This window comes from Acetobacter fabarum, assembly GCF_029069195.1.
GTDB classification, from domain to species: domain Bacteria; phylum Pseudomonadota; class Alphaproteobacteria; order Acetobacterales; family Acetobacteraceae; genus Acetobacter; species Acetobacter fabarum_A.
Genome location: NZ_JARDYK010000011.1, coordinates 57030 through 103234, shown reverse-complemented (window position 1 = coordinate 103234; position 46205 = coordinate 57030). Strand labels below are relative to the sequence as shown.

The following is a 46205-nucleotide window of genomic DNA, read 5'->3' as shown; positions in this document are numbered from 1 at the left end:
CAAGCTGCCTGAGCTGCTCAACAGACAGGTTGCGCAGGTCCGCAGGAACACGGACACGGTCCAGCGCAGGAAAACGGCCAAAAGTGGGAATCGGTGACGCGGCGTTCTGGTTTTTAGAACTGTCCATGCGATTGTTTCCATCTTCTTTTTAGCGGAAAACGGCGCATAACTGCCTTTTACAGGCAGACTATGACGCTTTCCGGCGTGCCTTACATCGCGTTAACATGCCGACAGACATCGCGAACCAATGGGGTTTGGTTTAATGTTTTGTGAAAGAACGCAAGCATGGAAACAAAACTCGCTATCGATTGTGTCTTTTTTGCAACAGGGTGCGAAAAAGACTTGAGCTTGACAAACGAGGCCACCTATATGCAGGCGAATACCTCATACACGCGTGGCTATACATGTTCCGCGCCTGTTGCTCCTTCTGACAGTCCACGGGTGGAGTAGCAGGCCAGGCAGGCAGCAGGTCTGGCCGCGTGCTTTATGGACATACTCAATACTGACTTGTCTTACTACCAGTCACGATACAGGCGTTAAGTGGATGCGCCAAAGCGGGGGTTTATGGCCGTACCGATAATGCAGGCCGTCAGGGTCGGCAGTTACGTTGTCAAACAGCATATTACGGGGCGCAAGCGCTATCCGCTGGTGCTCATGCTTGAGCCGCTTTTTCGCTGCAATCTGGCCTGTGCAGGCTGCGGAAAAATCGATTACCCAGCGGCTATTCTCAACCAGCGCATGACCGTGCAGGAATGTCTGGATGCGGATGCGGAAGCAGGCGCGCCAGTGATTGCCGTAGCTGGCGGGGAACCGCTGCTGCACAAGGAAATGCCCGAAATCATCCGTGGGCTGATCGCGCGCAAGAAATACGTCTATCTGTGCACGAACGCCCTGCTGCTTGAGAAGAAGATGGATGATTATGAACCATCCCCCTTCTTCTCATGGGATGTGCATCTGGATGGTGACAAGACCATGCATGATGCCTCCGTGTGCCAGGACGGGGTGTACGAACGCGCAGTTGCGGCCATTAAAAAAGCCAAGGCGCGCGGCTTCCGCGTGTCCATCAACTGCACCGTGTTCGACGGGGCGGACCCGCAGCGCATGGCCAATTTCTTTGATGAAGTGATGGCTATGGGCGTGGACGGGATCATGACCGCGCCGGGCTATGCCTATGAGCGTGCACCGGATCAGGCACACTTCCTCAACCGGCAGAAAACCAAGCAGCTCTTCCGTGATGTGTTCCGTCTGGGCAAGGGCAGGAAGTGGCGGTTTACGCAGTCTCCGCTCTTCCTCAACTTCCTTGCTGGCAACGAGCAGTACCACTGCACGCCGTGGGGCAAACCCCTGCGTAACGTGTTTGGCTGGCAGCGTCCGTGCTATCTGCTGGGTGAAGGCTACGCCAAGTCCTTCCGTGAGCTGATGGACGACACCAAGTGGGATGATTACGGCACCGGCAATTACGAAAAATGCGCCGACTGCATGGTGCATTCCGGTTATGAATCCACCGCTGTCATGGATGCCGTCCGCCGCCCCTGGCACATTGCCAAGGTCGCGCTGTTTGGCCCCGAAACCGAAAAGCCGATGGTGCCGGAAATCTCTCTGGCCAACCAGCGTCCGGCCCAGTACGTGTTTTCCAAACAGGTGGAAGAGCAGATGGAAGTCCTTGCGGCCCGCAAGCCCGCCAAGGCTCCACGGGTCAAGGTCGTGCGCACAGAAGGTGCGAATGATGAGGCCTCCAAGACCGCCGAACCTGCGGAAAGCAGCGCAGCAGACTGATTTCTCCCTGCGCGAATCGGTTAGGTGAGACAGAAAACGGCTCCTTCGGGAGCCGTTTTTTTGTACCTGCCGTAAAAAGAATACCGTTTTGGTCCGCTTTATCCGACAGGCAGGCATACATCTGCTGCATGGGCATACCCGGTGGGGAGAGGCGCATGTTCGGCGCTGGTCTCACGCGGGATCATCCCTTATCGTGCGCGTGGGGCTTTTGTCGTGCAAAGCCCGCTACAGCAAAAGGCGTGTTGGTTTTACCCATGGCACTTTCCATTCTTGTTATTTTCTTTCTGGTTTTTCTCAACGCCGTGTTCGCCATGGGTGAACTCGCCCTTATTTCCGTGCGCAAGCCGCGTCTGGCGCAGTTGCAGGAAAAAGGCGTGCGCGGTGCTGACCGGGCCATGCGCCTGGCCGAAGACCCGCAGATTTTCCTGCCCACGGTGCAGGTCGGCATGACGCTTGTCTCCATTTTGGAAGGCACGTTTGGCGGGGTGCAGATCGAGGCGCACCTGACCCCAATTCTTGAACGCTTTGCCTTTCTCAAACCCTTTGCTCCGCAGCTTTCCATGGTTGTGGTGGTGGTTTTCATTACCGCCATCATGCTGGTTCTGGGGGAACTGGTGCCCAAGCAGCTTGCCCTGCGTGAGCCGGAAAAAATGGCGGCCCGTCTGGCCATGCCGCTGGAACTGCTGGCAAGGGTTACTGGCCCGGTGGTCATGCTCCTGCGGGCTTCCTCCAACATGGTGCTCCGCCTGATGGGGGCGAGTGATGCGGTCAACCAGAACCTGACGGAAGAGGAACTCAAGGCTTACATAGCCGAAGGGGCGCGTCTGGGTGTGCTGGAGCACGAGGAGCGCAGCATGATAGAGCGGCTCCTGCGGCTGGCAGACCGGCCTGTGCGGGCTATCATGACGCCCAGAAACGAACTGTGCTGGATAGACCGCCACGCCGGGCGCGAAGCACTGGTGCAGGTGCTCAAGCAGACCAGCTATGCCCGCATTGTGGTGTGCGAAGGTGGAGTGGATAATCCCGTAGGCGTTATTCTGGCCAAGGACATGCTGGACCGGGTGCTTGAGGGCATGCCTGTTTCCATAGAAGCAGGCATGCGGCCGATGGTGGTGGTGCCGGACAGCATTTCTGCACTGGATATGCTGGAACGCATGCGAAGCATCAGTCTGGGCATGGCTTTTGTGCTGGACGAATACGGGGCGTTTGAAGGGGTGGTCACCCCTGCGGACCTGTTTGACGCCATCGTGGGGGAAACCTCGCACGAGCAGCCCCAGTCCAGCCATCACGCGGCCAACGTGCCTGCCCCCGATGCGGTGATCAGCCTTGAAGGGACCGCATCGGTGGATGAGATCAAGGATATGCTGGGCCTGCGCTCTTTGCCGGAGGAAGGAAGTTACCACACGCTGGGTGGCCTGCTGCTGGCCCTGCTGCGGCGCGTGCCTGCGGCAGGGGACAAGGTGGCCTATGATGGATGGCTGTTTGAAGTACTGGAAGTGGAAGGGCGCCGTGTGGCCCGTGTGCGGGCCAGCCGTCAGGCGCTGGCGGAGAACTGAGGGGAGAGCCAGCCGGGGGCTCTCCTTGCCTCTGTGCTGCTGCAATGGGCGCCAGCAGGCGGATACGGGGCTCTGGCTTGTTGAGCCCGGCTTACCATCTGTGGTGGTCTGGCGTTAGTGCACTGTGCTGGCCAGTGCGGTTTCATCTGCAAAATCGGGCCATGTGCCGTGCGCCAGAGCACTCAGGGAGGGGGCTGGCAGCTTCATTTTGGCAGCATAGCGCCACAGATAGGTCAGGGTCCGGTGGACGTAGTTCCGGGTTTCCTGATTGGGGAGCAGTTCCATGAACATCAGCGGATCGTCCGAGGAGGCCGCCATATTTTCCCAGTGGGCCAGTGCATTGGGGCCTGCGTTGTAGCTGGCCAGCAGGCGAATGATGTCCCCGCCCCGTGCTTCGGTATGGTTGGCCTGCTGGGTCAGCTTGGCCAGATACTGCACGTAACGTTGCCCGATTTCCAGATTAAGGCTGGGGTCATACAGGGCGGAAGCTGAGTGCTCAAACCTGTGGTTTGGGTTGGTGGTGGAGGCGCTGGTTACAAAATCGGCCGTTATGGGGCGGATCTGCATAAGCCCGTGGGCTCCGGCCCCCGATACGGCGCGGGCGTCAAAGTTGGATTCGACACGGGTCAGTGCGTAAACAAGCGCCGGGTCCATGGTAAAGCCATTGCGTGGCCGCAGTTGCGGCAGAGGGGTATCGTCCATGCTTTGCGCGGAGGAGGCCTGACTTTGTAGGGAATCCTCCATTTCATGCGCAAGGTCATGCAGCCCCGCCGCCCCGGCCACCAACTGGAAGGACCGGGCGAGTGTGACATCATGCAGGCCAGGCCATGCGCGGCGCATGGCGTTTTCCGCTATTTCCGGCTCTCCTACCTGAAGCAGGGCGAACACACGGCGACCGACTTCGGTATTGCCAACGGCTTCTATGTCAATTTCGGTCAGCACCGGGGCGGAGGCTGTGCTCTGGCTGGCGCCGCCCGGGCTTTCCAGCTGGGCAAAGCTGGCAAGGCCGCGGCGCTCGCTCAGCTTATGGGGGGTGCCCATCGTGCGTAGCATGGTGTTCGCCAGAAGCCCGTAGAATGTGCGGGAGAAAGTGGCGGCATGCTGGAGCCACAGGCGCTGGCTGTGGGGATTATTGGTTTTTTCGTGCGTACGTGCGGCCCAGAAGGCGTTTGCGGCCCGCATTTCCGGCGTGGCGCGCGGTGCGTGGGAGGCACGTTCAAAAAACTGTCCGGCCTGTGCATAATCCTGCTTCTGCCACAGGGCCAGCCCGGCCACATAGCCTGCCAGCGCATTGCGCCCGTGGGAGACGGTGTTGGCTGTGCGGCTGATGTCCAGCGCCAGATCGGTCTCACCCGCAGCCAGCATGGCCTGTGCCGTTTCGGCCTGCAACTGTGCGGCGTAGGCGGGGGTCATGCCCGGCGTGATGCTGATCAGGTGCAGGGCGCTGTGCACACCTCTGAGGCCCCATGTCGTGCGTTCACGCAAGGTGCGGTCCAGCATGGGGTTGCGGGTGAACTCCTGCAACGGCCCTGCCGCGAGGGCGGCGTGTTCGGGGGCCAGATGTTCGGTGGAAGGGGCTGCGGGCATGGGTCCGCCCCGTTCGGGCAGGGCGGCAAGCCGCGCCCAGACCGCCGGAGCATCCGCATAGGTTGTGTATTGCTTGAGCCAGTTGCGCAGTTCGGTCGCACTGGGGTGGTAGCTGGGGTTGAGGTAGCGGTCTGCCTCCACCTCGCCGAGCAGCAGTGAATCAGTCAGATGGGTGGTGCTGTTGATCGCCTCGGCGAATGCCCCCATGCGCTGGAGGCGAAAAATGGCGCGGATGTTGGTTGCTACATCCTGTGGCAGTGGTCTGGGTAGAACAAGATCATCGCCTTCGGGAAAAGCCCGGCGCGGCAGAACCATCGCCAGTTCTTCACTGTGCGGTTCCACCCCGTGGTCCGGGGAACTGGCATGGGCTCTCGTCGTGCTGACGGAAGCGCTGGCCAAAAGAGCGGCTCCAGCCAAAAAGGCTTTTGCCGCGATCTGATGAGGAATTTGACCTATCGCTCGCATGGCTGGCGGGGTCTAGGCTTTTTGCGCGCAAAAAGCAAGTTTACTCTATGTAAGCATTGGTGGGCGTGGTGGAGAAACCACGGCGCGCTCTGGCGTAACACAATGGTTCTGCCTGGCGGAGTTCTTTGTTTTTCAAAGGCATTGGGTGTAATTTTATACTATAGTTCTTTGAGACAAATGTGGGGATATTACTGCTGCCCTCATGGTTGCTTCATGGCGCGTCGCGCAGTGTTTTCATCACCAGCATCAGCGTTTGCCATATCTCCCGCCGGGCGGTGGGGGAGGCGCGGAGCTGGAGGGGGTGGCGCATGGCCAGAACCGGAATGTCCCCCAGACCGGGTAGGGCCAGCATGCTCCATTCGCGCCGTGCAGTGGGGGTGTCCTTGCCGAGCAGCATGGTTGCGGGCAGGCGGCCACACAGCACAAGGCGGCGGGGCGCAGACAGGGTGATCGCGCGGTGCAGGAAGGGCAGGCAGATGCGTTGCTCCGCATCCGATGGGGGGCGACCGCCGGGGGGGCGCCACGGCAGGGCGGTGGCAAGGCTTAACTGGCTACGTTCCAGTGGCAGCGGGACAAGCAGTGTGTCCAGCAGGGCGCCACACAGGCCGGAAAAAACATGGCCGCTCCGGTCCTCATCCGCATCCGGAGCTTCCCCGATCAGCATGAGCGGGGCGTTGGTCGGGCCGGAGGGTATGAGTGTATGCATGGCCGTGCCGCGCAGGGAGCATGCATCAAACTGTTCCATGGCGGCGCGCAGGGCATCAGGGGTGGTGGCCTGTGCGGCCACCTGCTGGGCCAGAGCTATGGACTCGCCCAGGCTGGTCATGCCTTTTTCGTTCCCCGCGGCTGGGGTGGGGTTTTGCCGTGGAGTGTGGGGCGCTACTATGGCCGGAGCCTGCACGGAAGGTGCACTCGGGCGGGGTTTTCCGGGGCTGGGTACGCGCGGCAGATGGTGCGTTCCGGCTCCGCTCTGGCGGTGGTCGGTGGCGTTGTCGGTTACGGCGGTATCCACCCCCCATTCGGTATAGAGGCGGAGGAGGGAGAGAGCATCGTGCATTATCCTACCCCTATCACAGTCATGGGGTGGAACAGAATATGGAGTGGATGGTTTGGCGGTTTGGCATGAGCGCGGTAGAGACTAAGCCAGCCGTTCATGTCGTTTCTCATTTGCTATGCTGGTAGATGTGGGCCGCCAGCCGCGGCAACCCGGTGCTGCCGTCTCAGCCTGAATAGGGTTCTTATGCTGTTTTGTCGTCTTATGCCTACGGTTTTCCTGCTGTCTGCCACCATGCTGGTATCGCCCGCATTGGCGGAGGTGCCCGGGCCTGCGCATGTTTTACACCATAAAACCGGCCCTGCCGCGCAGGCCGGACGCGGGTATGTCGATTCGGAGGCTTATTTGCGCGGGATCGTGGCTGTGCGTCTGGGGGATGATCTGGAGGCCGCACAGGCCTTCCGCACGGCATTGCTGGCGGACCCGACAGATACGGACCTGCTGCGGCAGGCTTTTGTGCGCAGCGTGATGGTGGGGGCGCCACAGGCCGTGGAACTGGCCCGGATTGTGGATAAAACACCAAAGGACAGGAGCGTGATCTCCGCCCTTGTTCTGGGGGATGACGCAGCAGTACGTGGGGCATGGCCGGAGGCCGTGCAGTATTATCATCGTGCCGGAGCCGACCCCATGGCCCGTCTGATCGTGCCGCTGCTGCTGGCGTGGTGCCAGCAGGCGCAGGGGCATGCGGATGAGGCGATAGAGAGCCTGCTCCATGTGCCAGGCTCTGTTCTTACGCCATTTTATACCCTGCATGCGGCTTTTATTGCGCAGGTGGCGGGCCAGTCCGACCGGGCGGAAACACTTTTTGTGCAGGCGCAGAAGGCCATGCCCGGCTACGATATGCTCCTGACCCGTTCCCATGCGGCGTGGCTATGGACCCACGGCCAGCAGGACAAGGCGCGGGCCGTTATCCGGAAACTGGTGGCCACAGACTCCATTCTGGGGCTGGCCGGTCCTGCCTTGCAGGCCGACATTGCCCATTACCCCGTCACGTCCGCGCGGGAGGGAATTGCCCGTGCATATGTGCTGACGGCTTTTCTGCTCCGCCAGCAGGCGCGTGAGCAGGCCCAGCAGGGAATGGAGGGGGAGGGCAATGCGCTCAACCTCTTCCAGTTCAATGAGGCCGCGCGCCTGATGCTGGGTTTTGCGCTCGCCATGGACCCAACGCTGGGTGACGCCCGCCTGATGCTGGCGGAAATTCAGGATGACGAACATCATTTTGCCGCCGCGCGGGAAACACTGGTGCGCGTCTCTCCACAGGACCCGCTGGCCATGATCGCCACCCTGCGTCTTGCAGTGCTGGAAACCACCAACGACCACCCGGCCGAAGCCATACCGCTCCTCCAGCATCTGGCCCAGCAGGTGCCGGGCCAGATTATCGTAGAGCGTTCTCTGGGCAATGCGTTCAGCCAGACCAAGGACTGGAAGGCCGCCATAGCCGCCTATACCCGTGCGATTGATCTGGCAGACGCGCAGAAAAGCCCGGACTGGACGCTCCTGTTCCTGCGCGGCATGGCTTATCATGAGGCGGGGAACTGGGCTGCTGCCAAAAATGATACCTGTGCCGCACTGGCTTACGCGCCGGATGAGCCGCTTCTGCTCAATTTTCTGGGTTATGGCATGGTTGAGCAGCATGAGGATATGGCAGAAGCAGAGCAGCTTTTGCGCAAGGCCCACGCGCTGGATGATCAGGACGCCGCCATAACGGACAGTCTGGGCTGGGTGCGTGTGGAGCAGGGTGATCTGGCAGGGGGGATTCCCCTGCTGGAAAAAGCCGCCGAGCAGACACCGGAAGATCCGGAGGTCAACTATCATCTGGGCGAGGCCTACTGGCGCGTGGGGCGCAAGACCGAGGCTGTTGACCAGTGGAACATGGCGCTGGGGCTGCACCCCGGCCCAGCGGATGAAAGCCTTATTCGTGCGGCTTTGCAAAAAGCGGGTGTTCCCCCCACAGTCTCAGCCGGGTCGGGTAGCCCCGCGCCACAACCGGATGCCGCTTTGCAACCCGCCTCCGTCCAATCCGTTCAGGAACAAGGAAAGCACACGCCGTGACCGTTGCAGCACTGGATGTCTCCACCTTTGCATTTACAGAGGCAGCCCCCGCCAAGGTTAACCTGTACCTGCACGTTACCGGCCGCCGGGCGGATGGGTACCATCTGCTGGACAGTCTGGTGGTCTTTGCCGGGGCGGGCGATGTGCTGCATTACCAGCCCGGCCCGGAACCCCTGAACCTGCAGATTACCGGCCGCTTTGGCCGTGTGCTGGATGCTGCGTCCACAGGTGCGGACAATCTTGTGCTTCGTGCGGCCCATGCCCTGCAGGGGTTGCGCGGCGGGCAGACCCGGTTGCCGGGGGGCACGCTGGTGCTGGAAAAAAAGCTGCCTGTGGCGTCTGGTATTGGTGGCGGTTCGGCCGATGCGGCTGCGGCCCTGCGCCTGCTGGACAGGGCATGGAATGTGCAGGCCAGCCGTGCGGACCTGCTTGCACTGGCCCAGACACTGGGGGCGGATGTGCCCGTCTGCCTGCTGAGCCAGACAATGCGGATGGAGGGGATTGGTGAAAACCTGACCCCCGCCGCCCATCTGCCCGAATGTGGGATGGTGCTGGTGAACTGCGGGCAGGCTGTGTCCACCCCGGAGGTGTTCCGCCGCCGGGATGGGGCTTTTCTGCCGCGCGCTCCCCTGCCTGACCGCTGGGCCGATATTGCTGATGTTGTGGCGTTTCTCAAACAGCAGGGGAATAGTCTGGAAGAGGCCGCCTGTGCCGTCTGCCCCCCTGTTGGCCATGTTCTGGCAGATATTGGTGGGCAGAGCGGCTGCCTTATGGCCCGTATGAGCGGGTCTGGTGCAACGTGCTTCGGGCTGTTTGCAACACCGCAGGCCGCACGGCAGGCGGCAGACAGGCTGGAAGATGCACATTCCGCATGGTGGGTGTGGGGTGGTGGGCTGGTATAATCCGTCTGCGAAGTTAATTTACCGCCAACGTGGAGAGCCCATAAAAAATTATTAACTATTTTTTATAATTCGACCAGTAAGCCTTCTTGTTCAGGGTATTCTGCAAGGGAGGGGCGGTGGCGATGGTGCACTATGTCAATACCAATGGCGTAACCTGCGTAATTACGGACCATCAGGGCTTTCTGGGGGTGCGTGATGGCTACCATGTAGCCATGACCGGCTCCGATGGCGCACGGATTTATACCGGCGTCATTCATCCTGCCATTTTTGGCGGGCAGGCCAACGGAAATGTGCTTCTGGGCACATGCGGGCAACGCGGTACCGTACCCGCCCCCGCGGGTGGCACCTATATTGTGCCGCCGGGTGTGTACGCCACTTTTGGCATTGGCCCTGCCACCGGGCATGCCCCATCGGGTAGCGCATTTTATATTGGTGGCAATACCCTGCTGGGTGTCGCCCTTGGTGCGCCAGCGGGGCTGCGGGTGCAGGTGGCGGGTGGCTACGCCATGTTTGCCGCCATGGAACCCAATGCCACACTGGATGGGGCGGAACTGGGCATTGCCTATGGTGGTGTGTTTTCCTGCGGGGTTGGGCTGGCCGATGTGCTGTGCGGGGCCACGGTGCGTTTTGGAGCCGGGGGCGGCACTGTGGTGGTCAATGCGGATTATGCACCGTTTGACCTGTCTGGCACCGCGATCATGGATTACAACCCCGAACAGGCCATGATCGAGGTCCGCCATATCGCCCAGCCAGTCGTGACCTGCCATATCAGCGCGAACCGCCATTGCCGGAGCGTTGTCCTGTACGGTCGGGGGCGGGAGGAAGTCGGGCGTTTTACAGTAGAACTGGCCCGTGGAGCCGTGCTGGAAGCGGGGGAATACCATGTGGCGGACATACAGTGCCCGCTGCGGATTACTGCCGAAAAAAGCCAGCCCCGTACCAGAGCCTGTTTTATTGAAGGCACGGACATCCATACCGCAAATGCACCAGCAGGGGCAGAGGCATTGCAGGTCGGCAGTCTTGTGGAGGTGTGGGGCAAAGGAGGTGTTACGATCCAGCGCCTGCTGTGGGTTGCTCATGGGCATACGCAGGTCCGCCCCGACCGCCCGGAGGCGGAGGCAGGCTACCCCATTCGCATTTTACGCCATGCGCTGGGGCAGAACCTGCCGGACCGGGATCTGCTGCTGACCCCCCAGCATACCGTGCTGCATAACGGGCGCTTTGTGCCTGTGCGTCTGCTGGTAAATGGTGGCAGTATTTTTTATGACCACAGTATTGCCAGCTATAACTACACTCTTATGCAAGCAGAGACACATGCTGTTCTTGTAGCGAATGGTGTGCCTGTAGAATTTTATCTGGCGCAGGAAACAGGTCAGGCGGAGGCATGGGCTGATGGGGTGGTGCGTGTGGGCCGCGCAGTGCCCCATGTATGGGAAAAGGAGGTTCTGCCATCTCCACAGGTCGAGCGGACCGCGCTGGCTGCCATGTCTGCCCAGTTGCGCGCGCGTGGCCCCAGTGTGCCGGGGTGCAGGCCATTTGTGACAGCACCGGAGTTGAGCATGGACCCCGACCTGTTTCTGGTTACGGATCAGGGCCAGCGTATCAGGCTGCTGCGGCGTGAAGAAGATAGATGTTTTTACATGCTGCCTGTCGGCGTGAAAAAGGTTTTCCTGACCTCATGCACCACACAAGCCGCAGTCCCCCCAGATTTTTGTGCGGATGACATGTGTAATCTTGGGGTTAAAGTAGGAAGTATCACCCTGTTTAGTGGTGGCTGCCACGTGCCCCAGCTTTGCCATTTGCGGGCCGAGGGAGCAGCCTTGTCCGGCTGGCATGTTCTGGAGGCTCATGGAGCAGGCCGCTGGACCACGGGTTATGCCGAACTGCCGCTCAAGGGTGTCAAAGAAGGGCAGATCGGGCTGCTGACCATTCAGGTCCATGCGGCGGGGCCGGTTGTCGCGCCTCCCGCAGCCGGTGTAGTGGAAAGCAGGTTATGGGCCTGAATAAAAAACCCGTTATAATGGAAGGTTTTTTTGTAAATGCATCCCCCCACCCTGCGCCTTTGGCGTGGTATTATGGTGCACCCTGTCAGGGGTTTTAAACCCCTGACAGGGTGGGATCAGGGTTTGCGGCACTGGCGTATGTGGTTGAGCGCCGCACTCAGCCCCATGGCCACCAGCGCGCCAAACAGGCTGGCCCGCAGGCCGGATGAGACAAAAATCGTAAACGGGCTGTTCAGCCTGCGGGCCTTGGCCTCAAACGGGCCTTCGGCACCGTAAGCGCCGGGCACGGGGTTGTACAGGTCATCTGGCTGGATACCCTCGACCCAGTCATGGCTCATCTGGGCTTTGTAGCCGTGGCTGGCCAGCCGGGCTTCGCGGCAACTGCGGCCAGCCAGACGCCAGAGGGTGGCAAAGCTGTTGGCCCAGCCAATGGAAATGGAGCGGCTGGTGGTAAAGGCCGCGCGGCAGATGGCCTCTGCCGCAACTTCTGGCTCGTAAACGGGGCCAAAAGGCTTGAGTCGTTTGCCGGTCAGGTTGCGGGTCCAGCCATAATGCGGGGTGTTTATGGCGGGCAGGTCCACCATAACAATGCGGATATGGTCCGCGTCATGCCGCAATTCCGTACGCAGGCTGTTGCAAAAGCCGCGCAGGGCCGCGCGGGAGCCGTTTTCTGCCGCCTGTAGGGGCAGGTCACGCAGGGTGGGGGCCAGATCAAGGTTGATAATGGCGCCATGGCCCCTGCGGCGCATCACGTTAAGTGCTGCCAGTGTGCCGTTAACGCTGCCAAGGTAGGTCACCTGTGTGGCCCGTGCGATGTCCTGTGCAGGCAGGGTGGCAACCTGCCCGACAACAGTGGCCCCCGCGCAGTTGGCCCAGACGGAAACAGGGCCGAGTTCGCTCTCGATCCGGTTGGCCGCGTCCTGCACGGCCTGTGCATCGGCTACGTCCACGCTGAGCACAAGAGTGCGGACGGAATGCTGGGCAAGGTTCTGCGCAGTGGCTTGCAGGCGTTCCCTGTCACGCCCAAGCAGGGCGACATCAAACCCCGCGCGCCCCAGTGCGCGGGCTGCTGCACGGCCAATGCCCGACCCTGCTCCTGTAATGACCGCAATCTGAGTTGCCATGCCTGATGTGCCTCCCGCGTTGGTTCTGGTGGTATGGATGGGTGTTGAAAACTGGGTTTTTCTACCTGCGTGAGCAGGGGCTGGTGCGCAAGGCGTGCCAGAGCGCTTCTGCCTTGTGCGTGTAAGGAAGGCTGCTGGCTGCGATAAAGGGTTACAGATAGCGCAGCGCCAGAAAGCCGCCAAGCAGGGCAAGGGCAAACACGCCAGTGACCAGCGGCAGACGGGTTTCCAGAAAATCCTGAATGGTCGGGCCAAAGCGGCGCAGCAGGCCCGCTACCAGCGCAAAACGTGCTCCACGGGTGACAAGGCTTGCGCACATAAAGGGCAGAATGGCAAAATGGGCCATGCCGCTGGCAATGGTTACAAACTTGTAGGGGATGGGGGTCAGCCCCTTGAACAGAATGATCCATACCCCCCACTGGCGGAATTTTTCCTGCAAGGTGGCCAGTGTGTGTTCGGCATGGTAAAAATGTACAATGGGTTCTGCCAGCGTATCCAGCAGCAGTGCGCCAATCAGCCAGCCCAGCAGACCGCCAGCCACACTGGCCACGGTGCAGATGGCGGCGTACCGCCATGCCTTGTCCTTTTGCGCCAGAATCATGGGTACAAGCAGTGTTTCTGGCGGCAGAGGGAAAAAGCTGGCTTCCGCAAAAGCCAGTGCCGCCAGCCATAAAGATGCATAGGGGCTGGCGGCATGCCGCAGAACGCGGGCGTAGAGTTTATCGAGCATTCAGGTCCGTTTACAGTCGTTCTTGGCGCAGTACGGCTTCCGCCTTGCTGTGGATCAGGTCGTATTCCGCCTGTGTCAGGTTGCCCCGATGCAGCATTTCGCTCGCGCGGGCAAGGGCATCCCTTGCATGGGTGGCGTCTGGGATGGGGTAACGGCGGCCGGGTAGGGCAAAAGCGCTATCAGGCAGGGCATTGCGTTCTTGCGTGGTCAGCTTGGACATGTGCGTATTCCTGTTCCCTCGGTTAAAGGTCAGAGGCACTTTCCACTTCGTCCAGTTCCGCCATGGCGGCTTCTGCACTGGTGGTAGGCACGTCAGAAACTGGTGTGCTCCGCATATCCTGCGCCGGAGGGTGCGACGCGGGAGAAGATGTGAGTGTTTGCGTCACACGGAATGCAGTCAAGACCGCAAATGATCCAAAAAGCACCGCACCTATGGCCTGGCCCACCTGTACCCCCTGCGGGCCGTAACGTGCGCACAGCAGAACAAACGGAACGGTGCCCAGTGTAGCCCGCCCCCAGTTGAACGCGGTGGAGTATAAAGGAAAGCCAAGGTTGTTGAATGCGGCATTGGCGACAAACAGCATGCCGACAAACAGGTAGCTGCCAATGGTCCATGTGCAGAACAGGTGCAAAAGTGCGGCTGCATCGCCATGTGCATTGTACATGGCAATAATCAGGTCCTGTGCAAGATAGAGCGCAGCCCAGGTCAGCCCTACGCTGAGCACAACCAGTTTAAGGGCGGCGGTCAGGGTCTGGCATACGCGGTCGGGGCGGCCTGCACCCACATTCTGGCCCATGATCGGGCCGACCGAGCCGGTCAGCGCAAACACAAGCGAGAACAGCACCGGCACCATGCGTTCGATCGAGGCCTGCCCAGCCACGGCCTCCAGCCCGAAGCCGGACATGGCGCGTGTGACGTACACCCCCCCTGCGGGCGTTGCCAGATTGGTCAGGATGGCGGGGAGCGATATCCCTGCAACCCGGCGGGTATCGGGCACAATACGGTACAGGCAGGGCCGCGCCAGCATGCTGTGCCGCAATGCCCCGCGCAACCCGGCCCAGGCCACCACAATGCGGGAAACAGTGGTGCTGATCGCCGCACCCATAAGCCCTTCATGCAGGCCAAAAATAAACAGCGGGTCCAGAACCGCCGCCACCACCGCCCCCATAAGGGTAATATGCATGGAGCCTTTGGCGTCTCCCACCACGCGCATAAGGGCCGAGCAGCCCATGCCAATACAGATCAGGGGCAGGGCAATGCTGAGAATACGCAGGTAGGCTGTGGCTTCGGTCAGGGTCTGCCCCTGTGCGCCAAACAGGCGGAGGATCGGAGCAGCCTCCAGAGCCGTGGCAAGGCCGAGAATCCCTGTGACCACGGTCATGACAATCATGGAGGAGGTGGCAAGGCAGCGGGCTTCCTCATGCCGTCCGGCGCCGATCTCCCGCGCAGTAGCGGCGCTTATGCCAATGGTCAGCCCGATGGAAATGGCAATCTGCAAGCCAATAGCTGCACTGGCAAAGCCGATGGCGGCGGTCATGGCGGTGCTGTTGAGGTGGCTGATATACACCATGTTGAGCATATCAACCGCAAACACGGCCATAAGCCCGACAGCCCCGGTTCCGGCCATGACCAGCACGTGCCGCATGATGCTGCCTGTTGTAAAACAGGCTTTATGGCGGCTGCCGGGCGGGGGTGGCCGGGTCATGCTGGCTCCGTTGGGGCTTGCTCCTTGCGTATGGGCACGCTCGGGCTGATAATTCGGCAGGTAGTATGTCACGTCCGGGCGGCGCTGCGAATAACCTGTTCATGGATTAAACCGTATGGCACGGCTGATTTGTGCCGTGGCGGTATGGGCCTTGTGGGCCGCATATGTGGGGTATGTGCGTGCGCGGGCTGGTATTTGCTGGCCGATGCGCTGTAGTGGGTATATATGCATTTTTTGTATGGTAGGTATGCATTGGTCGGTGTGGAGTGTGTGTCGTACCGGCAGGGAGCCTGACGGCTGCCACGGTGGTGCGTGAACGCAGGTATATAAGGGGGGTAATCGTGCCGTAGTGGCGATAAACGGCCATTGCGGGGTATTCTGCGCCACAGGAGAGGGGTAGAGTCTGCCAGATGATGCAGCCTGATGCGGGTTGGCTCTGCAGACCACAAACCCGTATCCGGCCTGACCGCAACGCTCCCCCTTAGAGAAAAGGGCGGATTTGTGCAAGTTCAGGATCATGAGCAGGCAGGGAATGCGCGGCTTTTAGGCCACGCCTGCACCTCGGATGCATCGGGCAGGCCGAAGGGTGGATGACAATGGGGCGTGTGGTTGCTAAACCCCCCCTCGCTGCAGTCTTCCTTCCTAATTCGTGTAACAGTTGAGGCCGGGAACCGTCCTTGTCATGAAAATTGTCGCCTGTAATAGCAACCTGCCACTGGCCCAGGCCGTTGCAGCAGAGCTGAACCTGCCCCTGTGTAACGTAACCGTGCGTCGCTTTGCGGACATGGAAGTGTTTGTTGAAATTCATGAAAACGTGCGCGGTGAGGATGTGTTCGTCATCCAGAGCACCTGCACGCCCACGAATGACAACCTGATGGAACTGCTGATCATGCTCGACGCCCTGCGTCGTGGGTCGGCCAAGCGTATTACGGCGGTTATTCCGTATTTCGGATATGCCCGTCAGGACCGTAAATCGGGGCCACGCACGCCGATCAGCGCCAAGCTGGTCGCTAATCTGCTGGTGGAAGCCGGGGCCAGCCGCGTGCTGACACTGGACCTGCACGCCATGCAGATTCAGGGCTTTTTTGATATTCCGGTGGACAATCTGTACGCAGCCCCCCTGTTTGTGCGCGACATTCGCGCCCAGTACGGTGACCGCGATCTGATGATTGTCTCCCCCGATGTGGGGGGGGTGGTGCGTGCGCGCCAGCTTGCCCAGCGCCTGAACACCGATCTGGCCATTATTGACAAGCGGCGCGAACGCGCAGGTGTGTCCGAGGTCATGAACGTGATTGGTGATGTCAAGGGTCGTCACTGCCTGCTGGTGGATGATATTGTGGATAGTGGCGGTTCTCTGTGCAACGCTGCCCGCGCCATTGCCCAGCAGGGTGCGGCATCGGTTGGCGCATACGTCACCCACGGCGTGCTGACCGGGCAGGCTGTGCCCCGTATTGCCGAGTCCCCGATTGAAATGCTGACCCTGACAGACAGCATTCAGGCTACGGAGCCGGTTATGGCAGCCAGCAATATCCGCCAGATTACCATTTCCGGCCTGCTGGCGCGCGCCATGCGTGCTGTATCGGACGAAAGCTCCGTATCGTCCCTGTTTGACTGAAAGTGCCATGACCGTGCTTCTCCCCCGTCCATACTGGTATCTGCGGCATGGTCAGACGGACTGGAACAGGGCTGGTCTCTCTCAGGGGCGTACGGATGTGCCGCTGAACGAGACCGGGATTGATCAGGCCGTAGAGGCTGGCAGGCTGCTTGAGCAGGCCATACGCGCGCAAGGGGTGGGCGCCATTACACGCATTGTGTGCTCCCCGCTGGAACGTGCCCACCGTACTGCCCTGATTGTGCGTGATGAACTGGTCGCCCATGGCCTGCCAGAGCTCCCCCTGAGTGTGGATGAAGATCTGGCGGAAGTCTGCTTTGGCGAACAGGAAGGCCAGCCCATTGCCGACTGGTATGATGACTGGATAGCCGGGCAGTACACCCCACCGGGGGCTGAGCCTTTTGCCGAGCTCAAAAGCCGGGCCGCACGCGCGCTCAACCGCGCAACGCTAACAGATGGTCTGCCCCTTGTTGTGGCCCACGGGGCGCTGTTCCGGGCGCTGCGCGCGGTTATGGCCCTGCCAGCCAATGTGCGCCTCCCCAACGCCATTCCGCTCAGTGCGGTGCATGATGCACAGACCGGATGGAATCTGAGCGAACTCCCCTGATGGCAGGCCTCTGATCAGGGCCTGATGTGGGGCATTGTGTGCCTGCCATACCCGGATCAGGCGGATTGCCTGCTTATTTTTGAAGCCTGACGTATTGCGGCAGTATCTTGCGGACCATCAGGCCCGAGCTGTCGCCCGTGGCGCCGGTAATAAAGTCCCTCATATGCAGGATGGCATTGCTGGTGGAATGTTAAATAAAAAAACATCTGGCTGCCCGGAGCGCAGTCCTCTGGCAAAGACCTTTCCCGCTCCCTACATTACGCATGGTTCACGTGGTTGGCTCCGTTTGGGGGAAAGCCGCAAAAGCAAGGAAATACCATGTCTGATCTGATCGTGCTGGGCTTTGACCATATTGATGACGCTGCCAAGGTGCTGAGCGAATGTCGCACTCTGCAGAAGGAATACCTGCTGGACCTGGAAGATGCTGTTGTGGTCACGCGGGATGCCACAGGCAAAGTGCGTTTGCACCAGAGCGTTAATCTGGAAAAAGCAGGTGCATCATGGGGGTTGTTCTCTGGCGGGTTCTGGGGTGCGGTTGTGGGGCTTTTGTGCCTTAATCCACTGGCAGGCTTTGTGATTGGCAGTGCCGTTGGGGCCGGTGCGGGCGCTCTGGCTGGCAAGATGTCCGATTACGGGATTGATGACGGATTTATTACCAAACTGAGCGACACTATTCCCTCCAATACTTCCGCCCTGTTTGTACTGGTGCGCAAGTCCCAGCCGGATAAGGTTCTGGCCGATCTGCAGCAGTTCAAGGGTCATGCCCGTATCGTGCAGACCTCTCTCTCCCCCGAGGCGGAAGCCCGGCTCAAGGCGGCTCTGGGCGATACTTCAGCTTCTGCCCAGCCGTCTGCCTGAACGTACTACGCGCTTGATGCGGTGCATGCAGGGGCTGGTGGGTATAGGCCCGCCAGCCCCTGTTTTTTATGGTCAGGGTGTCGGGTTGGCCCGCCTGATCTGTGCGTTACTACCCTGTGCGGGTGTTTGTACGGTTGTGCGGGCCGGGCTGGCATAGTAGGGGCACGTCTGCCTTCTTTTCCATTCTGTCGGGTTATGCTGCCATGGTACGTCTTGTCATGCTCTCGGTCGGGGCGTTCATATGGCTTGTGACCGAGGTCATGCCCATTGGGTTGCTGACCGATATTGCGCAGGGGCTGCATGTATCCCCCGCCCGGGTCGGCCTGCTGGTCACAGGCTATGCCTGGCTGGTGGCGTTGACCGCCATCCCGCTGACGTTGCTGACTTCGGGCGTGGACCGGCGGATACTCGTGGCCAGTCTGCTGTTGCTAGCAGGTGGGGTGGACGTAGCCTGCGCCTTTGTGACCAATTATGCGCTTATGGCCGTGCTGCGCATCATGCTGGCACTCGGGCATGGTATTTTCTGGTCTGTTATTGCGGGGGTTGCGGTCCGTCTGGCCCCGGACATACCTGTGGCACGGGCCACAGGCTGGGCTTTTACGGGCGTTGCGGTGGGGTTTGCCGGGGGTATTCCTCTTGTGTCCGCCATTGGGCAATGGCTGGGCTGGCGCGCAGCCTTCCTGACCTGCGGGGCCGGAGCACTGGCGGTGTTTGTCGCGGCTCTGGTGCTGCTGCCCCCCATGCCTGCCCAGCGGCGGCGGCTTGACCTGCTGCGGCTGCTCCGCCAGCCTGTGTTTGTTTATATTGCCGTGCTGACAATGCTGGTTATTATCGCGCATTTTACGGCCTATACATATATTATTCCACTCCTGCAGGCTATTCCACACAGTCCTGAACGGCTTATTCCTGTTCTGCTGCTGGTGTATGGGGTTGCAGGTGTTGGCGGCAACTGGGTGGGAGGGCTGCTCCCCTGCTCCGCCGGGCGGCTGATTGGTATGGCAACGGCAGCCCTTGTGGCCAGCCATGGCATTATGGCGGCGGCAGGCTGGATGCCCGGTCTGGTCTGGGTGGATATGATCGTGTGGGGGATTGTGGGCGCGATCATGAACATGGCGCCCCAGAGCTACGCCATGGAACTGGCGCCCGATGAGCGTGAGGCCGCATGCTCCTTTAGTGTGACCGGTTTTAATGCGGGTATCGGCGGAGGGGCTTTGTGTGGCGGGGTGGTGCTGGGGTCCGCTGGCCCTTACGCGGTTCTGGCGTGGAGTGCGGGCATTGCCCTGCTGGCCTTGCTGGTGCTGGGGGCAGGACGGTTTGTGCTGGGGCCTGCAAAGCAGGGCTGAACGGGGTGTGCCCGCTCAGCCCCGGTTGTTAAAACCCTTGGGATATACCGCACAGTATGGTTCTGCGCAGTCCATACTGGGGGGCGCTTACGCCAATGCCCGAACCATTACGCAGCATGTAGGTATGATCACCCAGATTGATGACATCCAGCCGTAGCTGCGTATCCCCCTGCCATGCCGAACCAAAGGTGTTATGAATGGTCTGCACGGCAGAAAAATTAACGGTGGCATAAGGCGTTAGCGCAAGCCCGTTGGGGATGTTGTTTGCATCGTCATCCGCGCGCAGGCCACTGCCATAGACCAGTGTGGCGGAGAGGCGCAGCGGCGCACGGGTTTTGTGGAAAAATGTGTATGCCGCACCAGTTGATGCCGTCCAGCGCTGGTCATGGTCCAGATGAACCCAGCGGTTGCTGATATAATCCAGATCATCCTGATCAAAATTGAACTGTGCACTGGTAATTTTTTTACCAATGGCGCGGGACCATGCAAAATTTCCGTAAAGGGAGAGCGGCCCACGGTCGTAGGAGGTGCTGACCTCGTACCCGTTGACCTGCCCATGCCTGTAATTGAAGCCGCTCAGAATAATGGGAGCGCCAAACTGGCCCTCATCAATCAGGTTCTTGGCCAGTTTGTAATAGGCGTCAAAGGCGATATGCCAGCCGGGCAGAATGGTCTGGTCAAAACCTGCATCAAAATAATGGTCGCGCTCGGCACGGACTTTGCTGTTTACCAGCGAGTTGGGGGCACCACTTGTGCCGTACAGATGGGTCAGGGACGCACCGCTGACAATCTCAAACGGCGGAGGGGTAAAGTAGCGCGAGTACCCTGCGTGCAGGGTACCATTTTTCCACGGTTTCCACACAAGGTTTACGCGTGGGCTAAACTGGTGTTCGGCTGTGTATTCGCTCACGCCATCAAAGCGCAGGCCGTAATTGATGGTCAGGTTGCGCAAGGGACGCCATTCGTCCTGTGCGTACACGCCATAAACCATGCCGGTTTTGCCGCTGCCGTCATACACGCTCATGGGGTTGGGGCCGTATGTGGGAGGGGTGTCGTTACCATTGGTTTGAGGAAAAACGGTCGATGTCGTGCTGGAAACATTGCGTTCCACAAAAGCCTGAAACCCGAAGCGCACGGTATGGTCGCGCGCTGCACGCCAGGTTACGTCATGCTGGGTGCCGGTAGAAAAGACCGAGCGCGCTGCCCTCTGGGCATTGCCAAGGTAGAGCAGATCCCCCGTTGGGTCGGGGGAATAGCGCAGGGAGCTGTACCGGGTAAAAACGGAATCCTGTAGGCTAAAGGCCCCGATTTCCTTTTGCAGGGCCAGCACGGCAAAATCCGTAATCTGCTTTTGGTGTTCGTTCAGGCTATCGCTGCTGGTGGCGGCTCCTGCGGGGGGCGTGTAGGCTTTGCTCCAGTTGTCGGGGGTTAGCCCCGGGTTGTTGGGTAACTGGTATTCCGCGTTGGAAATGCCTGCAATCAGGCTGATCCGCGTCTCTTCATCCACGGTATAACGGGCATGACCCAAAAAGTGGTACTGGTTGCTCAGGTCATGCGGGGCGTTAAAGGAGCCTGTGGTATTTTCTATGCCCACGCGGTCATGCACAAAATCCGCCGTGGCAAAAAAATCCCACTTTCCTTTATGGAAACCATATTGCAGGGAAGGAAAAAAGTAATCCCGCGCACCACCGTAAATGGACAGGTTACCCCCCGCATTGGTGGTGCCGTTTTTGGTGGTGATATCCACCACCGCAGCCTGCAGAAAACCAAACTGGCTGGGCAGCGCGCCTGTGGTCAGGGACATGTTATCGGCAAAGCGGGTCATCAATGCCTGCCCGAATACACTCAGCCCTTCGGGGAGTTGCACGCCATCCAGGCGGAACTGTACTTCGTTATGGTCGCCACGCACATGAATCTGGCCGTAGCTATCCTGTGCAACTCCCGGAGCTTGCAGAAGAACCTGATTGAGAGGAGCATTATCCCCGCCGGGAATACGCTCCAGTGCCTGACGGCTGAAGTGGTACACACTGGCCCCCGTGGTGGGCGACAATTCGGAGCGGGTACGGTCCAGATGGGCGGTTACAATAACCTGTTCCGCTTCATGCGTGGCGGAACGGGAGATGACCTGCACGGTTTCCGCCCCTTTGCGCACTGGCTTTCTGGCTGTGCCTGTGCCTGTGCCTGTGCCTGTGCCTGTTGCGGCTGTGACCTGCGTGGTGGCCGTGGCCATCTGGGCTGCTGCATGGCCTGTTGCCAGCAGGCTGCTCAAAAAGGAAGAGCAGAGAAGAAGACCAGAAGGTCGGTAGGTCATAATTACGTGCCCCTGAATTGGAGTGAGCCAAGGGCCGCATAGCTATTAGTTATATTATAACATAACAATCAAATTATGCGTCCGGTGCCAAACAGGCCAAACCCCTGTTACATTTGTGCAACGCATGGCTGATACATCCGCAACGATGCCACACACAGCACCCTGCTAGACAAAAACACCTCTCCCCCACAGGAACATGGCGGAGAGGTGTTTGCAAAAAAACGTGTAAAAACAGGTTATTTTGTTGTGTAGCCACCGTTGACCAGAATGGTCTGTCCGGTCATCCACCAGCCATCAGACACCATAAAGCGCACATGGGGCACAATATCCTCCACATCCGTCAGCCCCGTCTGGCTGAAGGGGGAAAGAGCCGCGGCGTTCTTGTGATAGGTGACGGCCTCCGGTTCCTCCTGTCCGTAAAAGAATGGGGTATCCATGGGGCCAGGCCCAATGGCGTTGACCGAAATGCCGCGTGCGCCCAGTTCCTTGGAAGCAGCGCGGGTGAAGTGCTCCACTGCGGCCTTGGACCCGGCATAGGTGCTGTAGAACGGGGTGTAAGCTCCAAGCAGGGAGGTGACAATGCTGAGCAGTTTGCCGTTGTTGTTCAGGTGTTTGCCTGCTTCGCGGATAAACTGGAACGCCACCTTGGTATTGATGGCGAACATGGCATCGTATTCTGCATCGGTTGTGTCGGCTATGGGCTTTTTGAGTACTTTGCCTACGGTGTTGATCGCTATATCCAGACCGCCTGTTGCCTGCTGGGTTTTGTCAAACAGGTCCGTCATGGCTCCGGGCTGGGTCAGGTCTGCCTGCATGACAAAGGCTTTTGCCCCGACGTTGCGTATGATTTGCGCCGTATTTCTGGCCTCATCCTCGGTTGCGGGGCTGTGATAGTGAATGACAATTGTCTGGGCACCATGCCTTGCCAGATCACGGGCGACCATTCCGCCAAGGTTTTTGGCGCCGCCTGTGATCAGAACGGTTTTTCCGGTCACGCTGTGTGTGGTCATGTCGGTGTTCCTTTATCTGGTACAAACAGGCGCAGACCCGTTTGTTCTGTCCGGGCATAGTATCATTTGGAAAATACCAATAAAGCCGTGGAATATGATAAGACCTGTCAGGTTTTTCGAACAATCAGGCATGAGGCAGAGGGCAGGCTAATGGACCGCATAGATCAGTGCCGCATGTTTACGCGGGTGGTGGAAACGGGCAGTTTTACCCGTGCGGCAGAAACACTGGGTCAGCCACGCTCCACCGTATCGACGGCCGTGCAGGCGCTGGAGGCGCGCGTGGGCGCGCGGTTGCTGGCGCGTACCACCCGCTCTGTCACCCCAACCCCCGATGGACTTGCGTTTTACGAACATTGCGTAAGGCTTGTGGTGGATATGGACGAAGCGGAGGACCTGTTCCGCCGCGAGCGTGGGCATGTGCGCGGGGTACTGCGGGTTAACCTGCCCGCGCGTATTGGTCGCCTGATTGTTGCTCCCGCCCTGCCGGAGTTTGTCGCGGCTCATCGGGGTATCCAACTGGAGCTGGGGGTAACCGACAGACCGGTAAATCTGATGGAGGAGGGGCTGGACTGCGCGTTAAGGGTAGGCGCACTGCATGATTCGGGGTTGATCGCGCGGCGCATGGGGCGGATGAGCCTGCTCAACGTAGCCAGCTCCATCTACCTTGCCCGCCATGGTGTTCCGCACACTCCAGCCGATCTGACGCGCGATGGGCATGTTGGTGTGCGCTACATGTCCCCCGCCAACGGGCGGGTAGAGGCATGGGAGTGGGAGGAAAAAGGAACCCTCCACACGCTGGACCTGCCCGGCCCCGTAACCGTGAATAGTGCTGAAACCCAGATTGCCTGCTGTCTGGCCGGGCTGGGGCTTATTCAGGTGCCACAGTATGATGTGAAGGCTCTGGTGCAGAGCGGGCAGTTACGTGTGGTGTTGCCGCACTGGTGCGCGCCCGCCCTGCCGGTGAACCTGCTTTACCCCCACAGGCGTCACCTTTCCTCGCGTCTGCAGGTGTTTGCAAAGTGGCTGGAATGGCTTTTGGCGCCGCATCTGGCCTGACCCGCCATTGCAGCGGGCAGGTGCGCAGGCGTTAGGGCATGCGGGGGATAATAACCGGGTTTTTGGATTTGGGGTCGGGATTAAGCTCAACCGTACCCGCCTGGGAGGAATAGGTGGACCCGGTGGACTGGTTGGGGCCTTTGGGCTCATGGAAGGCAGAAACAGGGCCAAACAGCAGGCTGCCGGTGTTTTTGTTCATTGTGCTTTCAGGCTGGCGGGAGCAGCCACGGGTAATAATGGAGCAGATTCCGTCCGTGCCGATCAGTTCATCATTATTGCCGGTGTAATGCACATCGGCCACCCGGTCATGGTCCAGCCGGATCACGGCGGAACAGGTGGTGCCGCCCCCACCGCCAAGCTGGTTGATGGTGGTTATGATGTCCCCCACGGGAATAAGTGTGGATCCCCCATAGCTGGGCTGGGGCTGTGTGCCGTTATAGATAAAAATCTGTGTTGTGTCGTTCACCTGCTTTGTGGCGGAGGGGAGTCCGGCGCAGGCCTGCAGGTCGTATGATGTCATGCCGATCATGGTGACCTGCGCCTTATGCGCGGCACGCGAGTCAAAATAACCGCACCCGCTCAACCCCAGACAGAGGGAGGACAGGGTAAGGATGTTTAAAAGACGACAGTTCATATAAAGGCATATCCCAATAGCCAGACCTGGCGCATGCCCTCGCATGGCGCATATTTCCCCCCAGCCTACTGTGTTCTGTGTGCCCGATGCAAGGCGCAAACCAAGTGTAAAATAAAACCAGGCCAGTAAAATATACCATGATCGCTATTATAAATCGGGCGTTGGACAGTCCTTCCCTATGGAGCTTGTGGATAATAAATGCGTCAGTCTCAGTCTTGCCTTCCATGTTATATGCTTTCATCATAAGATTTGTAACGGCTGGGTGCAGTCTGTGTTGTGGATATAAAAACCACAAGTGATGCCTTCCCGTTTGCTTATTACGAACATTGTTTTTAATATTGGGTGTGCTTGTCGCCCCGCTTCTGGCCCCAGTAAGGGAGAACTGCCGGTTATGTTGTTTTTGTTCCGCTATAAAGCGGCTGTGCCCTCCCTCCTCATGCTTTTGCAATTGGGCGGGTGCGCCTATGTGACGCCCGCCCGGCCTGCGGCTCCGCCCTTGCCTGCTCTGGCAAAACCCGCCCCGTTCAGTGCGGCGGACGCGGTGTTTGTGCAAAAGCTCAACACCATGGACCTTGTCCAGATTGGCATGGCCAACATAGCCAGAACCCATGCCGCCCGGAGTGATATTGCCCTTTTGGGGGAGGGGCTCTTCAAGGATACGAGCGCGCTGCAGGCCCGGCTGGCCAAGGTGGCCACAGCCCATACCCTGACCCTGCCCCCCCTGCCAGGCCCCGAACAAAAGCAGATCGAGCGTTTGCAACACTGGTACGGTGCTGCGTTTGACAGGCATTACATCCGCTATTTTACCGCCGCACATGCCAGAATTAAGCCTGTACTCGCTACCCAGATCGCCACTTCCCAAAATCCTGATCTGGTTACAATCGCGCGGGATATGCAGGCCCGGCTGGCGGACTATCAGGCCGTCATGCGCTAGGAGCCTGCCCGCGCGTCAGGCGTATACTGCCCTTTATGCGGTTGCAGGCTGATAATGGCTTGCACAAAAACATGAAGCCCCGCAAAGGGCATGCATCATGCTGACAATCGAATTCATTCTGCTGCTTTTACTGCTGACCGCTGTGAGCAGCCTGATAACCCTGCGGTTCAGGCAGAAGGTGCCGCAGCCTGTTATTCTGATCGTTCTGGGGGTTTGCGCCGGGCTTGCAGGCATGCATGTGCAACTGCACCCCGAACTGTTCATGTTCGTGTTTCTGCCGCCTCTTCTCTTCGCGGATGCATTTCGTATGCCCCTGCGTGAGTTTGGGGAGCTGCGCGGGCCAATCCTGTTTCTGGCCTTTGGGCTGGTGGTGCTCAGTACCCTGCTGTGTGGCTATGCCATTCACTGGATTTTGCCGGTCATGAGCCTGCCGGTCTGCTTTACGCTCTCGGCCGCCCTGTCCCCCACGGATACGGTTGCCGTGTCCAGTCTGATCAAAGGCAGGCGGGTGCCCACAAGGCTGCTGCAGCTTTTATCGGGCGAGGCACTGTTCAATGATGCCTCGGGTCTTGTCTGCTTTCGTTTTGCCATGGCGGATGCGCTGACGGGTGAGTTCTCCTACCAGCAGGCGTTTGGCACGTTTTTGCTGGTGGCGTTCGGGGGGCTGGCCATTGGTGGCCTGGTGGCCTGGGTTGCCGCGCGCCTGAACAAGATGCTCACCCGCTCTGGGTATGATGAAACCCAGTCCCAGATTGTGCTGGTGCTGCTGCTGCCGTTTTTAATGTACGCTCTGGCGGAATCCATGGGGTGCTCGGGTATTCTGGCCGCTGTTGCGGGCTGCATGGTCGTCAAGCTTTCCGGGATTGTAGAGGACGCCTCCACCAGCACCCGCCTGCAATCGGCTACGGTATGGACCATGGTCAGCTACGTGTTTAACGCGCTGATCTTTCTGTTCCTAGGCCTGCAGCTCCCCAGCCTTCTGCAAAGCGCGCATACGCTGGTGCTGGCCCAGCATGTGGGCATGTGGCGGTTTGGCCTGCTGGTGGTGCAGATTTATGGCATCATGCTGGGCATGCGGTTTATAGGGATATGGCTGTCCATCACCTGCCGCTGGGCTGCTGCACGGATTAAGCATATTCCGTTTGCCGCCACAGGCTTTGCCGCCAGTCTGCTGCTGAGTTTTGCCGGGGTGCGTGGTGCTGTTACGCTTGCGGCGGTGCTGTCCCTGCCAACGGGGGAGGATGGCACAATGCCCTTTCCCACGCGGGAGGCGGTGGTGGTTATTGCCGCGGGGGTTATAGTTCTTTCCCTGCTGGTTGCCAGCGTGATTATTCCTTTATGCCTGAAGTTCATTCCGGCCGAACTGGTGGATAAAAATGCTCAGGAGGAAAATCTGGCCCGCCAGCGGCTGCTGCGCGCCGCACTGGACCTGCTGCGCAAGGCTGAAACCACGCCCGCCATAGAAACCCCGCCCGAAACGGATGAGGACAAGGCCGCCATAGAGGCCGCCCGGGTGGAGGTGATTGCCCGCCTGACCAAGCTCTACCAGACCCGGCTGGAGCAGGAGGACGCCACCCCGCGCATTGCTCTGGCCGACAGGCGCAATGCCATAAGACATGCCCGTATGGAGCTGGCCCTGCGTCTGCAGATCCTGCGTGCGGAGCGCCAGACCATGCGTGAACTGGTGGCCCATCAGGATATTAATGACCAGACGGAGTGGAAGCTACAGCAGGAGCTGGATTACGAGGAGGAAGTGATTCACGCCCTCGCCCAGCGTCTGCCAAAGGAAGTCTGACCCGGCCGGCCATGCCATACGCCGCCCCGCTGGCTAGGGCGTGGCCTGATCAAGCAGCAGTTCCACCCCGGGTACGATCCGCTGGATCAGATCCCCCTCGGGCTGGGGAGTATTGGTTACGACATGAATACTGGCCGAAGCCGCTATGCCCTTTTTGGCGGTAAGGAGTGCGGTGCGGGCGTTTTCGCGCCAGTTCGGCGTACGCCCCGTGCCAAGGGCCGCCAGCCCTGCATGGGCCAGATCAGCCAGTTGGGCCGAGGCCACCAATGCCGGGGTCAGCCCCGTATTATGGGCGGCTGCGCGGGCGAAGGCGCTGTTGTTACCGGCCCAGCGGGTGAGTGTGTTTTCCAGAACGTGGCGCAGTTCGGTGTGACCGGCAACAAAGGCTCTGGCTTCGGCATTAAAGGCTTCGGCCTCAAAGCTGTCGGGGCTGGCAATATCCGCCGGGGCGCCGAGCGGCTGTAGGGTGGCGGTCTGTTTGTGCCGGATTTGCAGGAACTCATGGTTATGGGCGTAATTCCGTACAGGTGAGACCGCCTGAAGCAGCACGGCGGCGGCTTCCGTCTCTCCGGGGGCCAGACGCTCAAGCAGGCGCTGGGTGCTGGCGTGGGCCTCCAGCCCCAGCAGGTCCAGCCGGTCGGCCATCATGGCCAGTCTGGGGTACAGGGTCGTGACGTCACACTGTTCCTGCACGGACCAGAACCGCTCGGCCAGTGCTGCTGCCCGTGGCCATATGCGCGCATCCAGCATGTCGGGGGAGACAACCTCGGTCCACAAGGCGGCCTCAGCACCCAGCACATGGGCTTTCTGCGCAGCGGTCAGGGGTGGGGGAGGTGCCTCTTCCGCCTTTGCCGCAGGGCTGCTGGCGGGGGCCGGCGGGGTATCGGGCGGGTTGGGGCCGGTGGTCTGCGCCGCAGCCTGTTCTTCTGCCGCATCCTTGCGCATGTCCAGCGGGTCTGTGGTGTAGTAGGCACTCGCGGGGAGCAGGCGGTCCAGATAATAGGGGCCGGAAATAACCGTATCATGGCCAGCCGCCGTGGCCTGTGCGGTGTGAGCGGGGCCACGCCAGCTTTCTATAATGGTGTCAGGGGGAATATCGGCTTCCTGCACCTCGTCCCAGCCCATAACGGTTTTGCCCCGCAGGCGCAGGGCGTGGGCCACGTGGCGGGTATAGTCCGCCTGCAGGGCGGCAACCGAGGCTATGTGGTGCTGCTTCATATACGCGGCAATATGGGGGGATTGCGCCCATTGTTTTGCCACCACCTCGTCCCCTCCGATATGAAAGACCGGGTCGGGGAACAGTCCCGCCATTTCTGCGTACACGGCGTTGACAAAGCCGAGTGTGGCCGGGTTGGTGGGGTCCAGGGCTGCGCGGTTGATCTCGGCGCGGTCGGTGGTGTTGAGCGGGGTGTTGGCGGCGTAGCGCGGGTATGCCAGCAGCATGGCGTAGCTGTGGCCGGGGGTATCAAATTCGGGCACCACGCGTATGCCCCTGTCCGCGGCCTCGCGCACAAGCTGCTGGACCTGCTCCTGAGTGTAATACTGCCCGTGGCTGCCAAGCGTGTGCAGGCGCGGGAAAACCCTGCTCTCCACCCGGAAGGCAGCGCCATCGGACAGGTGAATGTGCAGCACGTTCAGCTTGACCATTTCCATCGCATCCAGTTGGCGCAGCAGGTCGGGCAGAGGCATGAAGTGCCTGCTGGTGTCCAGCATAAGCCCGCGCCAGGCAAAGCGTGGGGCGTCCTCAATATGGGCCTGCGCCAGTACGGGGCCATCACGCTCCTGCCGTACAAGCTGGCTCAGGCTGGTCAGGCCATGCAGCACGCCAGCATACCCCTTGGCATTGAGGGTAATGCCGGTGGGGGTAACATCCAGCATATAGCCCTCATGCATGACGGGACTGGGGAATGTGGTGTCTTTGGGGGTGCTGATGGTCAGCACAAGCCCGCCTGGTGGGGGTGGGGTCTGGGTGAACACGATGGGTCTGCCCGCAAGTATGCAAAGCCGCGTGCACAGCCGCTCTGCAGCCCGGAGCAACAGCGGGGTTGGCGGGCTGCTCCAGTGCAGGGTCAGGTTTTGGGGCAGGGCAAAAGCCGCCCCCGATGCCTGTAGAACAGCCGGTGCAGGCATGACCAGTGGCGGGCGCACGCCATTGCGCACAAAAGCGTGCAGGGGCGCGCCTGCGGCAGTGCCCGGCGCATCTTGCGCCATGGCAACACAGGGTGCGGCCCCTGTCAGGGCAAGGCCACACAGGAGCAGCGTTCTGGCTGGAATGGATCTGAAGTACTGAGCAATCATGGCTGTGTGTTTTGTGCCGGGAGTGAGGTTGCAAGTTTGCGTATCCATGCCGCATTTACCGTCCAGCCTGCCAGATGGGCTGCGCGCAGGGCGGCTCCACCCAGTGGGGGCAGGGCTGGAGGGGTTGCAGGCTGGCCCAGTAGCGTGCTGACGCGCGCATGGACGACCGCGCTGGTCATGACACTCCCGCCGTAACTCCAGGGCAGGCCCATCAGGGGCAGGTCAGCCGCAGGTGTGGCGGAAGGGGGAGGTTCTGGCAGCGCAAGGCTGCGGCAGGCCGTGCGCGCCAGATCGGCCAGATGCGTGCCTGCTGCATGCAGTATGGCCAGAGCGTGTGGGTCGTGCGTCTGGGCCAGTGTATGGACTATGGGGGCGACATCCCCCACGGCGGAGCGCGGGTGGGGGCGGGTGCGCAGCCACTCGCGCAGGGCATCGGCGGCATGGGGGCCGTGGCTGGGCAACTCCAGCGCATGCAGTGTGGCGCGTGCAAAGGGGGCAAAGGGCGTTGTGGGGTCGTCCAGAAATCGGGCGGCGTGGTTAAGGGCCTGACAGCCAATCCAGTAGCCTCCCCCTTCATCCCCGAACAGCCAGCCCCAGCCGCCTGCACGGGTGGTATGCCCGCCCTGTGTGCTGGCCTGTGCTACGGAGCCTGTACCGGCCAGGACAAAAACCCCCGCCCCTCCAGCAAAGGCGGCCCGGTGGGCGGTCTGCACATCGTTTTCCAGTTCCAGTGGTATGTCTGGCCCAAGGGCTGCGCGGGCTACGTCCATCTGCTGGCGGGAGGAAGGACGCGCCCCGTCATACCCCGCCATGCCCAGTACAGCCGCGCACAGGCCGTTATGGGGGAGTGCGCGCAGCAGGGCATGTAGGTGACCGGCCCAGTCTGGACGGTCATAGGGGTTGCAGCCGGGGCCGGTGGTGTGGGCCAGCAGGCAGGCATCCTGCGTGATCAGGGCCACGCGGGTATGGGTGCCTCCGCCATCCAGTGCGAGAAGGGTCTGTGTCGGGGGCATTAGTACAGGATCTGTTCGGACGCGGGTGAGTTATGGGCGGCAGGGCCTACGCCCCGTGCGGCCTGCACGGCCAGCAGGTCCAGTGCCCGGCGCAGATGCCCGTCGCACAGGCGGAGCAGCATGCGCCCCTGTGCGGGCTCCAGCCCCTGACGCAGCAGGATGGCCAGTTTGATGGACCCATCCGCTTTGAGCAGCGCCGCCTGTGCCTGCGTGTCCGAGCAGCTGGTCAGCTGGGTGATCATCCGCAGCGCGCGGTGCACCAGTTTGGTGTTGACAATGCGCATGTCCACCATATGCCCCCGCCATGTATGGCCAAGGCGGATCATGAGCGTGGTGGAAAGCAGGTTGAGGCAGATCTTCTGCGCGGTTCCGGCCTTCATGCGGGTGGAACCTGCCACAACCTCCGGTCCGGTTTCGGTCAGGATGCCTATGTCTGTTTCGGCCAGCAGGCGGGCGTCGGGGGTGCAGGACAGGCCAATGGTCAGGCTGCCGCAAAAGCGGGCGCTGGCAAGGGCTGCGCAGGTGTAGGGTGTGTTCCCGCTTGCGGCAATGCCGATCACCACATCATCAGCGGTGGGGGTGTGGCGGGTTATGGCGCGCTGGGCTTCGTCCTCGTCATCTTCCGCACCTTCCACGGGTCTGAACAGGGCGGCCTCTCCGCCTGCCAGAAGCAGCACCAGCCGCTCGGGCGGCCAGCCATAGGTCGGGATCAGTTCCACACCATCTCCCAAACCAATCCGCCCCGATGTACCTGCCCCTACGTAAAACAGCCGCCCCCCCCGTTCCAGCCGGGGCACGGCCTGCGCAATGGCGGCCTCTATGTCCACCAGAGCGGAGCGGACGGCCGCTGTGGCTGCAAGCTGGCTTTCCAGCAGGCTTTCCAGCACGGTGGCGGTAGGCCATGTGTCCAGTCCGTCATAACGCGGGTCCTGCATTTCCGTGCGGGGGGGCTGGTGTGATGTGTGCTGCGTGGTCATGATTTCGGCCTCCGGTTACGGGTGGGCAGGGAGTATGGACTAAGGTGCATGATATGGAGCAGGCCCGCCAGCCCGAATAGGGCCATCACGCCCAGTACGATCAGCCACGCAAAGGCAAGGGGGTGCCCGTTGGGGCGCAGGGCCAGCATGGCCCAGACCATACACGGTACGCTGAGTGCAAAGGCGGGGGCCAGTGTGCGTGTATGCATGCGGGGCATGGCCATGCCCGCAACAAACGTGCCCAGCATGGGGCCATACCCGCACGCGGCAATGGACAGGCCAAGCATGATGGCGGACTGGCTGGCATGGGCAAACAGTCCCGCACATATGACCAGTGCGCAGGCCCATACCACGCTGACCAGCCGGGCAAACCCCAGTGCGGAGCAGCGCAGGCTGCGGGCGGCGCGTGCGCACAGGGGGGCAAAATCTCCCACGCTGGCTGCTGTCATGGCTGACAGGGTGGCAGAGAGCGAGCCCATGGTGGCGGCCAGAATACCTGCAAGCATAAGCCCGCGCAGACCTGCTGGCAGGTCGTGCACAATGTATGCGGGAAAAATGGCATCCGGGCTGGCAAATCCCGCCTGTGCAAGTGTCAGCCCGCCGTTGCGCGCCCAGAGCAGCACACCGGTCAGGCTGAGCAGGGCAAACAGCAGACCCACCCCCAGCGCGCTGCCCATAAGGGCCATCCGCGCATCACGCAGGCTGCGTGCGGCAAGCACACGCTGGACCATAAGCTGGTCGGTGCCGTGGGAGGCAACCGAGAGCAAGGCGCCCCCGGCAATGGCGGCAAGGGGGGTAAACGGGCTGTTCAGCACAGGGGCGTCATGGGCGAACAGGTGCAGCCGCCCAGCCTGTTGCAGGCTGTGCCATGTGCCCGCGGGTGCGCCATGCCAGAGCAGCAGCGTACAGGCTGTGGCCCCGAACAGGTACAGACAGAACTGGATACTGTCTGACCAGACGACCGCGCGCAGGCCACCGCAAACAGTGTAGAACACGGTCAGCAGCATAATGCTCCCCAGGAGTACGGGCTGGGGCAGGTGGATGTGCAGGGTGGCCAGCATGGTGGCCAGCGGGAGCATGCCTGCAAACAGGCGCACGGCCTCTGCCAGCAGGCGGGTGGCCAGGAATGTGGCGGAGGCCATTCGCTGCATGGTCGGGCCAAAGCGCTGGCCCAGCCAGTCATAGGCGCTGAGCATGTGCCCCTGCCGGTACAGGGGCAGGAACCACAACGCAACAATGGCCCGGCCTACAAGGTAGCCAAGAGCCAGCCCCACAAAAACCATACCAGACCCATAGGCAATGCCCGGCACGCTGATAACGGTCAGGGTGGATGTTTCCGTTGCGACAAGGGACAGGCACAAGGCCCACCACGGCAGGTCTCTGTGCCCTTCCAGATACGCGGAGGGGGAAGACTGGCGACCCGCCAGCATAAGGGCCACAACCGGCATGGCTGCCAGATAGGCCAGCATGACCAGCAGATCGGGAAGGCTCATGGTGTGGTCCTGTTCATGCCGTTGGGGCAGGGCCGGGGTGGAGGAAGGCCTCGCCCGAGTGTGACAGGCAGGGGGCTTGGCGCAGTGGCCTTGCTGGCGGTAGTCTGGGCGTAAACATTGCCCCGGTGTGGGGTGGCTGGTGCGTGACGCCAGCAGGTGGCGGCAAAGGAACCGTTATGACCAGTAGTTGCAGCTCTGGCGGGTGTGGCCCGCGTGCCCCCCTGACCCCCGAACAGGAGCAGATTCTGCTCGGCCATGGTACGGAATACCCCGGCTCCAGCCCCCTGAACGGGGAAAAGCGGCCCGGTACTTACCATTGTGCGGCTTGCGGCACGCTGCTGTTTTCGTCCGCCACCAAATATGAGAGTGGGAGCGGGTGGCCATCCTTCTGGGCTGCGGAGCCGCAGGGTGTGGCCACCCGGCGCGATACAGGCCACGGCATGGTGCGGCAGGAGGTTCACTGTGCGCAGTGCGAAGGCCATCTGGGCCATGTCTTTAACGATGGACCACCCCCTACGGGCCTGCGGTACTGCATGAACGGGCTTGCGCTGGACTTCAGGCCCAGTGCTACAGACAACGCCGGATAGACGCGCAGCTCCGGTGTGGTGTGGCATGCAGGCGGGTGTTTAGCCCGGCACCGGTTGCGGGGCAGTCTGCCTGCCCCCTACGGCGCTGAGGAAGAAAGACCACGCTTCGTAAAAAAAAGCATCGCGTTCTTCCTCGGTTTTAAGCGGATCAAGGCCGAACAGGCTGTCTTCCATAGGCCAGCCGGTGATCATGCCGGTCAGCAGGCGGGCGGTTGTATCCGTTGCATGGCCGGGGTTGATCTGGCCTTTCTGTTCCGCTGCCTTGAGCAGACGTACAAAATTGTTGTGAAAAGGCTGGCCAATGGCTGCTACCGCCTGCTGTTGCAAGGTAGGGTGGCGGTGCCCGTCTGCTATGAGAATCCGGTAAGTGCCCAGCGCATCGGGGCGCAGGGTCAAGTCCAGCATCAGACGGCTGATATGGCGCAGCTCCTCCAGCGGGTTGGTCAGGGGGGTCTGTTCCATAGCCCGCAGTACGGAGCCGGTCAGGTTGGTCACAACCGCTATGAACAGCGCTTCCTTGGAGGAATAGCGGCGGTAGATTGTCTGTTTGCTCGCGCAGGCCTTGCGGGCGATCTGGTCGATGGAGGTGCCCGCATAGCCATGTTGTACAAACAGGCCTGCCGCGATTTCCAGCAGATACTGGTCAAGCTCTTCCGTAACATCGGTTGTGGGTCGCCCACAGCGCCGTTTACGCCCCTGCAGGCAAGGGTTTGCCATGTCCAGAGGACGGGTGGCAAAGGTCAGGGCCTTGCTCAGGTAACCTTTGGGTGAACAGGGGGAAGGGGGCTCAGACAACGATTATCCGCTTTGTGTTAGCTGGTGTAGGACAGGGGGAGGAATGCACATCTGTAATGTGGCCGTTTTATACGCGTGTCGTGTTTTTATTTCGAGGCCTTTCCGCGTGACGCAAGAATGTGTTGCAAGAAAAGGGGGTGTTGCGGCTGCTTTTTTCCGTCACACACAAAGCTTACGTACCATGTGAGCGCACGATCATGTCAGGAAATAGCCCCAGTGGAACAGCAGATGTTTGAAGGTGTACCCGCACCAGACCAGCCTCGCCAGACCCGTGCGTATCAGGGGCAGCCCCCCACCACCATTGCGCATACGGCAGGAGCCGCCAGCGCGGAGCAGATAGCCCTCCTTGCCCTGAACGTACAGAAGCTGGGGCGTATTTTGCGGCGCTTTTACCAGCTTGCCGTAGCCGTGGTGGCGGCCCTGTGCGTGGGGCTGTTCATTTACGCTGGTGGGGCTGTGGTCATGGTGGTGTTTGCCGCAGCCCTTGTGGCGGTGGTTTTACATGGCGCGGCGCGGCTGATCTGCCGGGTGCTGCCCGTGCGGCAGTGGGTGGCGGTGGTGCTGTTCCTTGCCGCCCTTGTGGGGGGGGCATCGTTTGTCGTGCATGTGTCCGGCCCCGAACTGGTAACCCAGCTTTCCCACCTGTACGCGGCCCTGACCCATGAGCGTGATGCCCTGCATGCCGCACTGGACCAGAACCCGGTCGGACATTCGGTGCTTAACCACATTCCCCGCTTTTTGGGTGGCAACCAGACATCCGGCCCCCTTGGGTCGGAGGGTGCTGGCGGGATGGATTTTGCAGGGTCCATGACCAACGTTCTGACCTCCACCTTCGGGTCGGCGGGTACGCTGGTGGTTATTGTGATTGCGGGGGTGTATTTTGCACTCTCCCCCCATCTGTATGCCAATGGTCTGCTGCGGCTGGTGCCCACGCGCTACCGTGGCACCGCGCGTGAGCTGATCCGCACAACCGCCCATGTGCTGTCTGCCTGGGTTGCAGGGCAGTTGCTGGATATGACCGTAGTGGGCGTGCTGACATGGGTTGGCCTGTCCCTGCTGGGTATGCCGCTGGCTTTCCCGCTCGGGCTGGTTGCGGGCGCGGCCAACTTCATTCCCTATCTGGGTACGTTTATCGGGGCTGTGCCTGCCTTGCTGATCGCCCTGTCCATCAGCCCGCGTGAAGCCCTTATGGTGGCGGGGCTGTATGCCTTTATTCAGGCGTTTGAAGGGTATGTCATGTCTCCCTTCATTCAGAAAAGGGCAGTCAGCATGCCGCCTGCGCTGACCATTCTCTCCCAGACCATATTTGGCGCCTTTCTGGGGATGTGGGGCTTTGCCTTTGCCTCGCCCATTACTGCTGTGCTGCTGGCGGTGGTCGACCACCTGACCGCTCCGCTGCCGGAGGAAGAACAGGTCTGACTGGGCGCATTTCTGGCATAAACCGGTAAAAAACAGGACAGAACAGGCACGATCTGCGTTTTTTGGGTGGTTTTCCCGCTTGTGTGCATGCACATTCCATACAACAAAAATATCCGCTTGAAGGAAGCACGGGATGTCCAGCCCAGCCGACGATTTTCAGAAATACCGGCACCTCAGCCCATTTGAACTCAAGGACCAGCTGATCCGGCTGGCCTCGGGGCGGGCGCAGCGGGCCATGCTGGATGCAGGGCGCGGCAACCCCAATTTTCTGGCAACCCTGCCGCGGCAGGGCTTTTTTCAGCTTGGTATGTTTGCCGCAGCCGATTCTGCTCTCACATTCTCCTATATGGCTGAAGGAGTGGGGGGTATGCCCCGCCGTGCGGGGATAGAAGCGCGGTTTGAGGCGTTTCTGGCGACCAACAAGGATGTGCCCGGTGTGGCTTTCCTGCGTCGTGCGCTCTCCTACGTGCGGGACCAGATGGGCCTGCCAGCGGATGGTTTCCTGCTCGAAGCCACGGCGGGTATTCTGGGGTGTGATTACCCAACCCCGCCCCGCATGCTGCGTTACGCCGAGCAGGTGGTGCGCCACTACCTGCTGCACGAAATGGCAGGCGGCACCATGCCCGAAAGTACGACAGACCTGTTTGCGCTGGAAGGGGGGACGGCGGCCATCAGCTATATTTTTGCCTCCCTGCGGGAGAACGGGCTGATCCGGCCGGGGGACAAGGCCGCCATTGGCATGCCGGTCTTTACCCCATACGTGGAAATTCCCGAACTGCGGGACTACCAGTTGCAGGAAGTGGCCATTAACGCTGCCCCCGAAGACGGATGGCAGTACCCACCCGAGGAACTGGACAAACTGCTCGATCCTTCGGTCAAGATTTTTCTGGTGGTCAATCCCAGCAACCCGCCATCGGTCCGCATGAGCGATGCGGGGCTTGCCCGCATCGCCGAAATTGTAAAAAAGCGCCCCGACCTGATTATTGTCACGGATGATGTGTACGGCACTTTTGCCGATGATTTCCGGTCCATTTACGCCATTTGCCCGTATAATACGGTGCTGGTCTATTCCTTCTCCAAGTATTTTGGTTCTACCGGCTGGCGGCTTGGTGTTGTGGCCATGCACCAGAACAACGTGCTGGACCACGCGCTGGCAGCCCTGCCCGAAGCCGAAAAGCAGGAACTGGACAAGCGTTACGCCTCGCTCACCCCGGATGTGCGTGGGCTGAAGTTTATTGATCGTCTGGTAGCCGACAGCCGCACCGTAGCACTTAACCACACGGCGGGCCTGTCTACTCCCCAGCAGGTGCAGATGGTGCTGTTTGCCCTGTTTGCCCTGATGGATGGACGGGATGCATATAAAAACGCGCTCAAACGCCTGCTACACCGGCGCGAACTGGCCCTGTACCGCGATCTGGGCGTCAAAGCGCCGGATGATGATGGCAGCACCCATTATTACACGCTGATTGATCTGGCCAATGTGGTCACGCAGCTTTACGGCCGCCGCTTTGCCCGCTGGTTGATGACCAAGGTGGACTACCAGACCATTCTGTTCCGCATTGCGGAGGAAACAGGCGTTGTGCTGCTGCCCGGCGATGGGTTTGCCGTCAAGCGCCCTTCGGCCCGGGCTTCGCTCGCTAATCTGAACGAGTACCAGTACGCAGCCATAGGCACGGCTCTGCGGCGTATGGCGGATGAATATTATGCCCGCTACTGCGCGGAAAAAGGGGTTAAGGCCGCGCCTGCGGCACACCCCGCGCGCTAGGGCGGGGCAAGAGCCGGGGCAGGGTGTAACCCTGCTCCGGCCCGCATGGTGCTCCCCTCTTCATTGCCTGTGTGGCGCTGGTTATCCGGGGGAGCAGTTCCTGCGGGCGTCAGTCGTTTTTGCCAAAAACCGGGCGGGTGGTTTCAAACAGGAACCATGTGCGGCGTTCTGTTTCATCAATCCAGTTTTCCAGCAGGCTGGCCGTGGCTACGTCGTGTGCATCATCACATATTTCATGCACCGCGCGCAGGCGCTTGGTCAGGGTCAGGTTGTCTTCCCGCAGTTCGGCCAGCATGTCTTCGGGGGTGACGTACAGGGCGTCGTTGTCCAGAATGGCAGTTTTGCGGCTGATTTCGCCAATGGAGTGCAGCGTGGTACCGCCAATTTTGCGTGCCCGCTCAGCCAGTGGGTCGGTCATGGCAAAAATCTGCTGGCTCTGTTCGTCCAGCAGCAGGTGGTAATCGCGGAAATGGCGGCCACTCATATGCCAGTGAAAGTTCTTGGTTTTGATGTACAGGGCGAATACATCGGCCAGAACCTCGGCCAGACCAGCAGCCACAGCCTTGACCTTTTCAGCCTTCAGGTCTGTGGGCGTGCCAAGATATTCCTTGATGTGGCGTTCCGAAGCATTGGTTTTGGTCATGGGAATCCAGCCTTTCCAATAAATGTCAGTCTGCGGTGTGGGGTGTTCCCCTACCACTGCATTCAACGTGGAAAGTGGATGAGGAGATACAACCCCGTGCGGGTAAAGACTCCAGACCTCACACGAACGTGACAAAGCGGAGCGCAGGTCTTGCCAGCCGCGCAGCCTGCCGTAACCTGTGCGCGGGCGTTATGCCTCGCTTTTAAGCGGGCGGCTAAGAAGGCTATGCGTGGCCTGTGGCAGGGTGATCCGCCCTTCCATAAAGGCGGTAATGCAATCGGTTATGGGGGTTTCCACCCCATGGGTGCGGGCAAGGCTTTGCAGGGCAGCAGCCGTTGTGACCCCTTCGGCTACGCCGGGCAGGCTGTTCAGGGCGGTTTGCGTACTCATGCCCTGACCCAGAGCAAGCCCCATCTGATAATTGCGCGAGGAGGCACCCGTGCAGGTCAGCAGTAGATCCCCCAGTCCTGCAAGGCCCGCCAGTGTTACGGCCTGCCCGCCAAGGGCTGTAGCCAGCCGGGTTATTTCGGCCAGTCCACGGGTAATAAGGGCTGCGCGTGCGTTCTCGCCCAGACCTGCGCCAATGGTCACGCCCGAGGCTACGGCAATCACGTTTTTGGCCGCTGCCCCAAGCTGGACCCCCACGCAGTCCGTGCTGGCGTAAAGGCGGAACAGGGGGGTGGAGAGCAGGGCGCTCAGGGTTTGTGCGCGTGTGGCATCGGGGGCGGCCAGTACGGCCGCAGCAGGCAGGCCTGCTGCAATCTCGCGCGCAAAATTGGGGCCGCACAGCACGGCACCGGGCACATCTGCGCGCTCACGCGCCAGAATATCCAGCGGAAAAGCCAGTGTCTGGCGTTCTATGCCCTTGCAGCACAAAATGGCTGCAACACCAGCGGGTAACAGAGGCAGGGCAGAGGCCAGATACTGTGTGGGCACGGCCACCAGCGTACAGCGTGGCGTAACCTGCGGTAATGTGGAGCAGGGGTGGATGGCAGGGGGGAGCGGGTAGTCCGGCAGGCGTGGCATGGCCCCATTGGGCAGGGTTTGTGCGTTGCGTGCCCATAGGTACACCTGCGCTCCGGTGCGTGCGGCATGCAGGGCCAGTGCAGTGCCCCATGCACCACCGCCAAGTACAAAAACAGGATCGCTCATAGCTGCATCGGTGCCAGAAGCCGGAGGAGTGTGCAAGCACGGCAGAAGAGCAGGGATAAGCCCGGCTGGCGTGTATTCAGGCAGAGGCCACCATGGCCACGCTCTGCTGGCGGGCGGTGTGGGCAGTCAGTTCCGCCTGCTGCATGTGCCTTATCTTGGCTTCGCGAAGCAGGCACACAACGCCTTTAACACAGTTGCCACACTGGGCCTTGCACCCGCGTGCGGCATAAATCTCGCGCGGGTGGTTTGCACCATCGGCCACGGCGGCTTCGACGTCTTTATGAGTCAGCAGGTTGCAGGAGCAGACAACCATTACTTCACACCTCATGGTTACGAGTCTGATCCTACTGAACCATAAATGATAATCAATCGCAATACTTTCCGTGCGCAGGGGAGCATTTGCCCAGAAAAGTGACCGCAGGGTGGGGGGATGCTCCTGCCGTACCGCCACGGAAGAAGGGTTAGTGCGGGAGAGGGAAGACCCGGTCATACGCCATGTTGAAGATAAAGGCGTAAACCAGATAAAACAGGGCAAGCGAAAGCGAGAGCGAGACTGTCTGCATCAGGGGAGCTTGGGTGTACAGCGCAATTCCCGGCACAAGGGCCACCTGCAACCCGGCCTCGAACAGTATGGTATGTACCAGCCGCCCGCGCATGGTTTTGCGCGTGGTGCGGTAAAGATGGGTCATAACCCGGTCAAAAATCAGGTTGTACAGGTAGTTCCACACCATGGCGGTTATGGCGCTGCCAAGGCCAATAACGCCCATGGCAGATTCGTGCAGGCCAAACAGAGTCATGCCAGCCGGAATGGTAAGGGCCAGTGCAATAAGCTCGAACAGCAGAACATGACGCAGCCGGTCCATGCCTGAACGCATGGGAACCATAGGGAGTGCGGGTAGCCCTGCCGTGCTCAGGGCCGGGGGCTGGCTGGGAGAGTGAGTTGACATGGCGGCAGTCTATCGAGCCTGATGGGAAGGGAAAGATGGAACCCATCGGAAAAACAGATGGAGGAACGTTTCTCTCGAACAGTTTGAGGCCTTTGTGTCCGACCATGTTCTGGCGGCGTCTCCTGCCCGCCCGATATTGTTGTGCTGGAGCAGCAGGTTGATGCAGGCAACCGTCTGGCATCTCTTGCCGTGGTCTGGCACGCCAAGGGGGCGCTGCCCGGTGGCTGCTGCAACGATTTTTTTAAAATTGAAGACAGGGTTTAAGCGTCGGATTCTGGATTTGTGGAGCCGGTTTTCAGGTGTGTCGGGTTCTTGATATCAGGCGTGCAATTTTTGTGTTGAAAAGGCAACAGTAACGGCTATGATACGAAAATCCTGAAGGAAAACGAGAGAAAAACAGGTCTGCATGTCCCTTCTTAGCCCCCGCAAATCATGGCTTGGCCTGCTTCTTGGCAGTGCGGCCTTTTTTTCAGCAGCCACCGTTCAGGCCGCCGAACCCGTCCTGCAAACCGAGCAGAGCGATGTGGTCACCCTCAAACCTTACAGCCCCCACACCATTTTGGTGGAAGACGCGGTTTACAGCCATAACAAGGATGGCCGTGTAGATGTGGTGGATGCCGATCGTGGCGTATTGCTGGGCATGGTGCAGGCTGCCTACAACCCGAACATGGTGCTCAGCCCCGATGCCAGCCATTTTTATGTGGGCGAAACCACATGGGAGCGTGGCAACCGTGGGGCACGCAATGACCTTCTGGCCGAATACGATTCCCAGACGCTCAAGCTGACTGCGGATGAAAAACTGCCTTCCCGCGCGCTGGTTACACCCAAGCGTAACGACATGGCTATCAGTGCCGATGGCGCGCGGGTCTATGTTTACCAGATGAGCCCCGCCAACGCGGTGCAGGTGGTGGATACAAAGGAACACAAGGTTACCCATACGGTGGAAATTCCCGGTTGCGCCCTTGCGTATGCATGGGGCAATGCCGGTTTTTCCTCCCTGTGTGGCGATGGTACTCTGAGCAATGTCAGCATCGAGGCAGATGGCAAGGCCAGTGTGACCCATAGCGCCGCGTTCTTTGCACCTGACAAAGACGGGATTTTTGAACAAAGCCCCAGCGTAGCCAAAGACGGTTCTACATATTTCATCAGCTATAGCGGCAAGGTTTACCCAACCACCCTGTCCGCCAGTAGCGTTGTGCAGCCAGCATGGTCCTTGCAGGAAGGGGCCGGTCTCAAACCGGCATCCGATGCTACCGCACCGTTTGAGGTCACCTGGCGTCCTGGCGGGTGGCAGATGTCGGCCCTGCACAAGAACACGCATGAACTGTACGTGCTCATGCACCGTGGTACGTTCTGGACCCACAAGGATGCGGGGACGGAAGTCTGGGTGTACAATACGGATACGCACAAGCGCATCCGTCGTATGCCGCTCAAGGTGGCCAGCACCATGGTCGGTGTCACGCAGGATGCAAGTCCGCTGATGTTTACTACGGATGAAAATGGCGACTTCTTTATTTCCGATGCCCGCACCGGCAAACTGCTGCGGACCATGAAGGGGCTTGGTACGTCTTTGATTTTCACGGTTGCGCCGGGTGAAGGATGAACCTGCAGGCTTCGCCTTTTCCAGCACCCGCATGGTGCGCTGAGTCAGGGCAGCTTGTGGCGGCTTTGTGTGCAGGGGGGATTGGCGCTCTGTTTATGGTAGCCGGTATTGCCAAACTGCGGGCGCATGACACGTTTTTGGGCACACTTGCCGCCTACCGTCTGTTGCCCGCATGGTCGTACGAAAGTGCGGCCCGGGCACTGGCTGTGGCTGAAATCGGAGTGTCTGTCCTGCTGTTTTCCGGTATTGGGGCAGGTGTTGGCAGCATTGCTGCGGCGGCGCTGCTGGTCGTGTTTGCCAGCGCCATGGGTGTGAACGTGCTGCGCGGCCGCACGGACCTGTCGTGCGGGTGCACTCCGGGGGTGGCTGGTCAGAAGCTCTCCCTGGCGGTTGTGCTGCGCACTCTGGCCTGTGCCGCGCTGGCTCTTGTGCCATGCGCGGGTCTTGCCTTCGGGTATGGGGTTGCTCCCGTGCTGTGGGGGCAGGGGGTTGTGGGGGGCGTGTGCCTGTATCTGCTGTGGCAGGCCATGCAGGTCCTGCCTCCGGTGCAGGTGCCCGGTTCGGGCGTGCAGGAGCACGGGGCATGATTGTGCTGTTGTGTATCTGGCAGTCCGTTCTGGTATTGCTTGTGCTTGTACTGGCCATTGTGCTGGTCGCACTGGCCCGCCAGATTGGTGTGCTGCACGAGCGGCTGGCCCCACTGGGTCATCAGGAGGTCAAGCCCGGTCTGGACGTGGGGCAGGTGGTTCCGCGTCTGATCCTGCATACGCTGGACGGCAAGCCCTTTACTGTGGGGGATGTGCTGCCCGCAGGCCGCAGGCAGCTTTTGCTGTTTGTGGCGGCGGAGTGCCCTGTGTGCAAGCGTGTCTCTCCCATTGCGCGCCAGATTGCTGCCGAACGGGGGCTGGACCTTGTGTTTGTAGGGGACGGCCCCGAACCTGAACTTAAAGCCATGCAACTGGCCCGGCCAGAAATGCAGGGTGTTCCACTTATAACCGGGGTTGAACTGGCTCTGGTTCTTCAAATCAACCGTATGCCAGCGGTGGTAATGCTAGATGAACGCGGCACCATACTGGCCAAAGACCTAGTCAATACGCGGCGGCAGATTGAAGGGGTGTTGGATGGCGTGGCCCCCACACACTCCGCAGCGCCAGCCGATACAGGAGCGAATGCGCATGTTGCCTTCTGAACACACTCAAAAAACGGAACAGGATGTCTCCCTGTTCGACCGCATGACCGAATCCATGCTGCGCCGCTTTGCGGGGCGTACGTCCCGCCGTGGTGTGGTGGCCCGTCTGGGCGGGCTTGCGGCTGCTGTGCCACTGTTCCCGCTGCTGCCGGTCAGCCGCGCTTCGGCGGCAACGCCTGTTGCGGGCAAGATTGCCTCCAAGGCTCCGACCCCTTTTGGTTCCAAGGCGCAGGTCAAGGATGCCAATGCGTGCGATTACTGGCGTTATTGCGCCATTGACGGCAATCTGTGCACGTCCTGTGGCGGTGGGGTCCATAGCTGCCCGCCCGGTACGGCTCCGTCCCCCACATCGTGGATCGGGAGCTGCTACAACCCGCAGGATGGCAATTCCTACATGATTGCCTACCGCGACTGCTGTGGTCAGGATTCGTGTAACGAAGTCACCTGCCTTGGCACGGACGGGGACCAGCCCTCCTACCGCCCCATGGCCAATAACGACATCATTTGGTGCTTTGGCACGGGTACATCGGAAATGTACAACTGCTCCACCGCCGCTGTGGTCGGGAAAGCTTCCTGAGCATGCGCATGGCGTTGTTGCGTTGTGTTCTGCCTGCCTGCGTTACGGTGCTGGCCCTTGTGGCCGGTGCCGTGCGCGCCCATGCGGCGCCAGACGCCGTGCCGGGTGCAACGGCCCTGAGCCATACGCAGTCTGTGTATGTTTCGCATTGTGGTGGATGCCATGGGATTGAGGGCATATCTGGCCCGACCTTTGTGCCCATGCTGCGCAATACCGTAGGCAGTTTTGCCTGCACGGAGGAGGGGCGGTCTTATCTGGTGCGTGTGCCAGGTGTGTCCATGTCCCTGATCCGCGATGACCAGACGCTGGCGGATGTGATGAACTTTGTGCTGATTACACTGGGTGGGGCCAGCACACCGCCCAGCTTCAGGCCCTACACGGCGGCGGAAGTGCACACATGGCGTGCGCATCCGCTCTCGGGGCCGGACTTCATGAGCCTGCGGGCGCATGTGCTTGAGCGTTCGCTTGCAGCCTGCGCGCGCGCACCCGCCAAGGGGTAAGAACCGCTAGCTCCCTGTAGCGGTGTGGCGACAGGGAGCAGACCCGGGCGGGTGGCGGCATGGCGGATGACATCAAAACTTAAAGTGACTTATGCTCACTTCTTATTCAGCCTGCATCCGGTGCAAACTGTTACCCCGACCCGCCGGGCCGGGTTTTACTGAATGATTTGGTTCTGATCTGTGGAGCAAAAAAAGTATGTTTCTTCGCCGCCCTTTGCCCGTTGGGATGTGGCTGACCATGCAACTGGCAGCGCTGCCCGCTCTGGCGCAGGAAAAAATAATTCCCGGTGATTCCGCCCGCCCTCTGGTGGTGGAGGAAACCCCTGCGGAAAAAGCACAGGCGGACAAGGAAGAGGTTAATCTTAAAACCTCCAAGAACCATACATGGTTTGATGATCTGGAAGGTCATCTTGTGGTCGAAGCTGGTGTAAACGGCAACCCGTGGACACATACAGGCCGTAACTGGGCACAGTCCTACGTGGACCGCGCCAACACGGCCACACTGAACCAGATTACGGGCACACTCTCCCACCCCACGACCGATATAGGCGGGGGCTATGGCATCGGGTTTGTGTTCGAGGTGCTGTACGGTTCGGACGCCCGTTTTAACCCGACCATTGGCATGGGCGATGGCAATCTGACGGGCATATACCAGTGGGCGCCCACACAGGCCCATATTGATGCGCATCTCCCCTGGCTGAGCAAGGGCGGCATAGACCTGCAGATTGGCCAGCAATACGGCATTCAGGGCTTTGAGGGCACGGATGCGCTGGGCCGCCCTTTTTATTCCTACAACTATTCATCCGATTACATCGTGCCGTTTGAAACCGTGGGCGTGCTGGCCACATGGCATATAACCGACACGGTTGCCTGGGTTATGGGGGTTAATGCGGGGAACTCCACCACATTTGGTGGCGCCAAAAACAACAAGCGGCCCAAGGGGTATTTTGGCGTGCAGCTAACCGGCCTTGCCGGTGGCAATCTTGACGTGGCGGCCATTGCCTACCTTGGTCCGCAGCAGAACGTGCATGCCATTGGCAATCTGGCTAACCAGAAAATGGAATATATCGGCGATTTTCTGGCCACGTACAAACTGAACGACACCACCTCCATCACGCTCAATGGCACCTATTATCACGACGACTATTCGCGGGATGACGTGTATGGTGTGACCACCTATTTTGCGCATGATTTTTTCCCCTCCCTGACCTTTAACGCGCGTGGTGAAATCTTCCGTGACAATAACGGCCAGCTTGTGGGTACGAATACGTCCCCAATGTCCTATGTGAACGAGCTGCGTGGGCGGTCTTACCCCTATGATCAGGCGCCCGGCACCACGTATGGGGAACTGACCGTGGGTGTGACCTACCGGCCGGAGTTCCTCAAACTGCCGCGCGGCAGCTTTTCCCTCCGCCCCGAAGTACGGCTGGACAAGTCGCTCAATGGCACACATCCGTTCAACCGTGTTTCTCCCACAAGTGATCCAAACATCAATTTTGCCAATAACGGCACCAACAACATGTTCTGGTTCAGTTGCGATGCCATCTGGTCTTACTGATACGCCCGTACCGGGCGGGAAGGGGCTGGCATGACACAGGGTGGCCTGCAAACTCTTGTCCTTACAAACGCCCTGCTGAGCCTGCTGCTGTGTGCCGCGTTTTTTGTGGCGTATCGTATGGTGCTCAGGCTGCGCAGGCTTTTTCAGGAAATCGCACCCGTGGGTGCCCTGACAAATGCCCGCGGCCCCCAACCGGGGGATATGGGCCCCGCAGGCCCATTTGCAACGCTGGATGGACAGACCATGGCGCTGGCCGGTGGTTCCATGCCCCGCCTGCTGCTGTTTGTGTCGGCCACCTGCCCGATCTCGCGCAAGGTCATACCGATTGCGCGCAGCTTTTGTGCCAAGGAGCAGTTGGAACTGGTACTGGCGGGGGATGATAACCCGGTCGCACAGGCTCTTTTTGCTCAGCAGACCGCCACACCACCCGCCCTGTTTATAAACGACCCCGCGCTGGGCCGCGCGCTGGAAGTAGATAAACTGCCAGCAGCCTTCCTGCTCGACCAGCAGGGGGTGCTGATCGCACGCGGGCTTGTGAACAACCGTGAACATCTTGAAAGCCTGCTCAATGCGT

The 46205-nt window shown here is 60.4% G+C and carries 42 protein-coding genes (1 of these 42 only partly in view); 24 read left to right on the top strand and 18 right to left on the bottom strand.

Annotated elements, in window-relative coordinates; genetic code table 11:
- The first annotated feature begins 564 nt into the window (after positions 1–564).
- A complete protein-coding gene (gene hpnH / locus PY793_RS12010) occupies positions 565–1776 on the top strand; it encodes an adenosyl-hopene transferase HpnH (protein WP_275178250.1) in 1212 nt (403 codons plus the stop codon).
- A gap of 254 nt (positions 1777–2030) precedes the next feature.
- Complete coding sequence (locus PY793_RS12005) at positions 2031–3332, top strand: hemolysin family protein (RefSeq protein WP_275178249.1); 1302 nt, start codon at positions 2031–2033, stop codon at positions 3330–3332.
- 114 nt (positions 3333–3446) lie between these two features.
- Here PY793_RS12005 and PY793_RS12000 read toward each other — a convergent pair whose 3' ends face one another.
- The gene (locus PY793_RS12000; RefSeq protein WP_342803925.1) at positions 3447–5384 is read right to left on the bottom strand and encodes a transglycosylase SLT domain-containing protein; all 1938 of its coding nucleotides are present in this window, start codon (positions 5382–5384) and stop codon (positions 3447–3449) included.
- Positions 5385–5595: 211 nt separating this feature from the next.
- Entirely contained in the window at positions 5596–6441 is an 846-nt protein-coding gene (locus PY793_RS11995; protein ID WP_275178247.1) for a uracil-DNA glycosylase, read from the bottom strand.
- A gap of 201 nt (positions 6442–6642) precedes the next feature.
- On the opposite strand from PY793_RS11995, the gene PY793_RS11990 reads away from it, so the two are divergent.
- The 3 genes from PY793_RS11990 (at position 6643) to PY793_RS11980 (ending at position 11395) form a co-directional block, all read left to right on the top strand.
- Entirely contained in the window at positions 6643–8490 is a 1848-nt protein-coding gene (locus PY793_RS11990; RefSeq protein ID WP_275178246.1) for a tetratricopeptide repeat protein, read from the top strand.
- A complete protein-coding gene (locus PY793_RS11985) occupies positions 8487–9392 on the top strand; it encodes a 4-(cytidine 5'-diphospho)-2-C-methyl-D-erythritol kinase (protein ID WP_275178245.1) in 906 nt (301 codons plus the stop codon). Before PY793_RS11990 ends, PY793_RS11985 begins: the two co-directional genes overlap by 4 nt.
- A 122-nt stretch (positions 9393–9514) precedes the next feature.
- Complete coding sequence (locus tag PY793_RS11980; protein WP_275178244.1) at positions 9515–11395, top strand: Hint domain-containing protein; 1881 nt, start codon at positions 9515–9517, stop codon at positions 11393–11395.
- 116 nt (positions 11396–11511) lie between these two features.
- Here the strand turns inward: PY793_RS11980 and PY793_RS11975 are convergent, their stop codons facing one another.
- The 4 genes from PY793_RS11975 to PY793_RS11960 all read right to left on the bottom strand — a co-directional run bounded on the left by PY793_RS11975 (position 11512) and on the right by PY793_RS11960 (position 14955).
- A complete protein-coding gene (locus tag PY793_RS11975) occupies positions 11512–12519 on the bottom strand; it encodes an SDR family oxidoreductase (protein WP_275178243.1) in 1008 nt (335 codons plus the stop codon).
- Positions 12520–12670: 151 nt separating this feature from the next.
- Positions 12671–13249, bottom strand: coding sequence for a YqaA family protein (locus PY793_RS11970; protein ID WP_275178242.1), 579 nt, complete (start codon positions 13247–13249; stop codon positions 12671–12673).
- Between the two features lie 10 nt (positions 13250–13259).
- Positions 13260–13469, bottom strand: coding sequence for a hypothetical protein (locus tag PY793_RS11965; RefSeq protein ID WP_086647229.1), 210 nt, complete (start codon positions 13467–13469; stop codon positions 13260–13262).
- Between the two features lie 22 nt (positions 13470–13491).
- Positions 13492–14955: an MATE family efflux transporter gene (locus tag PY793_RS11960; RefSeq protein ID WP_275178256.1), complete on the bottom strand. Its 1464-nt coding sequence runs from the start codon at positions 14953–14955 to the stop codon at positions 13492–13494.
- Between the two features lie 682 nt (positions 14956–15637).
- Here PY793_RS11960 and PY793_RS11955 point away from each other — a divergent pair.
- From PY793_RS11955 to PY793_RS11935, 5 genes are all read left to right on the top strand, one after another.
- Positions 15638–16570: a ribose-phosphate pyrophosphokinase gene (locus PY793_RS11955; RefSeq protein ID WP_275178241.1), complete on the top strand. Its 933-nt coding sequence runs from the start codon at positions 15638–15640 to the stop codon at positions 16568–16570.
- A 7-nt stretch (positions 16571–16577) separates the two neighbouring features.
- The gene (locus tag PY793_RS11950) at positions 16578–17174 is read left to right on the top strand and encodes a histidine phosphatase family protein (RefSeq protein WP_275178240.1); all 597 of its coding nucleotides are present in this window, start codon (positions 16578–16580) and stop codon (positions 17172–17174) included.
- 318 nt (positions 17175–17492) lie between these two features.
- On the top strand, positions 17493–18032 hold the full coding sequence (locus tag PY793_RS11945) for a DUF1269 domain-containing protein (protein ID WP_275178239.1): 540 nt from the start codon (positions 17493–17495) through the stop codon (positions 18030–18032).
- 25 nt (positions 18033–18057) lie between these two features.
- Complete coding sequence (locus PY793_RS11940) at positions 18058–18189, top strand: hypothetical protein (protein ID WP_275178238.1); 132 nt, start codon at positions 18058–18060, stop codon at positions 18187–18189.
- A 46-nt stretch (positions 18190–18235) separates the two neighbouring features.
- Complete coding sequence (locus tag PY793_RS11935; RefSeq protein WP_275178237.1) at positions 18236–19375, top strand: MFS transporter; 1140 nt, start codon at positions 18236–18238, stop codon at positions 19373–19375.
- A gap of 28 nt (positions 19376–19403) precedes the next feature.
- Here PY793_RS11935 and PY793_RS11930 read toward each other — a convergent pair whose 3' ends face one another.
- Together PY793_RS11930 and PY793_RS11925 are read right to left on the bottom strand one after the other, a co-directional pair.
- Positions 19404–21686 (bottom strand): TonB-dependent receptor, encoded by a 2283-nt coding sequence (locus PY793_RS11930; protein WP_275178236.1) that lies wholly within the window; start codon positions 21684–21686, stop codon positions 19404–19406.
- A gap of 236 nt (positions 21687–21922) precedes the next feature.
- Positions 21923–22696 carry an SDR family oxidoreductase gene (locus PY793_RS11925; RefSeq protein WP_275178235.1) on the bottom strand — a complete coding sequence of 258 codons (774 nt, stop codon included), beginning with the start codon at positions 22694–22696 and terminating at the stop codon, positions 21923–21925.
- Positions 22697–22846: 150 nt separating this feature from the next.
- Here PY793_RS11925 and PY793_RS11920 point away from each other — a divergent pair, with 150 nt between their 5' ends.
- Positions 22847–23752 (top strand): LysR family transcriptional regulator, encoded by a 906-nt coding sequence (locus PY793_RS11920; RefSeq protein ID WP_275178234.1) that lies wholly within the window; start codon positions 22847–22849, stop codon positions 23750–23752.
- A 31-nt stretch (positions 23753–23783) separates the two neighbouring features.
- Here PY793_RS11920 and PY793_RS11915 read toward each other — a convergent pair whose 3' ends face one another.
- Positions 23784–24281, bottom strand: a complete 498-nt coding sequence (locus PY793_RS11915) for a hypothetical protein (protein WP_275178255.1) — start codon at positions 24279–24281, stop codon at positions 23784–23786.
- A 496-nt stretch (positions 24282–24777) separates the two neighbouring features.
- Here PY793_RS11915 and PY793_RS11910 point away from each other — a divergent pair, with 496 nt between their 5' ends.
- Positions 24778–25320: a DUF4142 domain-containing protein gene (locus PY793_RS11910; RefSeq protein ID WP_275178233.1), complete on the top strand. Its 543-nt coding sequence runs from the start codon at positions 24778–24780 to the stop codon at positions 25318–25320.
- A 97-nt stretch (positions 25321–25417) separates the two neighbouring features.
- The gene (locus tag PY793_RS11905; RefSeq protein ID WP_275178232.1) at positions 25418–27115 is read left to right on the top strand and encodes a Na+/H+ antiporter; all 1698 of its coding nucleotides are present in this window, start codon (positions 25418–25420) and stop codon (positions 27113–27115) included.
- 33 nt (positions 27116–27148) lie between these two features.
- On the opposite strand, the gene PY793_RS11900 is transcribed toward PY793_RS11905, so the two are convergent.
- The 4 genes from PY793_RS11900 to PY793_RS11885 are packed head-to-tail and all read right to left on the bottom strand — an operon-like array spanning position 27149 to position 32896.
- Positions 27149–29461: a beta-N-acetylhexosaminidase gene (locus PY793_RS11900; RefSeq protein WP_275178231.1), complete on the bottom strand. Its 2313-nt coding sequence runs from the start codon at positions 29459–29461 to the stop codon at positions 27149–27151.
- On the bottom strand, positions 29410–30426 hold the full coding sequence (locus PY793_RS11895) for an N-acetylglucosamine kinase (RefSeq protein ID WP_275178230.1): 1017 nt from the start codon (positions 30424–30426) through the stop codon (positions 29410–29412). Before PY793_RS11895 ends, PY793_RS11900 begins: the two co-directional genes overlap by 52 nt.
- Entirely contained in the window at positions 30426–31403 is a 978-nt protein-coding gene (locus PY793_RS11890; RefSeq protein WP_275178229.1) for an N-acetylmuramic acid 6-phosphate etherase, read from the bottom strand. The genes PY793_RS11895 and PY793_RS11890 overlap by 1 nt, the downstream gene beginning before the upstream one ends.
- Positions 31400–32896, bottom strand: coding sequence for a sodium:solute symporter (locus tag PY793_RS11885; RefSeq protein WP_275178228.1), 1497 nt, complete (start codon positions 32894–32896; stop codon positions 31400–31402). Before PY793_RS11885 ends, PY793_RS11890 begins: the two co-directional genes overlap by 4 nt.
- A gap of 176 nt (positions 32897–33072) precedes the next feature.
- Here PY793_RS11885 and msrB point away from each other — a divergent pair, with 176 nt between their 5' ends.
- A complete protein-coding gene (gene msrB / locus PY793_RS11880; RefSeq protein WP_275178227.1) occupies positions 33073–33483 on the top strand; it encodes a peptide-methionine (R)-S-oxide reductase MsrB in 411 nt (136 codons plus the stop codon).
- A gap of 39 nt (positions 33484–33522) precedes the next feature.
- Here the strand turns inward: msrB and PY793_RS11875 are convergent, their stop codons facing one another.
- Positions 33523–34278 carry a TetR/AcrR family transcriptional regulator gene (locus tag PY793_RS11875; protein WP_275178226.1) on the bottom strand — a complete coding sequence of 252 codons (756 nt, stop codon included), beginning with the start codon at positions 34276–34278 and terminating at the stop codon, positions 33523–33525.
- A 228-nt stretch (positions 34279–34506) separates the two neighbouring features.
- Here PY793_RS11875 and PY793_RS11870 point away from each other — a divergent pair, with 228 nt between their 5' ends.
- Together PY793_RS11870 and PY793_RS11865 are read left to right on the top strand one after the other, a co-directional pair.
- Complete coding sequence (locus PY793_RS11870) at positions 34507–35697, top strand: AI-2E family transporter (protein ID WP_408744706.1); 1191 nt, start codon at positions 34507–34509, stop codon at positions 35695–35697.
- 133 nt (positions 35698–35830) lie between these two features.
- Positions 35831–37462, top strand: a complete 1632-nt coding sequence (locus PY793_RS11865) for a bifunctional aspartate transaminase/aspartate 4-decarboxylase (protein ID WP_275178224.1) — start codon at positions 35831–35833, stop codon at positions 37460–37462.
- Positions 37463–37571: 109 nt separating this feature from the next.
- On the opposite strand, the gene PY793_RS11860 is transcribed toward PY793_RS11865, so the two are convergent.
- From PY793_RS11860 to PY793_RS11845, 4 genes are all read right to left on the bottom strand, one after another.
- A complete protein-coding gene (locus tag PY793_RS11860; RefSeq protein WP_275178223.1) occupies positions 37572–38105 on the bottom strand; it encodes a Dps family protein in 534 nt (177 codons plus the stop codon).
- Between the two features lie 189 nt (positions 38106–38294).
- Positions 38295–39257 (bottom strand): NAD(P)H-dependent glycerol-3-phosphate dehydrogenase, encoded by a 963-nt coding sequence (locus PY793_RS11855; RefSeq protein WP_275178222.1) that lies wholly within the window; start codon positions 39255–39257, stop codon positions 38295–38297.
- Positions 39258–39333: 76 nt separating this feature from the next.
- On the bottom strand, positions 39334–39570 hold the full coding sequence (locus PY793_RS11850; protein ID WP_275178254.1) for a (2Fe-2S)-binding protein: 237 nt from the start codon (positions 39568–39570) through the stop codon (positions 39334–39336).
- 148 nt (positions 39571–39718) lie between these two features.
- Positions 39719–40204, bottom strand: a complete 486-nt coding sequence (locus tag PY793_RS11845) for a PACE efflux transporter (protein ID WP_275178221.1) — start codon at positions 40202–40204, stop codon at positions 39719–39721.
- 141 nt (positions 40205–40345) lie between these two features.
- Between PY793_RS11845 and PY793_RS11840 the strand changes: the two genes are divergently transcribed.
- The 8 genes from PY793_RS11840 to PY793_RS11805 all read left to right on the top strand — a co-directional run.
- Positions 40346–40468: a hypothetical protein gene (locus PY793_RS11840; protein WP_275178220.1), complete on the top strand. Its 123-nt coding sequence runs from the start codon at positions 40346–40348 to the stop codon at positions 40466–40468.
- A 142-nt stretch (positions 40469–40610) separates the two neighbouring features.
- Positions 40611–41807, top strand: a complete 1197-nt coding sequence (locus PY793_RS11835; protein WP_275178219.1) for an amine dehydrogenase large subunit — start codon at positions 40611–40613, stop codon at positions 41805–41807.
- The gene (locus PY793_RS11830; RefSeq protein ID WP_275178218.1) at positions 41804–42394 is read left to right on the top strand and encodes a MauE/DoxX family redox-associated membrane protein; all 591 of its coding nucleotides are present in this window, start codon (positions 41804–41806) and stop codon (positions 42392–42394) included. The genes PY793_RS11835 and PY793_RS11830 overlap by 4 nt, the downstream gene beginning before the upstream one ends.
- Complete coding sequence (locus PY793_RS11825; protein WP_275178217.1) at positions 42391–42996, top strand: redoxin family protein; 606 nt, start codon at positions 42391–42393, stop codon at positions 42994–42996. The genes PY793_RS11830 and PY793_RS11825 overlap by 4 nt, the downstream gene beginning before the upstream one ends.
- A complete protein-coding gene (mauA, locus tag PY793_RS11820; RefSeq protein WP_275178216.1) occupies positions 42983–43573 on the top strand; it encodes a methylamine dehydrogenase (amicyanin) small subunit in 591 nt (196 codons plus the stop codon). The genes PY793_RS11825 and mauA overlap by 14 nt, the downstream gene beginning before the upstream one ends.
- 8 nt (positions 43574–43581) lie before the next feature.
- Positions 43582–44073 (top strand): c-type cytochrome, encoded by a 492-nt coding sequence (locus PY793_RS11815; RefSeq protein WP_275178215.1) that lies wholly within the window; start codon positions 43582–43584, stop codon positions 44071–44073.
- Positions 44074–44269: 196 nt separating this feature from the next.
- Entirely contained in the window at positions 44270–45631 is a 1362-nt protein-coding gene (locus PY793_RS11810) for an outer membrane beta-barrel protein (RefSeq protein ID WP_275178214.1), read from the top strand.
- A gap of 30 nt (positions 45632–45661) precedes the next feature.
- Positions 45662–46205 carry the 5' portion of a thioredoxin domain-containing protein gene (locus PY793_RS11805; RefSeq protein ID WP_275178213.1) on the top strand. 71 nt of this gene lie beyond the right edge of the window, so the window shows 544 of its 615 coding nt (coding positions 1–544); the start codon lies at positions 45662–45664; its stop codon lies beyond the right edge, outside the window.

What these genes read in the sequence shown, in the direction of transcription:
- hpnH (WP_275178250.1), top strand. Translation starts at nt 565, where the DNA reads ATGGCCGTACCGATAATGCAGGCCGTCAGGGTCGGCAGTTACGTTGTC.
- PY793_RS12005 (WP_275178249.1), top strand. Translation starts at nt 2,031, where the DNA reads ATGGCACTTTCCATTCTTGTTATTTTCTTTCTGGTTTTTCTCAACGCC.
- PY793_RS12000 (WP_342803925.1), bottom strand. Translation starts at nt 5,384, where the DNA reads ATGCGAGCGATAGGTCAAATTCCTCATCAGATCGCGGCAAAAGCCTTT.
- PY793_RS11995 (WP_275178247.1), bottom strand. Translation starts at nt 6,441, where the DNA reads ATGCACGATGCTCTCTCCCTCCTCCGCCTCTATACCGAATGGGGGGTG.
- PY793_RS11990 (WP_275178246.1), top strand. Translation starts at nt 6,643, where the DNA reads ATGCCTACGGTTTTCCTGCTGTCTGCCACCATGCTGGTATCGCCCGCA.
- PY793_RS11980 (WP_275178244.1), top strand. Translation starts at nt 9,515, where the DNA reads ATGGTGCACTATGTCAATACCAATGGCGTAACCTGCGTAATTACGGAC.
- PY793_RS11975 (WP_275178243.1), bottom strand. Translation starts at nt 12,519, where the DNA reads ATGGCAACTCAGATTGCGGTCATTACAGGAGCAGGGTCGGGCATTGGC.
- PY793_RS11970 (WP_275178242.1), bottom strand. Translation starts at nt 13,249, where the DNA reads ATGCTCGATAAACTCTACGCCCGCGTTCTGCGGCATGCCGCCAGCCCC.
- PY793_RS11965 (WP_086647229.1), bottom strand. Translation starts at nt 13,469, where the DNA reads ATGTCCAAGCTGACCACGCAAGAACGCAATGCCCTGCCTGATAGCGCT.
- PY793_RS11960 (WP_275178256.1), bottom strand. Translation starts at nt 14,955, where the DNA reads ATGACCCGGCCACCCCCGCCCGGCAGCCGCCATAAAGCCTGTTTTACA.
- PY793_RS11955 (WP_275178241.1), top strand. Translation starts at nt 15,638, where the DNA reads ATGAAAATTGTCGCCTGTAATAGCAACCTGCCACTGGCCCAGGCCGTT.
- PY793_RS11950 (WP_275178240.1), top strand. Translation starts at nt 16,578, where the DNA reads ATGACCGTGCTTCTCCCCCGTCCATACTGGTATCTGCGGCATGGTCAG.
- PY793_RS11945 (WP_275178239.1), top strand. Translation starts at nt 17,493, where the DNA reads ATGTCTGATCTGATCGTGCTGGGCTTTGACCATATTGATGACGCTGCC.
- PY793_RS11940 (WP_275178238.1), top strand. Translation starts at nt 18,058, where the DNA reads ATGCAGGGGCTGGTGGGTATAGGCCCGCCAGCCCCTGTTTTTTATGGT.
- PY793_RS11935 (WP_275178237.1), top strand. Translation starts at nt 18,236, where the DNA reads ATGGTACGTCTTGTCATGCTCTCGGTCGGGGCGTTCATATGGCTTGTG.
- PY793_RS11930 (WP_275178236.1), bottom strand. Translation starts at nt 21,686, where the DNA reads ATGACCTACCGACCTTCTGGTCTTCTTCTCTGCTCTTCCTTTTTGAGC.
- PY793_RS11925 (WP_275178235.1), bottom strand. Translation starts at nt 22,696, where the DNA reads ATGACCACACACAGCGTGACCGGAAAAACCGTTCTGATCACAGGCGGC.
- PY793_RS11920 (WP_275178234.1), top strand. Translation starts at nt 22,847, where the DNA reads ATGGACCGCATAGATCAGTGCCGCATGTTTACGCGGGTGGTGGAAACG.
- PY793_RS11915 (WP_275178255.1), bottom strand. Translation starts at nt 24,281, where the DNA reads ATGATCGGCATGACATCATACGACCTGCAGGCCTGCGCCGGACTCCCC.
- PY793_RS11910 (WP_275178233.1), top strand. Translation starts at nt 24,778, where the DNA reads ATGTTGTTTTTGTTCCGCTATAAAGCGGCTGTGCCCTCCCTCCTCATG.
- PY793_RS11905 (WP_275178232.1), top strand. Translation starts at nt 25,418, where the DNA reads ATGCTGACAATCGAATTCATTCTGCTGCTTTTACTGCTGACCGCTGTG.
- PY793_RS11900 (WP_275178231.1), bottom strand. Translation starts at nt 29,461, where the DNA reads ATGGATACGCAAACTTGCAACCTCACTCCCGGCACAAAACACACAGCC.
- PY793_RS11895 (WP_275178230.1), bottom strand. Translation starts at nt 30,426, where the DNA reads ATGCCCCCGACACAGACCCTTCTCGCACTGGATGGCGGAGGCACCCAT.
- PY793_RS11890 (WP_275178229.1), bottom strand. Translation starts at nt 31,403, where the DNA reads ATGACCACGCAGCACACATCACACCAGCCCCCCCGCACGGAAATGCAG.
- PY793_RS11885 (WP_275178228.1), bottom strand. Translation starts at nt 32,896, where the DNA reads ATGAGCCTTCCCGATCTGCTGGTCATGCTGGCCTATCTGGCAGCCATG.
- msrB (WP_275178227.1), top strand. Translation starts at nt 33,073, where the DNA reads ATGACCAGTAGTTGCAGCTCTGGCGGGTGTGGCCCGCGTGCCCCCCTG.
- PY793_RS11870 (WP_408744706.1), top strand. Translation starts at nt 34,507, where the DNA reads ATGTTTGAAGGTGTACCCGCACCAGACCAGCCTCGCCAGACCCGTGCG.
- PY793_RS11865 (WP_275178224.1), top strand. Translation starts at nt 35,831, where the DNA reads ATGTCCAGCCCAGCCGACGATTTTCAGAAATACCGGCACCTCAGCCCA.
- PY793_RS11860 (WP_275178223.1), bottom strand. Translation starts at nt 38,105, where the DNA reads ATGACCAAAACCAATGCTTCGGAACGCCACATCAAGGAATATCTTGGC.
- PY793_RS11855 (WP_275178222.1), bottom strand. Translation starts at nt 39,257, where the DNA reads ATGAGCGATCCTGTTTTTGTACTTGGCGGTGGTGCATGGGGCACTGCA.
- PY793_RS11850 (WP_275178254.1), bottom strand. Translation starts at nt 39,570, where the DNA reads ATGGTTGTCTGCTCCTGCAACCTGCTGACTCATAAAGACGTCGAAGCC.
- PY793_RS11845 (WP_275178221.1), bottom strand. Translation starts at nt 40,204, where the DNA reads ATGTCAACTCACTCTCCCAGCCAGCCCCCGGCCCTGAGCACGGCAGGG.
- PY793_RS11835 (WP_275178219.1), top strand. Translation starts at nt 40,611, where the DNA reads ATGTCCCTTCTTAGCCCCCGCAAATCATGGCTTGGCCTGCTTCTTGGC.
- PY793_RS11830 (WP_275178218.1), top strand. Translation starts at nt 41,804, where the DNA reads ATGAACCTGCAGGCTTCGCCTTTTCCAGCACCCGCATGGTGCGCTGAG.
- PY793_RS11825 (WP_275178217.1), top strand. Translation starts at nt 42,391, where the DNA reads ATGATTGTGCTGTTGTGTATCTGGCAGTCCGTTCTGGTATTGCTTGTG.
- mauA (WP_275178216.1), top strand. Translation starts at nt 42,983, where the DNA reads ATGTTGCCTTCTGAACACACTCAAAAAACGGAACAGGATGTCTCCCTG.
- PY793_RS11815 (WP_275178215.1), top strand. Translation starts at nt 43,582, where the DNA reads ATGGCGTTGTTGCGTTGTGTTCTGCCTGCCTGCGTTACGGTGCTGGCC.
- PY793_RS11810 (WP_275178214.1), top strand. Translation starts at nt 44,270, where the DNA reads ATGTTTCTTCGCCGCCCTTTGCCCGTTGGGATGTGGCTGACCATGCAA.